This is a genomic window from Marinomonas spartinae, from assembly GCF_900089775.1.
In the GTDB taxonomy this organism is placed as follows: domain Bacteria; phylum Pseudomonadota; class Gammaproteobacteria; order Pseudomonadales; family Marinomonadaceae; genus Marinomonas; species Marinomonas spartinae.
In genome coordinates, this window is record NZ_FLOB01000009.1 from 1 (window position 1) to 57671 (window position 57671).

A 57671-nucleotide genomic window follows, 5' to 3' on the forward strand; every position below is an offset into this window, starting at 1 on the left:
GCTGAGTTTCTGTAAGATGGCTTCTTTAAAGGCTCTTGAATGTCTTTGGTAATCCACTGGTTTTAACTTACCGCCCCCTGTCTATTTATAATATCAAATGAGGCGACAACTATCCTGACACAGGGGGCATGTGAGGATACGTAGTACCTACCCCTAAACATCCGTCCTCTAGGAATGAAACATCTATAACTTTGAGATGTATTTCACGCTTACCTGATTTCTGAGTAATAACATCGCCAATACCTACATCTGGTTCATCTGTGTATGGCACCAGAACTTGACCTTTGGACATGTTGCGTTGTCCTTTGTATTCCGTGCCTGCGATAGTCAATGTTTCTGGGTATGCGAGCTTGTCAAAATCCACCTTTCTCTCCTATGTGCTCCTAGCTGAGCATTAGTGCATAACGTTTGTGGCACGGGCGAGGAACGAGTCCTGTGCCCACATTTGTTCTATTTAGTTCGTAGATGAAAGTAATTTCAACCCCAAACCACCATAAACAACTGAAAAAATCTTTAATATTTTGCTTCTCGATTTTCGATAAAACCTTACAAATGATCTACTTGAAAATATTGACGCATACGCCACGTGAATAATTACTGAAAGAGTGAAAGTGCCAACGATTGCAGCAATTGAAACCCAAGCTGGAGCGTTGTTAAATGTAGATAATGATACTATTGCAACCCAAGCTAGCGCAGCTTTAGGGTTCGTCATCATCAGCGCGTAACCTCCGGTAAAATATCGTTTGGGTATTAACCCATGTGTCTTAGAGGTCCTATCTGAGGCTTCAGTCTTAGCTGACTTATAGGATTTGATGGCGAGATAAATTAAGTAGCACCCTCCAAACACCTTTATCAAAAATAGTAATTCAGCGTATTTAGCAATAATCTGAGTCAGGCCTAAAACACTTAGAGTCGCCCACGTCAAAGAGCCGAATGCGATACCAAGACCAAACAATAAACCCGCAGCTTTACCTTTTTCTAGCGAGATATTAAGAACACCAAAAACATTTGGGCCTGGTGAAAGTACTGCAAAAATAAACGCAGTATATGTTAGTAACAACGCATTTATGTACTCAACCATTTCCAACTCCCTTTAAATAGAACGCTTAAAGCATGGGCGCGGTCTTTTTCGCGTCCCATGCCTTTGATTGTTAGGTAGAGGCTGCCGCGTCTACCTGGTTCTTTTCTAATTTGCTACGGACCAAATTTGATAAGTTCAAATAACGGTCAGCTCCATTCTTTGGTGGTTTGTTTGGTCTTACGAATGAAGAAGGTTCTTTCAATTCCTCATTTTTCCAAAACTGGTCAGCAGTAGAATCAAATGGAGTACCATCGGGTAACTCGTTTGAATAATGAAAGCCCACTTGCTCTTCACCTACAAAAACCTTCCATAGAACTAGCTTTCCACCGAAATAGTCATTAATTATTAATGATGAAGCTCCACACTGCCCACGGCTTGGGTTGGATGGCGTCCAATTCTCGGGCTCTTCTGTATTTTCAAGTGACCAGCTATCCTGAAGGGCTTTTAGTACTTCATCTAAATTTGGATTCATACTTGCTTGTAATTCCTTAGATACCTAACGCCCGCATAAACTGCGGAGTAAGTTGGACGCTTTTTTGCGCCTTTTTATGCAAAAAATCGGACAGCTTTCGGAGTCAGATTTGATGCATTTGTTAGAGCTCTAGCGCTCAGGATGCGGCTCCCAGTTTAAATACGCTTCATCTGCCACACTCAACATTGCCAAGTCTTCTTTTGTATCACCATAGGCATAGATTTGTTCATACTGCTCTAGCTCAAACTTGGAGCCAATCAATTTCGGCTTATTGGCACAACTGCAGTCACCATTTACATAGCGTCCAGAAAACCTACCGCTGTCAACTTCAAGTTCACTGCAAACGAGAGCAAACCCATTTTGAGCACACCAGGGCTTTAAATAAACGTCGAGAGAGGCTGAAACAATAACGATTTGATCTCCATTATTTTTGTGCCATTTAAGCTTATTTAAAGCCACTTCTCTAAGGTGGTTAGGCACAACATCCGCAGCGTATTCCTCCCCAGCGGCTGCGACTTCATCAACCTTACGACCAGAGAAAGCCACAAAGCTAGCAATGGTTCTCATTCTAGGAGCCGGAATGACACCCACTTTATAAAGTATGAAAAATGGTGGCAACACTATCTTGGCTAGTAGTGCTCGCCGTCTTGTTCCAGAAAAGTGCAGAAACTTTGTATACATATCTGCATTGGTGATCGTCCCATCGAAATCAAACAGTGCAATATTCAAAGTTTCCTCCAAGCTCTAACGCCTTGGTCAGTGGACCAGCGTAGTGGAGCAAATTTTATGGTAAAAAGAGCGCAGCGATACCATAAAAATTGCGGAGCGTAACTGGTTCCACTGCACCAAATTGTTAGATACCATACTGCTCGGCCAATATTTCACCAAAAAGATAGCATTGCTCACAATAAACCAATAAATCAAAGAGCACACACCAATCAGATTTTCCTTTCTTTCCATGAAGCATGACCACTCGCGCTAAATCTGGCTCCCCAATTTTGGTCAATTCCGCCTGTGTAATTGCGTCCTCAAAAGCACCCGCAAGTACAAATTTATCTACATGTATTATCTTATTTGAAACTTCTCTCAAGCTTGTCAAAACGCAAGTGGAAATTCTATCGAAAGCATATTCCTGCTTAACAAAAGCAGTATCCATTATAGATCTATCATTATGAAAAGCATGACTAGTATCTGATACAAGATTTTTGAACTCGTCATCCAAATTACGTTGGTGAATGGCCAATTCGACCAACTTTACTTTTATTGTGCTAAGGAAGCCGGTAACTGTGTACTGATATATTGGATGATCTATGTCTAAATCGGAAAAATCAAAATGTACAAAACCTCGAGTTAACAACATTAACTCAAAAGAAATGTCTCTCAATCTGTAAGCATCTGCACCTAGTTTCATATTTTATCTAACGCTTCAATCACGCGCTCGTCGCGTGCATTGGCTTGTTATCTTCTGCCAAGCTTTCAATTTGAGGTAAATTCAACCGAAACACCGAGATTTCATCTAGTTTCTTTGCTCCGATATTCGAATAAAATTTAATTGCCGAGTCATTGGTTTTAAGTGCCCACCATTCAAAACGAGCACAACCTTTTTCTTTTGCTAATTGAGCTAGATAGATCAGCGTTTTTTTACCAACTCCATTCCCTTGGAACTCTGGCTCAATATATAAATCATCTAGATGCAAACCTCGTTTTCCCGTTGTGGTAGAGAACGTGTAATAATAAACAGCAAAACCGCATGGTTTTTCATCAATTTGTAAAATCAAAGCTTTTGCCGTAGCGTCCTTTCCAAGAAGATTTGCCTCTATGTCCGATAGTGTAGCGGATATTTCAAATGGAAATTCTTCAGCAATAGCCAGATCTCGAATATATTTCAAAATTAACTTTGAATCACCGCTCTGGGCGAGTTTGAATGTCAACATTTAATTCATGCTCCGGAAAGATAACATTTTAATAGTGCGCATGCGCTTTTAGACAATTCCAAAAAGTTCTAATGAACGCCGTAAGTAACTGAATCAAAGTTACTTTACGAAATTACTCACAGAAACTAAAACTGGAAAAACGAGCATGCGTGTTTACACATTTATCCACAGCACGTTATTTCTGATGCGTATATTCTTATTCATTGATACTAAAAGACTTTAAGGCATGCTGCCAGTGCAGACACGCAATTTTTTGATTATTTTTCAGACAATCCGTGCCAAAAATTGGCAAGCTGAAAAAATATACTGTATATTTATACAGATTTAGGTCAATTATCCACAAGGAGTGTGTGATGTCTTCCAGTCCTTTTCTTAACTTTATTCGTAATGAACTCAGGCTGCGCGGCTATAGCTTAAAAATAGAGAAGTCTTACCTGTATTGGATTAAATATTTTATTCGATTCCATAAGCTGCAGCACCCTCAAAATATGGGGGCAGAAGAAGTAAGAGCGTTTTTATCATTTTTGGCAATTGAACAAAATGTTGCAATTAACACACAAAAATCTGCCCTTAATGCCCTCGCATTTTTATATAACAAGCTACTTGATCAACCATTAGGAGACTTAGGATTTCAGCATGCTAAACAAGGTCGGCGCTTACCCATTGTTTTAGCACCTAACGACATTCAAAAAATACTAAGCTGCTTAAATGAACGGGATCACTTAATGTTCTCATTGCTATATGGCTCAGGACTTAGGATCAGTGAGTGCTTACGTATTCGCATTCAAGATATTAATTTGGATCAAGGTAGCTTGGTGGTACGATGCAGCAAAGGCAATAAAGATAGAACCACGATTCTTAGCCGTAAATTAGCTGAATCTTTAAACAAACAAAAATCCTATGCTCAAAAAATCCAACAAGACGACAATACAAAGGGATACGGCCCTTCTTTGCCCTTCGCACTGTCTAGAAAGTATCCGAACGCATTTCGTCAATTAAGTTGGATGTTTTTATTTCCCTCTACATCAATCAGCCCGCACCCTTTGACTGGCGAATTATGCCGGCATCATTTACATGATTCAGTGCCCCGTAAAGCATTAAAAACAGCAGTCCATGAAGCAGGAATTAATGAAACAAGAGTAAATTGTCACACCTTCCGCCATTCTTTTGCGACTCACTTATTGATGGCCGGACGAGATATAAGAACTGTTCAAGAGTTGTTAGGCCATAACGATGTGTCAACCACACAAATTTATACGCATGTAATAGGTCAACATTTTGCTGGAACCAATAGTCCACTAGACCAACTGCTATAAATAACATTTCCATAAAACCACTTCTCTATCGCTAGAAAAGTGGTTTTCGTTGTCTCTGCGTTTACCGTCTTGCTATTTCAATGACGCCAAATACGCTCGCCAGCCTTTAAAATGGGTGATGTCTTGTGCGTCTTCGATGCCGTAAGGTTCACAGATAAACCCTGCCACTTGGCTGCCGTTGGCGAGTGTTATTTTGCCGATGCCGAGGGGCGCGGGGATGCCTGCGACAAAACTGCCAAAGTGTTGTGTTGGCACAGACCAAACTTCCACTTCGATGGCGTCACCATTGTCTTTATCGAGTATCAACCCAGGGCGAAGCGGAGGCCCGCCTGCCAGTGCGTACATGCGATACATGGTTGCGGTGGTGGTTTTGGCTTTTAGGGTGGCGCCGCGTTCCGTTAGTTGCCAGTTGAGTGGCTGGCCTGCTAAATGCGCGCCGCAAACCATGACGTCGATGGTTTTCGGGTTGCTCACAGGGGTTGTGTTGTTTGGCGTTGCCACAACCTCTAAAGCCCCTTTTTTTAGGGGAAGCGCTTGCTGAATGCGGTTGGCAATAGACATTAACATACGGTCGCTAAACGTCGGCCCCACAAGCGTGATACCAAATGGCATGTCGTTGTCTGTCATTACAGTGGGAACGGCAATGGAAGCCAGATCAATCAGGTTCATAAAGTTGGTGTAATAGCCCAACTCGCTATTGTGCTTAATCGGCTCAGCGAGCATTTCTGCTATGGTGAAGTGGCGCCCTGCTGTGGGCGTCAGCAAACAATCCACCTTTGCCATTTGTGCCAAACAAATTTGCTTCAAATCGTTAATGCGATATTGGGCTTTAAACAAGGCCGTTGCCGGCGGTTTGCCACCTGGCGCGATGATTTCCCGCACGACAGGGAAAATCGCCTCTGGATTCTCGTCAATCAGAGGTTGAGTGGCAATGTAGCGCTCGGACACCCAAGGACCTTCGTATAAAAGTTGGGCGATTTCATCAAAGGGAGCATAGTCGATTTCTTGAAAGGCAAAGCCCTGCTCTTTAAGCAATGCTAACGTCTCGAAATAGGCTTTTTCATAGCTTTCATCACCAAAGAATTTCAATTGATGAGCGGGAATCACACCGACGGTTAATGGCCCCGTACGTAAACCATAATGGCGAGCTTGATTGTCGAAGGGGTTCTGGCGGCTGTAGCCGTCTCGTTCATCGAAGCCTTCTGCGGCCGCGAGCGCTGTATTGGCATCGTCGGTGTTATAAACAAAAATGGTCATGCAATCCAAGCTACGACAAGCAGGCACTAAACCCGTTGCCGATAACAAGCCTATGCTCGGTTTCACGCCAACCAAATTATTAAAGCAAGCCGGAACACGGCCCGAGCCAGCGGTGTCAGTGCCTAAGCTGAAACTGGCTAAACCAAGGGCCACAGCAACCGCCGAACCTGAGCTGGAACCACCACTGATGTAATCGTAATGAAACGAATTATGGCAAGCACCGTAAGGCGAGCGGGTACCGTTCAAACCTGTAGCAAATTGGTCTAAATTGGTTTTGCCAACGGGAATCGCCCCCGCATCGATCAGCTGTTGCACCACTTGAGCCGAGGCGCTCGGTGTGTAAGCAAACGCATCACAACCTGCCGTGGTCGGAATGCCCGCCAAATCGATGTTGTCTTTAATGGCAAACGGAATTCCCCATAGGGGGTGCGTGTCCATGTCTTTACTTTTTAGGCCTTCCAGCCAAACCGCTTGTTCCGTTTCAGTTAACAGGTGAATCCAAATGTTGTGATCTTTGTAATCGGCTGCGCGCTCTCGGATGTCCGCCATTACGCTTTCAGGACTGGTTTTACCCGCTTGATAAGCGCTGCGCAGGGCAGAAAATCCCATGTCCAATCCACTTTGTGTTTCTAATTGCATGCCCATAGTTTGCTCCTCAATCTTCTACTTTATTCTTCAAGAACGACAATTGCTTGCCCTGCATTAACGCGGCTGCCGTCTTTTAATAACAAATTCGCTACCGCGCCTGCGCTAGGGGCATAGATGGGAATTTCCATTTTCATGGATTCTAAAATCACTAGCAGTTGCCCTGCTTGCACCTGATCCCCTTCTGCCACTTGAGTTTGCCAGACGCTACCAGAGACGGGGCTATCAACGACGGTCGCGTCTTCGCTCCAGGTGATGTCGGTGGAAACGGCTTCGGCTTCGTCTGTATCAAAATGGAATTGACCATTGGCATGCCAGCGCGCTAATTCGTCTTCAAAGGCTTTATTACGACCTTGTTTGAAGCTCTCAATGCTGTCTTGGTTGTCATCGATAAAGCTTTGATAGTCAGACAAAGAGAAGGTGCTCTCTTCGATGCGTATTGGGCTTTTATTTCCAGGGAAAGTGTCATGGGGGAAGTCTTTACGGATCTGCTCCAGTTCTTCGTGGCTCACTTCGTAAAAACGAATTTGGTCAAAGAAGCGCAATAACCAAGGTTTGCTGAACGCGCTGGTCTGACGATAGCGGTTCCACATTTGTAATGTCCGGCCAACAAATTGATAGCCGCCAGGGCCTTCCATGCCATACACACACAAGTATGATCCACCGATGCCCACCGAGTTTTCCGCAGTCCAGGTACGTGCTGGGTTGTATTTGGTGGTCACTAGACGATGACGCGGATCCACTGGCGTGGCCACGGGGGCACCAAGGTACACATCCCCCAAACCCATCACCAAATAGCTCGCACTGAACAGGATGTCTTTGACCTCGTTAATGCTGTCTAGGCCATTGATACGACGGATAAACTCTAGATTACTTGGGCACCAAGGGGCATTAGAACGTACGGATTGGGCGTATTTGTCGATGGCTTCTTGGCAAGCTCTGTCATCCCATGACAAAGGCAAATAGACAATTCTTGATGGCACGGTGAGTTCATCAAGCTGTGTGCTTAAGGCTTGCTCCGCCGTTTCTAGATGGCCTAATAAAGCCGTGTAGCTCAGTTGTTGACTGTCGTAGTGAATCTGCAAGGAGCGAATCCCCGGTGTCAGTTCACGCATTCCGGCTAATGGGTTTTGCTCTAGCCATTGCATCAAGGCGTGAGCACGAAAACGCAAACGAATATCCAGTATTTGCTCACCATATTCCACCAGCAGGAAGTGATCTCCCGCCGCACGATAGACGATTTCGTCACCAAACCGATCCGCCGATAACGTTTTCAGAATCGGTGTCTGCTCTTCACAAGGGATGTCACAAGAGGGAATGTCGCGTTCAAACGCGGTGAGATTTGCCAAGCCGTTATTTTGGGCGGCTTCTAGGGCCACGGCGTTTTCCAAGGTCACAGGAATAAAACGAATTTTATCCCCTGCGCGAAGTTGACCCAGCTTCCATAAATCCGCTGTAATCACCGTAGCAGGGCAAACAAAGCCACCAAGGGATGGACCGTCTGGCCCTAAAATCACTGGCATGTCGCCGGTAAAATCCACACTACCAAAAGCGTAAGCGTTGTCATGAATATTGGACGGATGAAGCCCTGCTTCACCACCGTCGTTACGTGCCCATTTCGGTTTTGGGCCGATTAAGCGCACCCCGGTACGGCTGGAGTTATAATGGATTTCCCAGTCTGTGCTGAAGAACATCTGGATGTCTTCTGGGGTGAAGAAATCTGGCGAGCCATGTGGTCCGTAGATCACCCGCAATTCATGGTGATTGCCCAGCTGGGGCACCAATTCGCCTGGGGCATGTGTGGGCAAATTGTCCAAAGACGCAGGTAACGTGTGCAAAACATCGCCTGTTTGAATGGCTCGGCCATTGTGACCACCAAAGTGTCCCAGTGTGAAAGTGGATTTCGACCCCAAATAATCGGGACAATCAAAACCACCCGCTACGGCTAAATAGGCCCGTGCGCCCTGCTCTTTGATGCGACCCAAAGCTAACGTCTCGCCCGCTTTGATGGTCACTACTTGGTTTTGCTCAATGGCTTGGCCATCGATTGTTGCATCAATCATCGCTCCACAAACGACCAGGCATGTTGCAAAGCTGAATTTCAAACTTGGCCCTTGCAGGGTAATTTCCATGGCGGCGGCAGAGTCTGGGTTATTCAGCAAGCGGTTGGCGAGACGGAAATGGTAATTATCAAAAGGGCCTGACGGAGGCACGCCCACATTCCAATGATGTTGGCGACCAGGAAAATCTTGCAAGGTGGTTTGTGTACCGCCACTGAGCACATCAATACGTTCTGGCTGGTAGACATACTGGTTGAGATAACGTGTACTCACTTCACCACGCAGTAAAACAGGGTCGATAACCAAGTTTTTCAAGTAGTCTAAGTTGGTTTCTGTGCCATATAGCACACAGTCGTCGAGGGTAGCTTTTAACTGGGCAAAGGCGCTCTCGCGATTCGCCTGATGGATAATCACTTTCGCCAGCATAGGATCAAAATACGGTGACACTTCGATACCAGTTTCGACCCAAGTATCAATGCGAACACCCGAACCAGCAGCAACCTTAGTATTAGCCAAAGGCCACTGAACCTGACTCAACAAACCGGCACAAGGCTGAAAGTCTTTATACGGGTCTTCCGCGTAAAGGCGCACTTGTACCGCATGACCCTTCGGTTTTAACGCTTCACGCTTAGCGTCTAGGGCAAGGTCTTCGCCAGCGGCAAGACGTATCATCCATTCCACCAAGTCCACACCGTAGACCATTTCGGTGACGCCATGTTCCACCTGCAAACGCGTATTCACTTCCAAAAAGTAAAACTCGTCCGTGTCCATATCGTAGATAAATTCTACCGTACCAGCATTGCGATACTGAACAGACGACAATAATAACTCAGCGGTTTGATGAAGCTGTTTGCGCACCTCATCGGTAAGGTTTGGCGCGGGGCATTCTTCGACGACTTTTTGGTTACGACGTTGGCTAGAGCAATCGCGCTCCCCCAGTGCTAATGCGCTCCCTTTGCCATCGGCAAAGATCTGCACTTCAATATGACGAGCGCGAGCAATGAACTTCTCTAAAAAAACGCCGTCGTCCGCAAAGTTATTGGCACCTAAACGACGCACGGAATCAAAGCTGTCTCGTAAGCCTTTCTCATCGTGGCATAGATGCATACCAATGCCACCGCCACCCGCCGTGCTTTTTAGCATCACAGGGTAGCCAATGGCGCTTGCGGTTTGGCAAGCGCTGTCTAAATCGGTGAGCAATTCGGAGCCTGGCGACAGTGGTACATTGGCTTTTTCTGCCAATTCCCGTGCTCTGTGTTTCAGGCCAAACTCAATCATTTGTTCGGCGGTTGGGCCAATAAAGGCAATGCCTTCTTCTTCACAGCGACGAACAAAGGCCGCGTTTTCACTCAAAAAACCGTAGCCGGGATGAATCGCCTGGGCACCCGATTGTTTGGCTATATTGAGTATTTTGTCCATATCCAAATAGGTGTCGCTGGCACTGCCTTCGCCTAAGGAATAAGCTTCATCCGCGCGTTTAACGTGTAAACTTTTGGCATCGGATTCGGAGTACACGGCCACGGAGCCAATCTGCATGGTGTTAAGCGTGCGAATAATACGAGTGGCGATGGCGCCTCGATTGGCTATTAAAACCTTATTAAACATGGTTCAACCTTGTCCGGGCCGTCCCGGAGTGAGATAAACCTCAGTGGCCGTCCACTGGGCTAACTAAAACGATCAGCTCTATCGGTCGTGACAGAGTGTTTCATGAACAAAGCCTGTATTAAACAAGCCAGAATGTCTGAGTAAAAACAGGTATAGAAAACGCTCAGTCGAAATACAGTCCCTGTATTTAACAACCTGCCGCCCCCATCCATGAGGCTGCTTATTTCGTAAGCTGTTTTCTCTATCAAGCATCTCAGACTACCAATTTAGCGTTTATCCCAGACCAACATATCCACTGGCGTTGGGTTATAGCCGTTACAAGGGTTATTTAATTGTGGGCAATTAGAAATCAGCACGATAATGTCCATTTTGGCCACCATTTCCACGTATTTGCCGGGGGCTGAAATCCCATCTTCAAAGGTCAAACCACCCGCTTGCGTCACAGGCACATTCATAAAAAAGTTGATGTTGTGGCTAATGTCGCGCTTCGATAAGCCAAACTCTGGGTTTTCAGTAATCGCTAACATCCAGCTATCACGACAAGCGTGCATACAACGTTTTTCTAGATCATAACGCACGGTATTACTTTCTGTTGCGCAGGCTCCACCTAGCGTGTCGTGGCGACCACAGGTATCCGCGACGATCTCCAACATAACGTTGTTTTGATTGGAGCGAATTTCTGAGCCAGCAGTTAAATACACGTTGCCTTGCTCGCGAATGGTATCCGTGGCGCTGTAGCGCTCGGCAGGATCATTGGCGTTGTAAAACAAGGTATCCGCCGCTTGATTGCCTTCTAAATCAACGAGACGAAACGTACTGCCCGCTTTTACAACGCCAATAAAATAATCCCCCGCATCAATATGGTAAGTGGTATTGGCATGCTCTGGGTTTAATAGGCTTTCTTTGATCATGATTAGGCCTCCGCGCCAGTGTCTGTGCTCATCTCAGCACCAAGGTAATAAAGTTCGTTATTCGCAAAGCCACGTTGGTTTTCAGGGCGAGACATTTTGCATGAATCGTCCTCTTCCACAGGGGCAGCTTTTTCTAACAGGATGGCAATCGGCTTTTTTGGGTAACTGGCCGCGCTGCTTAATGGATGTGGGCAAGTATGCAACATCACCAAAGTATCCATTTCAAAACGCAAAGTGACACTTGAACCAGCAGGACTGTTGCCTTCCACTAACGACATATTGCCGTCAGCATCGGTACCCACTCGACTAAATAAGTTCAAATTTGCGGCGATGTCGGCTTTGGTTAGTCCATATTTGGCCATTTCTACCAGCATGGCATCGTGACCATTTTGCATCCAATCATTACGATCGTTTTGGTAGTCGCGCTTGCCCCACTTGGCGGCAATGTGAGAGGCGTGACTGTTACCGCTGACGGTTTCATGCCAGCCCACGGAGTCTTCGATAATGGAAGCAAAGATGCGCCCCATGTCAGAATACAAGCAATGACCTTTGGTAAGTTTGAAAGTATGCTGCCCTTTTAAGGTGTCTGGCGCGTTGTAACGTTCCAATAAGTTTTCTGGGTTGTAAAACACCATGCCCACATTGGCATCGCCTTCGATGTCGGTGAGGGTCATTTGCATACCACGGCGCACACGCAGTGACCAGTGGCTAGCGGCCGGAATAATGGTTTCGTACTTTTTCATAATAAATTTTCCTCTGCGTTCTATTCCATACTCGAAATGGGCTGTTCCATTTTAGTAATCGGTCGAAGCTGTTGATCGATTTCGTCATAAAGCGGCTCAGGCATATGACCTACCGGTAGGTCATAGGTGATTGAAGCGCCATAGGCATTGGGGGAATGGGGGTCATGACGCAGTTTGTCGAATACCCATAAGCGTGTGCCGAGGTAGAAGCCTTCTTTTAGATCATGGGTGACCATAAAAATGGTCAGTTTATGTTTGTGCCAAAGGTCCAATACCAAGGCATGCATATCCGCCCGAATGCCTGGGTCTAATGCACCAAAAGGCTCATCCAGCAGTAAAATGCGCGGTTTACAGATCACCGCTTGGGCAATGGCAAGCCGCTGCTTCATACCGCCAGATAACTCGTGGGGATAACGATTCAAGGCATGACCCAGCCCTACTTGTGCCAGCATCTCAGCGGCTTCCTGCTTGGCAACTTTTTTCTCTTTGCCAAATAAGTAGCCAGTGATAGAGGATTTTTGAAAGCCCTTAGCCGCGATGACATTCTCCAACACGGTCATATGGGGAAACACTGAATATTGCTGAAACACAATGCCACGATCGGAACCAGGTTCGTTGGGAATCGGTTTGCCATCCAACAGCAATTCCCCTTCGGTGGCCGTTTCAATCCCTAAGATCATTTTCAAAAAGGTACTTTTGCCGCAACCAGAGGCCCCCACTAAGGTAATAAACTCCCCTTCTTGCACCGAGACATTGACCCGTTCGAGAATAATGTCTTGCCCGTAGGATTTACCTATGTTGGTACCTTGAATAATGGGCGTCACTGCGGCCTTCTTCACGTTGGATACGGCAGTCTTTGTCTGAATAGATTGACTCATGCGCCCCCCTCCAGACTCCAAGGAAAGAGTCGTCGATTCAATCGAGCCAATAAGAAGTCAATCAAGAATGCCAACAGAGTAATCCACGCCACATAAGGCAAAATGATGTCCATGGCAAGATAACGACGTACTAAGAAAATGCGATAACCCAAGCCATCGGTGGAAGAGATGGCTTCTGCGGCGATTAAAAACAGCCAGCCAGAGCCCAATGACAAGCGTATCGCATCAATCAGTTTGGGCATGATTTGCGGTAACAACACGCGAATTAAAATTTGGCTGGTGCTTGCTCCAAGTGTTTGAGCCTTCACCAGTTGTTCTGACGGAATTTCCTGTGTTCGCCGCTGAATATCCCGAGCGATAAACGGGGTAATCCCGATGGCAATCAAGGTAATTTTCGAGGCCTCCCCTAATCCCACAACAATGAATAAAATCGGCAACAACGCCAAAGGCGGCACCAATGAAATCACGGTCAGCAAAGGGGAAAAACTGGCATTCACCACGGGTAAAGCGCCCGTTAATAAACCTATAACCAATCCCAGCAACGCCGCAATCAGCACCCCCGCCCCTAAGCGCCCCAGACTACTCAACGTATCCTGCCAGAACACATAGTCCCCCGTCCGACGACTGGGCTCAAACGCCATACGGTAGATCGCATCGCCCATTTGACTGAACGCAGGCAGCATTTTATCACTGGGGTTGATCGCTAAGCGGGCATCCGAGCTCACCATATAGATCACCAATAACAGAACAAAAGGCAGTAGGCCGATAATAATCGCACTGGTTCTGCTTGGTTTTAAATTAATCATTTTTTTCATGTTGAGTCCCATGACCACTCTCTTCGCTCTTCTTCCCTTAGTTTTCTCAATGAAAACCAAGGGAAGCCAGACCTCCAGAGAATGCGTTTGTCGGGTGAATTACAGTTTTCCGTCGGCTGCCATTTGCATATAGGTCGGGTCAAAGCGCAGTTTGATATTGTTTTTATCGCCAAATACGCCAGCCGGCATTTGAATACCAACCGCCCCTGCACTTGGCGCCCCATCACCTAATAAACCGTGCGCAAACGAGAATTCAGCAACGTGCTTCATGGTGGTGTAGAGTTGTTTACTATCGACCAACTTAAGAGCTGATTGTGGCGTGTAGAACATGTGGGTTTTTGCCAATTGCGCATCGTAACCAGCAAGGTTTGTTTCCGCTGCCTCGGCCATATCCGTACGGACTTCTTTGGCTTTCGCGCTGTTACCTTGCATCAAGCCCATGATTTCGTACCAAGCACCAACAAGGGCTTTACCAAAATTAGGGTTCTCTTTAAGGGTTTTGGTATTGACGACCATGGTGTCTAGGATTTCGCCTGGGATTTGAGAAGAGTCAAACACATCATAGGTGTTCGGCATTTGTAGAATCTCACTGACAATGGGGTTCCATGTCACAGCGGCCGTTACGTCACTGGTGCCAAACACCGATGCCATGTCTGCATCAGAGGTATTCACCACGTTCACGTCTTTTTCGCTCATTCCCACCGAAGCTAAGGCGCGAGCAAGCAAATAGTGAGACACACTAAATTGAACCAAGTTGACGTTTTGGCCTTTAATGTCTTTTAGGTGTTTTTTGCCTTTCAAGATAACCGCATCATTACCATTGGAGTAATCACCGACAATCAGTGCCGTACTGTCTACACCACTGGCTGCGGGGATCGTCAAGGCATCCATATTCGCCATAGTACAGCCATCAAACTGACCTGCGGTATATTGGTTCATGGATTCAACATAGTCATTGATTTGTACGACATCGATATCGATACCGTATTTGTCGCCCCATTTTTTGATAATGCCGGACTCTTGAGCATAAGCCCAAGGCATCCAACCCGCATAAATGGACCAACAGACTTTGAAGTGGTCTTTTGCCAAGACATTGGCAGACAGTAGAAGAGAACAAAGCAGAACGGTTAACTTTTTCGCGGAGTATTGCATAGCGGTCACCTTTTCAGTTTTTACATTACACACGGAGTACCCTTGGCAAATATCGCCATGTGGTCTCCCGGGCTTTTGTCCCGCCGTGTAACCTTGAAACTGACAAGGTCGAATGCTCTCGGACCAGTCACTATATTTTTCTATATAGCCGGAACCCTAGCCTTCTATTACATCAAATTGTGAAGCTCGACTTCCCAAGGGTACGAACTTAATTCATATATAGCAGGTAGCGTGCCAATTATTTAATACCCTTGTTTTCATTGGGTTAATTAAAAAAACAGCCAAAAGTGCAAGAAAGATGTTCTTTTATGTTCGCCCAAAAACAGGTCAAAAAAGTAAAAGCGCACCATGTAAAAGCAGATATATTCGTCAAACATTCAACTTTTTAACAAGCTCACCATTGTTCAAGTCGCTATCCTATGAAAATACACACGAAAAAAAGCTCTTACTATTCAGCAAGAGCTTTTTCCATTCTTATCATCATTATAAGTTTTGTGTTGCTTTTTAGCCGTGCTTCCGTACACCGACATTCGCTTGTAAATCCATTTGCCTATTAGAACTAGAACCAAGTTTCCATTTGTAGGGCGAATAAGGTTCTACCACCTGATCCCATAGGCTTAGCGGTATTGTCTAGACTGATGGTGTAGTTATCTAACTCTTTACTCCAGTTCACATAGCTCACCGCGAAGCGCAATTCTGGGCGAGCAAAAAAGCCACCTGCCGTCGACATTTTCAGCGTTGGAGCAATGGTTGCTTTGTAGAAGTTACCGTTGGCACTGCTTGTGCCGTTATTGAGATCCATGTATTGGTAAGAACCTTCGTACACCATTTCAAAGTTATCAGTAAAGGCTTCAGACAAACGCACATTTAACGAGGCCCATTTGAATTCATCACCTGTTTTAATCCGGTCTTTGCTGTATTCTGCCATGAAAGCTGGAGCCACTTTCCAAGTATCATTTAAGTTAGCCACACCAAAGCTGAATAAACGCACCGCTTTGGCTTTATCATTCAAATTACCGTCTGCGCCAATTCGTTTTAATTCAGCACCTAGACCTTGCCCCATTAAAATCCCAGTTTTAGAAAAGCCTTTAGCTAAACCATAAAAACTTCCGCCATGATAAGCAAATAAGGTATGTATACCACTGTTTGCACGTGTCGTTGGTGAACTTGCTGTTGAAGCACGTTGATCATTTTTCGGAGAAGTCATCCCACTGACCATGAATTGCCATGGCCCAATGTGGTTATTCATGGTGGCAATATAGTTTTTAATATTGTTACTTGAGGTATCGGTGCCAAAATCACGACCGTAAATGGAGAAGTTTGACTTCCAGTTATTGCCTAACTGCACATCATAAATACCCGCCCCTGTACCAGATAAGAAAACGATATCTGAGTCGAAGAAGTGGATATCAAAGTTGTCGCGATCAAAACGCTTACCCGCCCATACTTTGGCATTTTTGAATGCCCCCGTAAAAGAGCTGATATCAGATAACTCAGTATAGACTTGGCGAACGTTGAGTTGACTCTCACTTGAAGTCCAATCATTGCTGCTTCGGTTACCATCCGCAATCATGATTTTATAAAGTGATTTGGTGCCGTTGTCGGCAACACTTTTGTGAATTAAATCCGTTTCCACATAGTTGTCGTCTTCTAGCCCTAAACGGCCTACTGGTGCACCAAGGGCACCGGCCGCTGTCATATATGGGCCAGTTCCAATCACCTTACCATCTCCGGTAGCAGCACCATAACCGTGATTGTTCATCAACAGCCCAGCACGTGCATAGGCATGGAATTCAAAAGAAGAGGCATCATCTGATGCTTTAGTGGCCGCCACCTTTGCTTGAGACGCTTTATCTGACGCTTGCTCTGCCGTTTTTTCTGTCTTATTCAGGCGAGCCTGAAGCTCATTAATCTGTTCTTGCAAAGACTGAAGGCTTGTACTCGTACTTGCATTTGTATCGGCCGCCCATGCTGAAGACATTGGAAATTGCGCTGCTAGCATTGCGATTAGTAGAGTCTTTTTTGTTGTTATCATTTTTTTCTCCATCACATATCAAAATATGACAATTCATCAGGGTAAACATCATCATAAAAGTGCACAGGAGAAATGCGTTCACGGCTTTCATTCAAGCATTAATCACAGTCAACGCAATTCAATAAAAACAACATAACCTTAAGAGTGGGCTGGGTTTTATGTTGTTTTTATTCCCCCAAATATGCATGACGGAGAAGATACTCTAAAGATTGACACTACGACCATAGTGCTTCCTTATTTATTGCAAATTAAGTTAAAATTAAGTCTGAATACTATTTTTTAAGATACTTTTAAGTACATTTCACATCATTTTAAGATCATATTAAGATGAAATAGACTATTTTCAGATTTCCTTAATTAGCCAGAATTTCAGCAACAGATAAGAGAGAGTCAAAAGAATGGAGGAAAAACATCAAAGAAAGGCCGGTCTAGGAAGGCTTCCCTAGACCAGGAAACATGTCATGGGGTACGAATGAAGCTAGCCCATCTTTTGTTATATATGTCCCACAACGCGAGCCATATGGTAGACGTTGACAAAACTACCATTTCTAAACGCATACGCCTTGGACTCACCTTCAATTTCAAAGCCGAACTTTTTGTACAAAGTGATTGCTCGTTCGTTATCCACATAAACGGTTAATTCGATTCGTTTTAAATTGAGCCAGTTGTCCGCTAAATCGATAGCCGTCTTCAGTAAAGCACTGCCCACACCCAAACCTTGGGCATCGTCTTTTACCCCCATACCGAATGTACCGACATGACGACGTCTCGGGCTAGTACCTAACTCAAAGCCCAATTCCCCCCACGACGTCATCATCCACTAATGCCACATATCGATAAACGTGATCTGGCGTGTTCTGGAAACGTTTTTCCCATGTATCCAAGGAGGGAAACGGTAGTTGTAATGTGCTGGTATAGGCATTTTGACACTCATAAATTCTTTTTACCGCTTTCGCGTCTGTCGGCTCTGCTCGCCTTACGTCAATCACCCTAGTTCCTCTTTTCCTAAAAATGCATAATGCCTGCTATAAACAGCCGAATGAAACCAACCCCTGCGCTAAAGCCAGCTACTCCATAGAACCTATGGGGAGCGGAACATTTAGAGCCAATAATGAACGCCTCTTATCTGTACTGTACCAATTATGTTCATGCGCTCGACTGACAAAAACGAGCGTAAATTTATGTGTCTAGCACAGTAATTTGTTAGGACTTACTTAGACTTAACCAGCTTTTATGAAAACAAGACATTTTTCTTTTAACTGGATATTTGTTGCTAAAAAATGAAAATTTAGGGTTTGAATGTACCTTTAAAACCCACTGTTCATCATTATCAAAAAAAGAAAAATTAATATTCCCTGAGTCAGAAAGAGAAATATTTCTGACCATTCCTTCCGCATATGTTGCAGACAGCTCTAGTGAATCCATGAGTTGTAAACTGGCGCTAAAATAGTAAATGTATAACGCCTCTTCAAAAGGGTTTCCCTCTGTCACTAGAATGAGAAAATTTTCTCCTATTTGATACTGTGCCTCCAACACCTTTCCTGAGATCTTGGTTTGCTTTTTTAGTTTGTTGTTTTCTAGCACGACTCTTGGTGTTTTATTAGCTTCTTCTATCGTATCTATTACATGAAATTCATTTATTTCCTTTGTAGGCATCAGAAAAACCACCCTCTACCTGTCGACTTTCCATGGTGGGCTCCCTAGCGCCGCTTTTCCTCTGTCTGAGGGTGGTTCGTCAGCCAATTATTACCTGAGTTGGCTTCGATCAGTTCTTTAACCGCCACGGTTTTATAATACCCATGCTGTATGAAAGGATCTTGTTGAATAAGCAGATTCGCCTCTTCTAGAGTATTCGCAATCAGTATTTGAATGGCGGAGTCATCATCCTTAAAAGGGCCACATAAGTGGAGCTTGCCTGATTCATCAAGCCGCTGTAGATGTGCAATATGCTCACCTAGTAACGCTTCGCTAAAAAGGTTTTTATTTTTTCCTGAAAGCAACGCGACAAACTTGCTCATTATTTTATTCTCCTATCGTTACATTTAGCGACTTATGCATAATATAACAATCCACATACCCAAGTTTGCCATGCCGATAGGCCAACGGGATAGTACCGATGATGTTGAAGCCAAGCTTTTTCCATAACGCCACAGCGACATCGTTGGTAGAAACCACAGAGTTAAACTGCATTGCCTCAAACCCTAATTCCATTGCGATACGTTGGGAATGCTCGCAAAGCTGGCGAGCAATGCCTTTTCCTCGCGCCTTTGAGTCAACCATGTAACCACAGTTACAAATATGATCGCTTGGTCCCATGCCATTAGGCTTGATGTAATAGGAGCCTAAAATTTGCTCACCCTCGACGAACACAAAGGTTTTCAATGGCAGTTCACACCATAATCTATAGGCCTCTTCTAGGACCATATTGGGCTCAAAAGCATACGTTTCTTGAGCCTGAATGACCGATTTGAAACATGGCCAGAATGACTCAAAATCCAACCTCGTCATTTCTCTGATCATCCTGTTTTCTCCTAGCAATCTAATCTTGCCATAAACCTCTAAAAGCCTTTGGCTATCATTTATAACGCTTTATTAAGAATACCTTGCTCGAAGGCTTCTTCCAATTGCTTTCTAATGACATGCCATAGCTCAGTACTGCCCAGCCCAATTCGAGCGTTAAGGCCCAATATTTTTTCTTGAGATATATCATGAGCTCGCCAACTATGGCCATTTCCATGCAGGTTATGCAGCAATGGTGGGACACAATCTATCGCTTTGGCATAACGAGCATCGGGTGTTTCGCCTGCTTCAAATTCGTTCCAAAGCGCCAAAAACTCAGCACTCATTCCTTCAGGTAACATAGCAAACAAGCGAGCAACACCCGCAGCCTCTGCTGATTTCAATTCCGCTGTTTCGCTCGAATAAATGATCGTGTCTCCCGCATCAATTTCACCAATATCATGAATCAATAGCATCTTAATAACACGATCAATATTAATCGCCTCATTCGCATAGTCTTTGAGCATAAGAGCCGACATACACACATGCCAACTATACTCAGCCGAGTTTTCAAAACGCTCCAAGTATCTTCTGTTAGTGGTAAACGACTTTAAAGCGCTCTAAAACCAGTAGCATATCATCCTTTGGTTCGATACCTAACGCTTCGCACTCTAGTGAGAAAAACGCCCAATGGGCCTCTCGCCACCATGCCAATGTTTTGTCACCTTCCCCTTCCGATTCCGCAAACTCTGGCGTCACTTCGTTGTACTGACACTTAGAAACGGATGTGATTTCTATGATGCACACTGGATCACCTTGCCAGTTCGTCACAACCTGAAGATGACCCACTACTGGCATGGGCTCTCCCTCGTGGCTATACCAATAATCCATGCTACAGGATGCTCGTTTCTCACCACGCAAGATTAAATCCGCACAGATATTGGCATTGTGTTCGTCTGAGCAAAAGTAATCGGCACTAAAAGAGGTGTATTTTTCAGCAAGGTCACGGGGTAAAGAGCTAAGACATTGTTCTAAAAATACTTTATGTCTCTTTTCCATCATTTCTCCAATTCTATGCTCTCTAATTTGGTCAAAGGTCATCTGCCACTATTTACGACCAATTTGTTAGGCATTTTTTAGCGCCATCAGAACAGCGACTGAAAATTCATCCCACTTCGGCGCGCTAAAAGCAATGTCTCGTACGCTTTTGATCGCTTCAATCGCTTGATTAACCCCATAGCCTTTCGACTTAATAAGATAAGCGGCTAACGCTAAGCCGGTTCGATCTTTACCTGATCGACAATGAACAAGCACGATACCACGTTTTTTATGGTGATCTATAAAATTGATAATACGAGGCAAAGACGTCAAACAAAGCTCAACATCCCCCTCTTTGGCGGGCGCGTTACTCGACAATGGTATATGTCCATAAGACATCCCCAATGCGGTTAACCTTGAAACGTGAACCATCTCTCCGTCGTTTACCGAGAGAATGGCAGCGATATTCTGCCGCTTCAGCGCTTCTAGATCCCACATCTGTTTGTCGGGACCACTCCTGCCAGCGACAGACTCGTCTATGAAAAATAAATGTTCCATGAATTCTCTTCCTTCGCTCGCCCCATAACAACAACATCAAAGTGCAAACAGCTTGTTAAATAGGGCCGTTAGTTATTTCTCCAAGAATTTATGAAGTGCCTTGTGGTATGCGCAACCCATCTACAAACTGCTTAGCCTTTTTGGGGCTTCTAATACGAACGAATTTGATATGACCATACTTAGGATCATTGATCATTTCTGCGTAGCGAATACGATTCTTTTTGTACGTTTTCAGTGTCCACAAAATAATAGAATCCTTACTGAAGAACACCTTACTAAACGTTTCGACATTTCCGGTTTTGTCCCACAATTCTTGTTTGGACACCGAGCGAAGGAACGCCCGCTTTACAGCTTGATAAAGCGTTCGAGTAAACGAATAGTCAACCCATAGGACAGTATCAACATTTGCCCATTTGATCGGAGCGGTTCTATGGTAGTTACCGTCTAGCACCCATGTTTCTTGAAGAAGTTGATGTTCAAGCTTGGCAAAGAATTCTTCATCGGTAGATTCCTGCCAGTCTGGCTTCCAGAACATAGCGTCCATTTCAAGATATGGGTAACCTAATTTCGTTGCTAACGTACGACCCACGGTGGATTTGCCACTCCCACTGGTACCCACAATGTTAATTCTCTTCATAACTCCTACCGGAAAAGTTTGAATGATTGAATAATACAAAACTTAGCTACGAGTGCATTCGTTAATGTGGAATCAGGCAAAAAACTATACTATTTTTCATTTACTAATATTCATCAACGAGCCAATTGATAACGCAAGACATGACACAATTCTTCATCATCGTAGAATGTATTTAAATACTGCCCACCGCACTTTTCTATCACCTTTTTCGATGCCACATTATCTATGTCACATATAAGAATGGCACTGTGTTCGATGACATTATGCTTCACCCAGTTAAGCATAATAGACGCGATGCCTTTCCCCCTAGCCTCAGGTAGGGTCTCATAGCCAATATGTCCAATGATATTTTCGATGTAATCATTGTCGCCGTGACGAACACGTATCGCGCCGAGTATATTTCCAGAATCAATACAGAAGTACATAGATATTGGAGGCCATCCATCGGGCAGTTCTTTACCCTCAGCATAAGCTAACCACTTTTTGAAATACGCATCCACATCAGCTTGTGCATCTGCGTATAAATCAAGCCCATCATCACAACACTTTGCTGCGTAAACGTTAAAAGCCTTTAGATGGTTAAGATTTGCTTTGATAACCTTCATACTTATCCTATACACCTAATGATAACAACACGTTAGACACTTCCTGAGAAAACAGTGTCTCTGTCCACAGACGACTCTAAGCATTCCACACGACAATCGGTTATATCTTGCTCGCTTCAATACTATAGTGTTTTAAGCCTGGGTGATTATACAAATCCACGTTGTCTTCTACTGTCATACCAAGCTTTTTGATGATGGCGATTGATGCTAAGTTTTCTGGCATTGATACACCGTAAACTTTCGTGTGCTCTGTATTGTTGAATATCCAGCTAAGCAATTCCTTTGCCGCTTCAGTGATATAACCCTTTCCTTCAAAGCGCTTGGAAATACCATAGCGAATATCAACAAACTCTGGATTGGGAGAAAATTCAGCCCCCACAAAACCCAGCTTAACGTTTGGATCTTCTTTTAAACACACAATAAAGGTTCCAAAACCATTGAGAGCCCAATGCTTGATTCGATTAGCAAGGTATTCTTGTTGTTTCTCAATGGGGTAAGGTGCTTCATTGGGAAGAAACTTGGTTTGTTCTGGGCTAGAAAGGATCTCGCTGATAATGTCGAAGTCTTCTGTATCTGGTTTTCTAAGCAGCAGTCGAGACGTTTCAATCAAAGTATAACTCCTATACAAAATATTTTTGTCTAAGGTGTTACTCTTAAACACTTTTTTATTTACGGCGTGCTTGCCACTCAGAACGCAATACACCATATTTGACCGAATCATAATACTTGCCGTCATAGTAACGAACTTTACGCAAGCGTGCTTCTTGCTGAAAACCGAGTTTCAGAGCCAATGACATCATGCGAGGATTACCCGACCATGTCGTCATCCCCACTCGCTCAATATCTTTCGTTTGAAAGAGATACGAGACCCATAAGGGAACCGCGATCGCTGCAATGCCCTTTCCCCAATCATTTGGATCTAGCTGGCCTGATACCGATAGAAACGTCACTCATCATACTGAACCTATCCACTTGTTATGGGCTTACGGCTACTGTTTATGAACTAATCTTTTTATAAGCAACGATGTGGGATAGAAACAGTAATGAATACCTTTCGTTATACCTAACTTTATACTCAATTTCTTTTTCAGACAGTTTTACCCATCCATGATCAAAGTAATCATTAATATCATCAACAGCCTCATTTTCATCTTTTAAATGCTTTTTGTTCCATTGGTAGGAACAAGATACAAACAAGATGCCATTTAAAACCGTCGCTTCTTTTAATGCATCAACTAAGGTTTTAGGGAACTCACATTGGTCTAGAACATTTAAGCAAATTGCTAAATCAAACTGTTCTTCAAGCATTCCACGAGAAAAAGGACGCTCCAATAGAGTAAAGTTTACGTGTTCACAGCGAGCGGCAATTGATGAAGTATCAAAACTAAACTGTCCTAACGCCTTCAAACTTTTAATGTAGGGAAATTCGCACTTAACACCGTCAATAAGTATTCGCTTAAAATTCGATAACAATCGATTTGATGGCTCGACAACCGTAATGGAATGAATGCTTGGAAAGCATTGAATGAGCTCATAACAATTTCGACCAAGGGCGGGACCGACTTCTAAAACCTCCGTCGGCGATGCGTTTTCATTGCCGACAACATCTGCAATAAAGTGGGATACTTTTTTCGAGTGTTCAGACTCTATAAACGAATCAGGAACAGACTTAGACTGACTTTCTAATGGCTCGGTAACACCACTTTCTCGAAGTTTATCTAACCATTGCATCTCAAAGTAAGCGGCTAGCCCTTTTTGATCCAAGTAAAAATCATCCAAAATATCCGTCCTTCTAATCAAGCTGTGCTTCTCGTAGGAGGCATAACGCCTTACCAAGTGACAATAAAATAACCGAATTTACGAAGCACAGTGCTATTCCATCGAATTAAATATCCACGGATTTAAGAATTTGCCTTTAATACGGCCACATTAAAGCCTTTTAATGTAGGGCTGTTTCGGTAATGGAATAAGTATCGTACAAAGTTTTGATCCACTACTTTACCTTTAATTTCACTGGCATGACGTAGGTAGAGTTTTCCTTCTTTACGTACCAAAATGGCTTGATGGGAGACGTTCATGTTGGTGCCAATCACTTTTTTTAAATTCCAGTTAGGACGAATCATGCTGATGATGCTTCCTGTGGGAATTTTTTTCAGTATCGCAAGGTTAACTTTACTGCCGACTACCTGACCTGAGTTGTTTTTCACCGGGACGAATAAAGCAGTAAGGGGAACGTAGTCTATTTTGGCAATTTGTGGTTTAAACCCATCCCCTGCGTGGTGAAGGGCATGCAGGAATAAGCGCTTCTGAGCCTCATTAGCAGACGTTAACTGCAAGTTGTCCATGGTCATGTGTCGATACCAGGATTTTTTATCAATAACGGCTCTGGCTTCTTTGGTTTGCTTTCCTGCTACTTTTTTGGTGATGTCAGTCAAGATATTACGATTATTGGGAAACCAATCGGCACTTGGAAAATGATTTCTTTTGACAAAGGCAACATCACCGTCCTTGTAGCGTATATTGTCTAGGTTGGTTAAAAAGTCACTCGGACTATTGGATAGTGCTCCCGCTAAAACGGTTTCCACATAGGTAGTACAGTCAAACTCATCGAAGCGATAAAGCGGATCTTGATCAAATAATCCCTCGCTGCCTTCACCCAACGCCCCATCGGCGTAAGGCACGCCAAGCAGGATGGAGCTCAAACGGGTGATTCTATCCACCAGCGGTAAAGACTCGGTATTATTGACTTGTATGGTGGTAAAGAATGTCGCTTCACGACGCGTAAAACCGTCTTTTGGCTGTGTGGGGGTCGCATTGGCCTGACTGATTCCCAGTAACATGGCTGCGACAAGCCCGCCCGTCAACATCATCGTTTTTACGGTCACTCATTACTCCTCAACACGTCAATAAATTAGTTTATTAAGATTATCGTAAATGCTCTATTAATGGGGAGACCTTTACACTTTGCCTATTTTTCATTATTTGTTTTTGCACACTCGCTTTACCCTTTATCTGGTATTAGCTGCCAGCATAAAAAAACGACTTAATACTCCCATATTAAGAAGTCGTTAAGCCGTTTTACGTTATTTCACTCTAAGACATTAAAAAACAGCCTTAGAGGTTAAACAAAGCCTTACTCACCTTTTGGGTGCCAAGCATGCAAATGCGCTTTACGCATTTTGTCTTTCTCTGCCGCAGAAGCGCCCCAATTATTATTGTAAACTTTGCCTTCCCAATCACCATAGGTTGGGTTAGGAAGCATAATAAATTTGGTACCAAATAAATGCTTATCTTTCTCAACTGCTGCATAGGTTTGCTTTAACGTCTTGGTTTTAAAGTCTTTGGAGAAGTCATTTAGATTATCCCCCATCAACAAGGCAACATCGTAATGTTTTTCAACTTCTAAACGACGTGGCTCTTTATTACTGGTAGTAGAACGAAGTAACACATGTGAGTTAGTCACTTGTGGGAAGCCTAGTTCACGTAAATTTTTCATGGTCCCCTCACGACCACTTTCTTTACGGTTGGTAATGTAAAAGACACCAACGCCTTTTTCCGCAGCGTATTGTAAAAAGTCAACCGCACCTGGAATGGCTTTGGCTTGTGCTGCATTCATCCATTGTCCCCAAGTTTTACTTGAGTAACTTTGATTTTTACCAATTAACCAAGACTCGTAAGCGCTATTGTCTAAAATGGTTTCATCGGCATCCACAATGACGGCAACTCTTTTCTTACCTTTATGATGAGCAAGGTAGTTATCTAACTGCATTTTTGCGAGGTTAAATGCTTGGTAAGCCAATGCTTTATATTCGCCTGACGCTTGTACCCACAAGTTCGCCATCACCAACTGCTCATTTAAGTCTTTGGTGTCGTAACTTGCTTCATGTGGCATGGGTGATTGAGCTATTTGTGTATTTAACGCTTTGGTATCGCTACTGGTTTCATCTGCCCAACTAGGCAGCACCATACAGCTACCTAAGACTAACGCGGTGGAAACAACGAAAGAACGAAGTTTTAAAGTCTGCATTGCTTAACTCCCATGTATCATCCTATAAAGCCATCATAAAATGGACTATTTCATAAAAAATGCTCACACAACATGAACATATGCATCACAATATACCCCCAACCTCATTTGAGTTCGAGTGGAAAGTGTCTTAAAAACGGCCTTAACCAAACGCTTAATCGGTTTAATCTACTCGTAATCGCCTTGCACGGTCACACGGTGAAGCTTTCTCGGTTGATCGTCATAATCTGTCACGGCGAAATGCTGAGTGACCCTATTATCCCAAATAGCTACTGAGTCCGCTTGCCACTGGAAACGGACATGAAATTCAGGCTGACGCGCGATGGCAAAGAGCCGCTCTAACAAAGCTTGGCTTTGTGCGTCGCTCAAACCAGCAATTGAGCGAGTGAATTGCTCATTGATAAACAAAACCTCTTCATTTGTTTCTGAATGACGCGTCACTATAGGACGAATAATCGGTGGGTATGCCTGAGATTTTTGCGCCACTCGGCTGTTACCCGCCTCGTCTATGTCGTCGTAGCGGCTGCCTGCAAAGGCGTGTAATCCATGAATGGCTTGCATCGACCGAAGTGTGGTTTGATCTTCTTTTGCTAAGCTGGCAAACACGGCAGCCATATTACACCAAATGGTATCGCCCCCTTTTGGCGGCACATGCTGAGCATGCAAGATAGAGCATTTAGGTGGAATTTTCTGCCAAGTCATGTCCGTATGCCAGAAGCTTTCACCTGGTGGGTTTCCACGTGAGGTTTCGATAATGACAACTTGATCAAATTCCGCTAAATGAGGGAAAAAAGGATGGGCAGGCTCTAGCTCACCAAAGCGCTTACCGAGGGCTAAATGCGCTTCCGGTGACAGTTTTTGATCACGAAAAAATATGACTTTGTAGCGCAAAAAAGCCAGATAAAGCTGATCAAAAATCGTGTTGTTCAACTCAGCTAGGTTGATACCCTCAATGAGAGCCCCCAGTGAACCCGCTAATGGTGTAATGGTGAGTTTGTTATCAATCGAATCCGTCATAGTGACCTTTGTCTCGAAACCCGGTTACTTCAATGCAGCGTAGACAGACGCTTAAAGCGTTCTTCCCACTTGCCACCGTGCAAACGCTGGCAAGTTTCTTCGCTATCAAAAAATACATGGGAGCGAATGTTTTTTATCTTAATATTCACCGCGCTTAACTTTGCTTGAATATGATCGTAAAGGAAGACGTCTTGTTGTGCATCTAAAGCTTGCTTTTGTTCATCGTCCGTTTCAAATACACAAACGATTTTTAACGATTGGGGGAATACATCGAAGTTGACCAAGTGCGTCAACCATACAAAGCCCTTAATCGTACCCAAGGCTTCATCACAAACGGCAGTTAACGCTTCTCTTAGGGTCTTCTCAATTTTCTTATCCGATTTTTTCATATCACCATATACCACAAACCAAGAGTTAAGAGTGTAACCGCTAAAATGTGACTGACAAGTCTACTAGACTCATTCTATCCGTGATAAATGACATAAGTTTTACCAGCTTTTTCCTCCGAAATATCGTATCATCCGCGCTATTTACTTTTGTTCACTCTTTAGACCTTGATACCTCTTATGATACGACTTTCGAATATCCAATTACCGCTAGACCACAACGAAGCGGCACTGGAAAACGCGATTTTATCGACCCTCAATATCGCTGCTGAGCAACTCGTCCGCTTTAATATTTTCCGTCGTGGTTACGATGCTCGGAAAAAAACACGCATAATGCTGATTTATACCCTAGATGTGGAAACCAGCTGTAACGAAGTGCTATTAAGCCAGTTTGCTGACCATCAACAAGTCAAAGAAACGCCAGATTTAGAGTATCATCCCGTCGCACAAGCACCTGTGACACTAACGCAGCGCCCTATTGTTATCGGCTTTGGCCCTTGTGGTTTACTAGCCGCCCTAGTACTAGCACAAATGGGCTACAAGCCAATCGTTCTAGAGCGTGGCAAAGAAGTACGAGAGCGCACGAAAGACACTTTTGGTTTCTGGCGTAAGAAGATTTTAAATACTGAATCCAACGTCCAGTTTGGTGAAGGGGGAGCGGGAACCTTCTCTGATGGCAAACTCTATAGCCAAGTCAAAGACCCGAAACAATACAGTCGTAAAGTCCTTAACGAGTTCGTGGCCGCCGGTGCACCAGACGAAATTCTTTACGTCAGTAAACCGCACATTGGCACATTTAAATTGGTCGCCATGGTGGAAAAAATGCGCGCTCAGATTTTGGAGCTAGGCGGTGAAATTCGCTTCAGTTCCCGAGTGGAGGATTTACACATTGAAAATGGTCAAATTACAGGCGTCACTCTAGCAAATGGCGAACAACTTCACTCCCGTCACATTGCCATCGCCATTGGTCACAGTGCACGTGATACCTTTGAAATGCTTCACAATAAGGGCGTTTACATCGAGGCTAAGCCGTTCTCCGTAGGCTTTCGTATTGAGCATGAGCAATCGACCATAGATAAAGCCCGCTTTGGTCCGAATGCAGGCAATGAGATCCTTGGAGCAGCAGACTACAAATTAGTCCATCACTGTAAAAATGGTCGTTCCGTTTACAGTTTCTGTATGTGCCCTGGCGGGACCGTCGTGGCGGCCACATCAGAAGAAAACCGCGTAGTCACTAACGGCATGAGTCAGTATTCTCGTAATGAGCGTAACGCCAACAGTGCCATTGTCGTCGGCATCGACCCTTCGGATTACCCTGGTGGTCCCTTGGCAGGCATTGAATTCCAGCGCAAATTAGAAAGCCTTGCTTACGAACTTGGTGGCAGTAATTACGACGCACCGGCGCAAACCGTCGGGGCTTTTTTAAGAAATGAAACACCAAAAAAACTCGGCTCAGTCACTCCTTCTTTTAAACCTGGCATCAAGCTCACGAACCTTGCTGACGCTCTACCTGACTTTTGTATCGAAGCGATTCGTGAGGCGATTCCCGCTTTCAATAAGAAGATTCGGGGCTTTGCCCTAGATGATGCCCTACTCACAGGGGTAGAAACACGCACCTCTGCGCCAATTAATATCAAACGCGACCCTGATACCTTAGAAAGCATCAATATCAAAGGCTTATACCCTGCGGGTGAAGGGGCAGGCTACGCTGGCGGCATTATGTCGGCCGCCATCGATGGTATTAAAATCGCCGAAGCCATGGCATTGAGCATCAATAAGACAACAATCGGCTAAAATCATCCATTTTCAGGCTGCTTGGTAGCAAGCAGCCTGTCAGTGGTGTTGACTTGGTAAAACAAACCATATGGCGCATTGTGGACACGGCTACGTTGACTCAATACCAAGATGGTTAATATCAATGCCAAGCCTTCTGTAATGGGAGCCGCATACCAAATTCCCCATTCAGAAAAGAACAATGGCAAAATAAAAATTAACGGCAGAGAAAACGCATAGGTTTTCATAATCCCCAAAATACCAGCTCTTCTCGCATCACCAATAGCCTGAAAAAACATGCTAATCATCATCTGTGGCCCCACCAAAAACAGTGCCAACGTCGAAAAGGGTAAAATCCGCACCACGCCTTCAATAACCGCCTGATCACTAACAAATAATGCCCCTAAATCGCGTCTAAACACAAAAGCGATGGCCTGAAAACACAAGCAATAGACAAAGGCAGCAGCCAGAGCGATTTTGATACTGGCATTGACTCGGGCTAATTGATTGGCCCCGACGTTATTCCCGACAATAGCTTGGAATGCCATACTCAACCCCAGTAAAGGCAGAAAAATAAATGTCATTAAACGGGTGATAATGCCATAAGCTCCCACAGTCGTTGCGTAATTCGTCGCATCCCACGTTTGCAAATTGTATAAAATAGCACCCGATGTTAATGCTAAACCGATATAATTTAAGCTAGAAGGTGCCCCTAGCGACAAAAACTCCAGCCAATGCTGTCGTGATCTAGAAAGTAAAACAACCTGAAGCTTAATTTTATTACGATGGCGTTTTCGATACAAAAAAACCATTACCAAAGACATCGCCTGAGCCAGAACCGTTCCCCATGCTGAACCAGCAACCCCCCAATGCATACCAACAATCAGCCAATAGTTAAATAGCCCATTGAACAACACAGAGGAAAGAGACACCACCGACATAAACAACACTCGGCCTTCACACCGTAAGCTATTGCTATTAATAGCTAAAATAAACACCAACGGTGAGCAGAACACTAAAATAGCAATGTAGCGATAACCCATGTCGGCAATCTGTCCTGAGCCATGACTAACCGCCGCTGTTAACGCATGCCCTCCGATCAAAAAAAGCCCGATCAACACCCCAGATACCACTAACGACAAACTAATGGCTTGGGAAAAGACTTCCACCACACGAGAATACTCTCCTGCCCCTAATTGCCGCGCCATCAAACTGGCAAAGCCATTCGACACAAGCGTTGATAAGGCAACAATCAATATAAACGCTGGAAACATAGAGGTGACGGCAGTCAAAGCATCCGCCCCAACAAACACCCCCAGAAAATAGGCATCTACTAATGAAAAAGAACCATTCACTAACATGATCAAAATAATAGGGGCTGCCGTTTTTAGAAATACAACGGGCAGAGGCGCATGTAAAAAATAATTCGTTTTATGAGTGTCTGTCATGAAGGGTATCTTCCATTATGTAAGTCTGCGATATGCAGAAACTTGTCCATGAGAAAAGCTTTAACGTCATCAGGCCATGAGTCAATCGCTGTTTCAAAGCTTACTTTACTATTGCGGTATAAAGCACGACTTGCTTCTTCGAAACCCGGTTCATCCGCTAAAAAGGCTAGCATAAATTTATCTAACTGCTGTTGCTTAATCGCCACTCTATCTTCAATGGTGGCCTTTCTTTGCGCCTCATCCACTAGTCGCCTTAGAGCGGCCGATGCACCGCCTTTTTGTGCTGATAGCCATTCCCAATGACGAGGTAACAAGGTCACCTCTTTGGCTTTGACCCCCAACTTGGGTCGGCCACGCTTTCCCGTCTGTTCTTTATTTGACGATAGGTTTTTAAGTACCGTCGTTGTGTCGCCATACCAACTAAAATCCACTCGTTGGCAATTTTCTTCCTTAAAGACCATGGGCTCAATATTGCCACCCAACCGCTTTACCTGATGAACAATCTCTTCCAATGTCCCTCTAGCAACGATTTTTTTATCATAGATGGCCAAATATTGCGCGCTCATTTTCCTATCTCGCTCTAGTTGCTTAGATTATATTTTATCTGGGTAAAAATATAATAACAGGGTAATATTTTTTATCCAGATAAAAATTTAGCAAACTCCCTAAAACACCACCGCACAATCTGTTAAGCACAAAAAAGGGCCATCTAATCAATAGACGACCCTGCCATATAATCTATATAAAATATTAGCGCTGATAACGGGTGTTTTACAGCGACCATTTTCTTAAGCTATGGGGCTTCAACCAACTCAATCCCTCGCTCAGCAAACACTTCTTTGGCCACAAACAGCCCGTTTAGCGCCGCAGGAAACCCTGCATAGAGGGCCATTTGCATTAAGATTTCGACAATTTCTTTTGGTGAACAACCCACATTCAGAGCAGCATGAAGATGGACTTTCAGTTGCGGGGCCGCATTGCCCAATGCGGTTAAAGCGGCCACCGTCGCGATTTCACGTGATTTTAAATCCAAACCAGGACGGCTATAGATGTCACCAAAACCAAACTCTATCATTAACGTAGCAAATTCTGGGGCGATAGATTGCAGGGCATCCACCACCTTTTGGCCTTGTTCGCCATCTATTTCAGCCAATTTCTCCAATCCTAATTGATAACGATCTTCACTCATATCCGACTCCTATTTCTTACCCATGTTTCATGCTCAATTCAATGATTGATCCGCGACACCAACCTTAATGGTTGCTACTATGCCACTTTTCATAAGCGAAATATCTATCAAATAAAGAAAAGTCATTTTTCAAAATTGAAAAACAGTAGGGGCCTATAATGCATGAATTGATGTGGGACGATACCAAAGCCTTTTTAGCCTTGGCGCGCTTTGGCACTTTAACGGCGGCGGCTAAATCACTCGACATCGGGATTGCAACGCTATCAAGAAAAATAGAGCGTCTTGAGCATAGTTTAGCAACCCCCCTCTTCTTACGCTTTCAGACAGGCTACCAACTGACCGATGAAGGAAAACATTTACTCAGCAGTGCAGAAGAAATGGAAAACGCTGCGTTTGCGTTTACAAAACGAGCGGAAAAAACCACGCAATTGATAGGCAGAGTCAAAGTGGCCACAGCAGAAAACCTCGCAACCCAACTGGTGTTACCCGCATTAGGCCTCTTTCAGCAGGCTCACCCCCTCTTACACATCGATATGGTCACCGATATTCATACCGTCAACTTACATCGACGCGATGCCGATCTTGCCCTGCGTATGGTGCGTCCTACTAATGGCAATGTCCGCTTTCAACGGGTCGGTACACTAGGCTATGGACTCTATGCCAGTCGCCAATATCAGGAAGAATCCAGCGGCCATGATGAGAACTTTATTCAATGGGGAGAGCACTACGAGCAGTTACCCGCCGCACAATGGATAACTCAACGATTAGCAGGAAAAGCCCCTGTGCTGACAACAACCTCCGTAGCTACTCAAGTCAGTGCTTGTTTAGCCGATGTAGGCTTATCTGTCTTACCCCACCTTGTAGCACGACCAGCAGGATTAGTTTGTCTCGCCGAGATTCCCGAGGTTAATCAAGAAATCTACTTGGTTATTCAAAGCGATTTAACGCAATCCAAACGTATTCGTGTCGTGGCGGACTTTCTTATAGAATTAGTCAAACAGCATCAGGATGACTTGAGTTAATGTATTTCTTCCGCGTTTAACAGAACAGTCACTACCCGCTAAAAGAAGCCTAAATACTCGCTCTAGTTTGCCGATTCTACACCTTTAATATCACGACCATGTACCTGAACCTGCAGTTCGTGAGTTAACAGACGAATTTGCCTTAGCTCTCCTAATAGAGACTGAAACTGGGACAGAACAAAATAATGACGCTCATCGTCCTCTGCAGGACAGTCATCCAATAACTTTTTCAGGCGCTCAAATTCTGCTGAGCTATCGGATACTAAACTTTTCTGCTCAAGGCTCTGGGCGACTTCTTGCAGGCTTTCCACAATATAGGTGCCTGCCGAAACCAGTAATTCATTACTGGGCTGCTCAATCAAAGCACCACGATGGGCCCCAAAAGCGGCAATGTAGTTGAATAAGGTATGGCTGCGAATTACCAAGCGCTGCCATAACTCGGCGTCTCGACGAAAATGCCCAGGCTCTTGCAGCATACTCACCAAAGTGGAGGTTAACAAAGCATCTGCATTATAGGCACGACGTCGACTACGGCGATAGGCTTGTTCGCTCATGTCCTCTTCACGATAGAAACGCATCAACTCTTGCAAATATTCCGCACTGCGCCGCAACCCTTCAGCAAAGGTCATCGGTAATTGGCGATAAAACCAATCGGGTAAAATAAAAAATACGGCTAGCCAGGAAATCACACTACCAATAAAGGTATCGACCAATCGTGGCCAAATCACCGCATAACCGTCCGCAACCTGATTAAAGCAACAGACCACCAACAGGGTAATCGCGGCGGTTGCCAGCACATAACGATTATTTCGCGAAAGGAAGAACACCACGCCCGCCACAACGGCAATCAATAACTGAATGAACTCCACAGGGAAGAGTGTTATCAAGGACCATGCCGCCACTAAACCAAGTACAGTGCCAGCCATGCGTTCGTATAAGCGTTTGCGGGTGGACCCAAACGTTGGCTGACAAACAAATAAGGTTGTCAGCATGACCCAATACCCCACGTCCAAGTCTACATTTTGTATAATGACATAGCCGCAGGTCAGTGCAATCGACATCCTTACCGCATGCCGAAACACCTGAGACTTTGGCGTTAGCTGGTCGAGGATTTGGCTGAAAATAGACCGAAATGTCACGCGCGGCTGAGGAATTTGTTGCGAGGCGTCTGTTAAAGATACATCCTCTAATTGTCGAGCTTTATCAAGCTCTTGCTGTAACGCCATCACGTTATCAGTCAGCTGTCGCAACGAACGAAAGAGACGCCATTGTGTCGGTAAAGCTTCTCTCTCTAAATAGGCCATAGAGCGTTGCACCCCCGCAATGGCCTCTTCACTATCATGAAGATCAATGGACTGACTGGTGCGGATAGCTTCACCAATTTGTCGGCAACTCGACCCCGCCGCCGATAACTGACGCTGTAAACGAAACAAGATGTCACTGTGAAAAAAGGTTTCGGCTAAATCCGAATAATTGTAGTGAGAGGAGCTGGCTCGTTCATGAATGGCCTGAGCAATAAAATACAAACGAATATATCGACCTAACCTAGGACTGGTTGGCTCATTATCAATACGACTCACTAAAATCTCTCGCACGCGATTCAGTGCAATGACCACTTGCCCGTGCTGTTGAGCCAAATCCAATCGCAGTGCATCCATCGAACTGCTACTGAGTATCGGGAACAGTTTAGATTTCACTTTGAGATAGAGGCCGACTTCAATATACAGCGCTGCCAAAGCTTGTCGTAATGGCACATGAACAAACAATGCCGCCCAAATAATCGACAACAAGCCATACCACAAGGCCCCCAAGCCTAATAACAGCGGCTCGTACCAAATAGGAACTTCATGGGTGGCTTGATTTAAGCCTATCATGGTGTAAACAGCGAGAATCAATGTTGCTTGAGAGATCACACCATAACGGCGCCCTAAGGCCCCTCCCATAGACAAACAAAACGCAATCAGGGAAAGGGAGATACCAAACGCCCAAGGGTGGGGCATCAATAATCGCACGCCAAATGAGACGACAATGAATAAGAATAAGGTAATAGATAATGCGCGGATACGTCCCAGCCAATCGTCTTCCGTTTCCGCTAATGCGCTGGCAATCACCCCAAGAAACAGCGGAATAACTAAAGAGACATAATCTAATCCCCAACTTAACGCCATGGCCCCGCACAGTGCGATAGATACACGAATGCCGTAAGACAGCTGTCCAACGCCCCCTGCCTTAGTTAACTTCTGTAGGGATATCTTAAAGCGACCAATTGCCAAGAAAACGCTCCTAAATCAATAACTAAAAATGCTGTATTGGGATACCTAATTGAAGTCTAAACGGACACTGATTGGACTACAAGACAACGGAGCCAATCCTCTAACGAACAGCGAAAAAATCCGTATTCTTCACTAGAAATAGGAATTTATCGGCTATCGCAAAGAAAACACAAAATTAAACAGCGCTTATAACAAAGAGATGCTAGTGTAAAAACCAGACAATCAATCGGTGGGACATGATCATGTGGTTACAAGCCTCTAGCACTCTTGAGTTTTATATTGACACACCGACCCCCTTCTTACTTATGTTGCGCCCTCGTAGCGGTATGCAACAATGGATTGCCCGTGAAGAGTATGTTTTATCACCCAGTGTTCCAGCGGTTGAATTTACTGATTCGTTTGGCAACCTATGCCAACGCCTAGTTGCCCCAGCAGGCCATTTCACGATTCGGACATCTGTCGAAATCGAAACCGCCGATGCCTCCGATTCGGCACCAGGTGCACCTTTTGTCGACATACAAAAACTACCAAACGACACACTGCCGTTTTTACACCCCAGTCGTTATTGTGATTCTGATCATTTTACCGAGATGGCCTCATCCATCGTTGTCGGACTACCACCAGGGTACGACCAATGCTGCGCTATTGTCGATTACATTCGCCATGCCATTCAATATACGCCAGGGCAAGGTGAGCAGAATATCAGCGCCTCTCAAGTCAACGAAGCTGGCCGTGGCGTGTGTCGAGATATGGCCCATTTAGGCATTGCTTGCTGTCGTGCACTCGCTATTCCAGCGCGCATGGTGGTGGGCTATCTAGAGGGATTAGAGCCCATGGATCTACACGCTTGGTTTGAAGCCTATGTGGGAGATCGCTGGTACACATTTGATCCTACTCAGGCGAATTTACACGGTGGCCGTGTGGCTGTTGCCTTTGGGCGAGATGCGGCGGATGTTGCCATCTACACGCAATTTGGCCCTCCTGTGGAACTACTCGATTTAAAGGTTCAAGTCATCAAGACATCAGAGCCTATGAACTAAAACCTGACCGTACAAGCAACGAATCGTTTTAATAGTAAAGGGACACTCAACAGTAAAAGAGCCGCTTGAGCGGCCCTTATGACTGACAAGGTTTATTTTTCCGAGCCAGGGTGAGGCGTTGGATAATCCTTATCCACCTCTAACGGCTTAGCATATTGGCTATCCCATAACTGCTGGTGTAACTCAGCAATACGATTAGCCATGGCACCATTTTGCATCACCATTTCTAAGTTGCGTGAATTATCCATATATCCACCTTCCCAGTTACTGGTACCAACCCAAGCGATTTTATGATCAATTTCCATCGTCTTGCTATGTAAAACGCGGGCATACGGAATAAACCCCTCTTTGGCTTGAGGAAAGGTCACAACCTTAATTTGAATGTTTGGTAAAACTTGTAAGCTCTTTAAATAATCGATATCCGGTTTTCCCGTATTCCAACTCGACACCATTAACTCTATTTTAACACCACGTTGCGCAGCGGCACGAATGGCGGTATCAATGATCGGATAATAAGGCCGTGGTCGATGAGTAGAATAAGACAATGGGGCATAGGTCATCACCATGATTTTGACTTCGTGTTTCGCTTTGGCTAGAAGGCGCGGCAATTCACTCTGGGAGTCCCCCACACCAGGAGGATTAAAGGCATTGGGGCTGGCAACCAAATAATCAGGCTGCGACTCATCAGCTAGCACAGTTTTGGTATTGAGTACCACTGGCGGTTGACCCTGTTGAACCCTTGACTGATTCATCCAATCCACTTCAAATATCGCCTGCATTTCACGCGCAATGGTTGTATTGGTTACCAACAAGCCCGTTTCATGAATGTGTTTTAAGGAGCGCCAGTCGAAATTTTGGCTGCCCATATAAGCACTTTTTCCGCCATCGATCACAAAGTACTTCGCATGAATAATGCCACCACCAATTTTATTATAATCGATCAATTTAAACGTTAAATTGGGGATGGTTTTCAATTCCTCTATGGTCTTTTTATCGGAGATTCTTAAACCATGTTGATCCATCAAAAAGCGAATTTTAACGCCACGCTCACCCGCCTCTCTTAGATGCTGAATCACTTTTTGTAACGGACCATTTGTAGTATTAGGCTCACCCGACACATAAAACTGAGCGATATCAATAGCACTTTTTGCCTTATCAAACTCACTGCACCATACACTGACAGCATCTCGTAAATCAGGCGTCGACAAACTGGTTCCACTGGGAATGGTATCCACCAGTTCCATACCAGACTGAACAAATTTTGCCTGCACTCCAACACTCCATAACACCATCAAACCTACCAAAAAACGAAACTTCATCAATTGATCTCCTATTGTCCATCCGATGTTTATGTCATAAATAGATGACATTTAAAAGTCTGTTTTTTGACCGACTCACCATCTCACGAAAAAGCCAGCTAGGAAGCTGGCTTTTTCGTGTTTAAGTTAGGGAACATGAGACAATCTTGCCGACTTAAATTAACTGTGACTCCTGCCCGCCATGAACCAGCTCTCCTTCGCCGATACCGAATTTACCAGCAAACGCCGTAAAACCCGTAAAGAACGTTTCCTTGGTCGGATGAATGAACTGATTCCAAGGCAACAGCTTGAAGCTCAAATTGAACAGTTCTACCCAAAAGCTGGCAATGGTCGGCGTCCTTACCCTCTCGCTACTATGCTGCGCATTCACTTTATGCAGAACTGGTACAACATGAGTGATCCAGCAATGGAAACTCCGGTATCTACTTTAAAGAAGGGACAATCGTGGATGCAACGATCATTGAGGCAGCGAGTTCCACTAAAAATACATCAAACGCACGTGATCCCGAAATGCATCAAACGCAAAAGGGGAAGCAGTGGTTCTTTGGCTTGAAGGCTCATATCGGTGTGGATGCAAAACTTGGCTTAATACATAGCTTCACCACCACACCAGCTAATGATCACGATCTAAACCAGTTGCCAGAACGGCTTCATGGGGGTGAATCATTTATATCTGCGGACTCGGGCTACCGTGGCGTAGAAAATCGCACAGAAACAAAGGATAAGAAAGTCGATTGGTTAGTGGCTGAAATACCTAGCAAGATACGTGTTTGGAAAAAGCATCCCCGTCTCAAGGCGCAGCTGATCCGAACGGAATACTTAAAGGCGAGTATCAGAGCGAAAGTCGAGCATCCGTTTAGACTATTGAAATGCCAATTTGGTTTTCGCAAAGTCATCTACAAAGGTCTGTCTAAAAATGACAACAAACTCGCCGTACTGTTTACGCTTGGAAATTTGTTACGAGTGGATCAGATGATACGGTCTGCACGAGGTTAGTCCGTCCAAATGACGGATTTTGGTTGTTCAAAGCACCATAATAGTGAGAAAACTGCGTCTAATTGGCACTTTTGAAGTATTGCTGTCGTGCGGAACAAGTCAGACCAGAATTATCTGACTTGTTCGTAGTATCCCTAGGTGTGTTATTTTTTATTTTTATGGCTTTTAAACGGTTTAAATCATGGCATTCTTACTATAAATTAACTAAGTGAAAGTCCCGACTCACTGGCTATTTTTTCTAACTTAGCTTTTGCCATCTTAATATTTTCAAACCAGTTGTTGTCTTGAGCCCACATTTCAATAACAAATGGAGCGGCATAATCTATTTCAGCAAGGGTTTTAAAAATCGTATAAAAATCCACTTGTCCTTCACCTATCACTAAATCGCGAAACTGACCCTTACTATCAGGGGAGACTCTTAATGTGTCTTTTAAGTGAATTTGAACAATATGTTGATGAGATAATTTAAGTTCTGTCGGTACATCATGATTCCATCCCGAAATATTACCGACATCGGGATAAGCCATGAAATAAGGGGAAGGTATTTTTTGTTTCAGTACTTCAAATTTGCTAAGTGAGTTAAGATAAGGCGTATCCATGATTTCAACACCCAACAAAACACCAGCACGCTCTGCCATCTTAGTGGCTTTTTGCATGCCCTCAACAAAACGCTCATGGGTTGCCTGAGATTGAGGTTCGTAATACACATCATAACCCGCCATCTGAATACAACGGATCCCCAATTTATAGGCCAGTGCGATGGCTTTCTCCATGATCTCAAAAGCCTTGTCACGTACCGAGTCATCCATTGAACCAAATGGGTATTTACGATGAGCACTTAAACACATAGAGTGCAAAGGCATATCCTGTTCTATGCAGACATCCCGTAGTGCATAAATCTCTTGGTCTGACCAGTCAAGCCGAGCCTGCCGATCGTCCGTTTCATCCACTGATATTTCAACAAAATCAAAACCCAACTCTTTGGCTTTAGAAAGTCTTTCCCGCCAAGATAGGTCAACAGGTAAAGCTTTTTCATAGATACCTAAGCGAAATTTTTTATTAAAATGGATCATCATATTGCCTCAAAAAAGAGTATTTTCGATTTCAAGCGCTGTAATAGACAAACGCCTAGCTAGATCTTCAAAACCCAGTCGATTCATTTTTGGTGTTAATGACGAAATACTGATGGCATAAATCGGCATTTTTTCTTTATTAAAAACAGGCTTTGCCACACAAGAGATTCCGGCTTCGTTTTCTTCATCATCAATCGCAAAACCGCGTTCACGAATTTGGTCAAGAGATTGGAAAAATGCTTCTTTTTCCAAGATGGTATTTTCGGTTAATTGCTCCATCGTATTGGCATTTCGCTGCCAATACGCTTCACGAACTTGATCATTCGCAAAGGCTAAAAAACATTTACCAGCTGCCGAACAATAAGCAGGGGAATGTAACCCCACGTAGGTACGGGTTCTAAAAGAGGCATCTTTGGGTTCTAACTTATCTTTAAAGATAATATTGTCCCCATCGAAGGCTAAAAAATTCACTGTTTCATTCACGGAAGCTAGCAAGTTGGTTAAATGAGGCTTTACATAGCCGGTAACATCAGAATTCAAAGCACTTTGCCCAACATGTAGCAACTTCATTGTCAGTCGATAATCGCCACCACTTGAAAGCTGTGTCACGTAGCCTTCGCTTTCATAAGTTGAGAGCACTCGATGGACGGAAGATTTCGTCATCTTCAGCGTCTCAGATATATGATTCAAAGACGTGCCATTTGGAAACTTTCCTAAAAACTCCAACACATTTAATGCTTTGATTAATGACTTAATTTGCTCACTCATAAAAAAGACCTACCAGAATTTAGATATTTCATTATGAAATGATCCCGCAACAACCAAACCCTTATCGCTTGCTAATGCTCGACCAGCAATAAAGGCTTTTACTTTAATGTGTTTGAATAAAGACAAGTCTGCGGGCTCAATTCCACCTGTAATGGATAACTCAATACCAATATCTGAGAGCTTCTGCATTTTGTTAAGGTCTTGGTCTGTCCAACTAACGCCTGCAAGTTCTGCGTCTCGAGAACGATGATAAATGGCTTGAGTAACCCCCATATCATACCATGCTCTGGCGTCCTCTAAGGTCCAATGACCGTATAGCTCTATTTGAATATCACCCTGATGTTGATCTGCTATTTTCTTCGCTGCCTTGATGGTTTCAATGTGTGCTGCAGCGCTAACGGTTACCCAATTAGCTCCCGCTTCTAATGCCAACTTTGTTAAAATGGCACTGGCATCGGTCACTTTCATGTCACACACAATAATGTGATTCGGGTACTTTTTACGCATTTTTGCCACGCAGCTCATGCCTTCGGCAAACGCTAAGATAGTGCCGACTTCAATCACGTCTAATTGCTCAGCAACACGCGAGACGGACTCAAAAGCTGTGTCTATATCGGTTGAGTCCAATGCCATTTGTAATAATGGTTTAGTCATATTTTTGTTCCTCAAATGCTTTAAAAAAGGCGACAAGCTGCAAATAACGACGATATTTTCGCTGGTATTGTTCGTAGTGAGACGTGTTAGGATGGAAGCGTTTTATATCGACGTGCATCGCCTTAAAACCCGCTTGAATCGACGGGTATTCACCCGCACCGGCCATGGCAACCAAAGCGGCTCCAAGAGAGCCGGTTTCCTCTATACAAGGAATTTCAATCGACATTCCGGTAAGATCCGCAAGCATTTGCATCCATACATTTGATACCGTTGACCCACCTGCAACTCGAAGGGAGGTAGCATCAGGAAAACGCACTCGCATTCGGTCTAAATGCACATTGTGACAAAATAAAATGCCTTCCCAGATTGCTTGAATCAATTGCCCTTTTGAATGGTGCGCCTGCAACCCATAAAAACCAGCTTTTAGACCCAGTCCCATATTCGATCCATACAAAAAGGGAACAAAAAACAAATCACTGCTTGCTGGTGCCAAAGCAGCCACCAATGCTTCATTTTCTTGATGGTTAAACTCACCATTTTGGCCCAAATAATCGACAAACCATTCATAATTGCCTGCTGATGTGGGACTGGCTTCGTGAATAATATATTGTCCATCAACCACATAATGACCATAGACATAGCGGTAATCTAAAGGCGGAATATTATCTGCAATGCCGGAAGTGACGGACCAGGTTCCCATCACATAATTAAGTGAGTCAGCACTTTCATCAATGCCTGAACAAACGGCTGTTGACACCACATCAAATAGTCCACCAAATACCTGGGTTCCTACTTTTAAACCTGTTTCACGGGCTATTTCTGGCGTAACATAACCCGCTAACTGGTCAGGTTTTATAATAGGAGGGAGAGCGGAAAACACCTCATCAATGCCAAATAAAGCCAGCAGTTCAGCATCATAATTTCCTGTATTGGCATTGAAGAAATTGCTTTCAGAGATATTGGTTAACTCAGCGTGTACCTCACCAGTTAATCGAAAACGAATATAATCGTGAGCCATTAATATGGCACCGATTTGCTCGTAGTTTTCCGGCTCATAGTCTTTTAGCCAACGAATAATGGAAACGGGATGTCCTGTCCATAAGGTTTGTAGAGTAAGCGGATAAATCTTTTCAGGAAGCTTTTCCGCCTGCCATCTTTCCACAATATCAAGAGATCGAGAGTCGGAAGACAAGATACCATTTCGTAAATTACGCTGATTCTTATCAAGCAAATACACGCCCTTACCTTGTGCGGAAATGCTAATACCTTTGATGTCATCAACATTAATATCTGTTGTCGTTAATAGTTTTGAAATGGCGGCCTTAGCATCATCCCATAAGGCATCTAAATCTCGTTCAACCCATCCCTGTTTACTATTAATAACTTTCGCAGACACCTTTGCTATAGCAATTTGATGACCAGAACGATCCAATAAGGCCGCCTTCATAAAGGTTCCACCTGAGTCCAATCCAATAAAATAGTTCATCTCTGACTTCCTACGATTTCTGGCCGTAATAGGCATCTTTGCCATGTTTACGCAGATAATGCTTATCCAATAATTCCTCTTGGACTTTCACTCCGAGGTTTAAGGAGCGAGTTGCGATGGCCATGGCTGATACTTCCTCTAACACAACGGCGTTATGAACTGCATCAAACGCGTCTTTTCCCCACGAAAAAGGCGCATGACCAGAAACAACCGCACCTGGAATGGCGGCGGCATCAAGGTTTCTTTTAGTGAACTCTTCAATAAGAACAAGCCCCGTATTTTTCTCATAATCATGAGCAATTTCAGCAGCTGAGAGCTGACGAGTACAGGGTATATCGCCGTAAAAATAATCAGCGTGCGTTGTTCCCAATGCGGGTATATCCAGCCCCGCCTGGGCCCAAACTGTCGCATGTCGAGAATGAGTGTGGACAATGCCACCAATACTATGGAACGCTTTATACAACTCAATGTGGGTTTGTGTGTCACTGGAAGGGTTTAGATGCCCTTCCACTTGTTTACCATCGAGATCAACAATAACAATGTCATCGACTGTCATTTGCGAATACTCCACACCCGATGGCTTAATCGCAATAATGCCTTTATCACGATCTATCTCAGACACGTTACCCCAGGTAAAAGTGACTAGACCATACTCGGGAAGCTTTAAATTGGCCTTTAAAACCCGCTCTTTTAATGCTTGATACATAATGATTCCCTCACGAAAATCGATTCTTGATGCTCAATAAAATACAAGATCAAATACAGGGCTTAATAAGATGATTCTCATCAAACCCCGCACTTTTTTATTGTTTTGATGCCGCTAAAATTTCGTTCACCATTTTGTCGCCGTATTGTTTAATAAAGGCATTCCAAACAGGCTTGACCGCTTTTTGAAATGCCGCAGTATCGACATCACGATTGACTTTCATGCCATGCGCCTCTAGCTCAGAAATCATTTTGGCCTCTTTATCAACACTTAGTTTACGTTGCATAGCAATCGCATCTTTTGCAGAACTCATGATAATTTTCTGATTTTCAGGACTTAATTTATTAAACTTTTTTAAGTTCATCACAAAAACTAATGGTGAATAAGCATGCTGAGTAAGACTTAAATACTTCTGAACTTCATAAAGCTTATAAGAAAGGGTAACTGGAATAGGTTGATCTTGAGCATTCACAACATTTGTTTCTAATGCATTATAAAGCTCTGACGCGGGAATTTGAGTTGGATTCGCCCCTAAAAGAGCAAACATATCATTCAATGCTTTAGAACCATTCACTCGCATCCTTAAACCCTTAAGATCACTCGGTTCACGAATGGGGCCTCGATTATTAGTAATGTTTCGATAACCATTTTCAGGATAACCAAGCCCTTTAATACCAAACTGCTCCATGTTAGCTAAAACAGATTGCCCCACTTTTCCGTCCAGCACTTTATAAGCGGTTTTTCGATTAGGAAACATAAATGGCAGGGTAAAAGCAGAAGATTCAGGTAGTAGTCCAGAATAATTATTCAAACCGACAATGGAAAAGGTAATAACGCCTAAGCGTGTTTCCTGAATCAGTTGAGAATCAGTGCCAAGTTGACCATGAGGGAATATGTTAACTTTAATATCACCATGAGTGCGACTTTCAACTTCTTTTTTAAAATAAAGAGACATTGTTTGCTGTAGATCTGACTTAGGTGCTGAATGAGCCAGCTTAAACGTCATATCCGCCATCGAATTACCAGAAAAAACGGTTAATGTCATCAATGACACAACACTCAAATATTTCAAACAAAATTTAATTATTTTCATTATTTTTCTCCTTTTGATTTCAACCAATAATTAATTTCATTGGAACAGTTATAATTCCAGGAAATACGATAAATAGTATAAGTAACAACATATAGGCCCCTATAAATGGAAGTACACCTTTTATAGAGGCAGACATTGGTACTCGAGAGACCCCACAAACAACATTTAAAACATTACCAACGGGGGGAGTAATGAGACCTATGGAAGTATTAATAACAAACATTAATCCGAAATACACAGGATCAATACCTGCCAATTTAATAACCGGCATAAGTAATGGCACCAGAATCAAGATACTTGGGCTTAAATCCATCACCATGCCAACTAAAAAAACCAGCAGCATAATAACGGCCATTAATAAACGTGGGCTGTCGACAAGTGGTGTCAGTAATTCGGCAAGCTGTTGAGGCAATTGGGCAACGGTAATTAACCAAGCAGCCACCATCGCGCAACCAACAAGGAACATCACCATGGCTGTTGATCGTGCAGCTCGGCCAAGCACCAGATATAACTTGCGAAATGTTAATTCACGATAGACAAAAGTAGAAATAAAAATGGCATAAACGGCTGCTACTGCAGCGGCTTCTGTAGGAGTGAATACACCAAAACGAATCCCACCTAATATAATAATGGGTAAAAAAAGTGCCCAAATACCATCTTTTAAAGCATTTAACCGCTCGGCTCCTGATGATTTTTCAATAATTTCAAAATTTTTCTTTCTAGCTAATACAAACCACACGATAAGTAATGTCATCCCCATAATAAAGCCTGGTACAATCCCGGCAATAAATAGGTTCTTAATGGATATACCACCAGCAACACCAATTAAAATCAAAGGAATAGAAGGAGGAATAACGGGAGCAATAATTCCACCAGAAGCAAGCAATCCAATAGACGATCCTTCAGGGTATTTTGCACCTCTCATCATAGGGTAGAGAATGCTCACAAGTGCTGCAGCATCAGCAACAGCGGAGCCAGATAACCCAGCTAACAAAATAGATGTTAGAATAGCAACATAGCCTAAACCGCCTTTACGATGACCAACAAACGCATTGGCAAGACGCACAATTCTTATAGACAAGCCACCAATTGACATCACCTCACCAGCAACTAAGAAGAAAGGAATGGCCAAAAGAGTAAAGCTATCCACACCACTAATGAGCGCATTAGATAATATATCGGCACTAAAAAGGTTCATATGAAACATAAGTGCCATGGAGGATAATAAGAGGGCAAATGATACTGGTAGCCCCAGTAAAATCGAACCGATTAGCACAATAAGAAAAATAGCCAACGTCATTCTTGATCCTCCATATCCATCAGCCAATGAGGATTGAATATTCGGACCAAAGAAATCAATGCAATTAATAACCCAGATATCACACCAGCCAATGCAAATAGAGCAGTAGGAAGGCCTGTAAGAGGAGAGATATTGTTCCAATTTGCCATTGTTTGATTAATAGCACCAAAGAACAACATGCCTGATGAAATAAGTATAACGATCCAAATCAAGCGATTAAGAATCGGCACAGCACTTGGAAAAAACCGTTCTGAAAACTCAGCAATAGCGAGATGTTCACCGCGGCGTAATACAACGGCCGCACCTAGTAAAACAATCCAAACTAAGCACAATCTAGAAAGCTCTACTGATGCTCTAAGCCCTGATGAAAAACCATAGCGAAGAACCACATTGGTAAACACTAAAACAATCATAGAAGCGAGAATAACGGTGATAATCACATCTATGCATTGCCACATCCATTTAATTATTTTTATCATGGTGAAAGCCTCTGGAAACTCGTTTTATCAACTCAGCAATGCTTGGATTTGCTCCCAAATTTGCTCATGAATCTCAATACCGCCTGCTTCTCTGTGTTTCTCTATGAACTTTTCAATACTGCTACCAGCAATCTGCACAGTACCGGATTCAGCAGGTTCAGATGACAAAACATATTCTCTAATCCGTTTCATTTCTGCTGAAAACTGGGAAGCGTCGATGGTTTTACTAAGGTCTATGGCAATAAGAAATTGAGACACGCCAAACTCGCCTCCCATATCTTCTGTAAGTGCTGGGACGGAATGTCCGCCAGTAATCGCGGTTAGCATCATGTCTAAAACAATCGACATGGAAGAGCCTTTCCAGAACCCCATGGGCAAAATGCGTTTGTTTTTCCACAACACATGTGGATCTTTCGTTAACTCACCAGCATCATCGTAACCACCAATCACTGGCAGTTCTTTATCTGCTAAGACGTAGTTCTGAAGTTGACCATAGGAATATTGAGACATAGAGCAATCGACAAGAACGGGAGGCTCTCCGGCAATCGCCATAATAAGAGGGTTAGTCCCTAAGCGATGATCTTTCCCCCCCCATGCAGGCATAACGGCTGTTGAGTTGGTAGCGGCAATACCAGCAAACCCTTCACGGGCCATTCGCAGCACATAAGAACCGCCACGCATCCAATGGTTCGAATGGCGCATACCGACCATGCCAATGCCATATTGACGAGCAAGTTCCATCGCACGATCTGCACAAATTAAGCCATTCAATACCCCAGGACCATAATGACAGTCCCACTGTTCCAAAGCCCCCATACTATTCACACACTCAGGTGTTTCATTGAGTTTAATTTGGCCTTTATCTACCTGAGATATAAAAACAGGGAATCGATTAATACCATGGGAATAAATACCTTCATTTGCCATTTCTACAAAACCTTCAGCAAGACGCGCTGCTGACTCAGTTTGCATTCCCCTCGCTGACAAAATGCTTTTGTAAGTATCAGTAAGCTTCTCTATAGAAATTATTGGCATATCAACGTCCTTAATTTTATTAAATTCCGTATTATGGAATTTGTTATTGTTATAATTCCATATAATGGCACTATATTTTATTTATGTGAAGCCTGTTTGTAAAAAAATCAAAAAATAAACCATCGACATGCATACAAAATAATGCCTACTAAACGTCAATCAAAAACTGAAGCGAGAAAAAAACGAGAGTTGATAATGAGTTAAAGAAAAGATGAATTGATTGGAAGATCAGAAATTTTTATTCAGAAAGAGATGAAAGACTGTGCTTTTTGTTCGTTTTATCCAAAAAAAGCCAGCTCGGAGGCTGGCTTTTCGTGTTTAAGTAAGCGTTTATCGATAGCGGAATCAGCGATGAGCAAACGCTGTTTTCGTGCAATCCCCATCGATTTTGTCTTTCTCTTCTTCCAAAATCTCATCGGTGAACTGGCTCATAAAGCAGCAACAAATTCCCTCACCAATCATGGTACGTGGCCCCATTGGGTGACCAATGTGTTTGTAAACACCATGGCTGTGACCATGATCTCCATGGCTATGAGAGTGCCCATGAGAGTGATCATGACTATGAGAATGGTCGTGTGCATGGCTGTGTGAGTGATCGTGATCATGGGAATGGTCATGATGTTTGAGTAGCACTGAATGCTTTTTCTCCGAGTGATCCAAGGACTGAACTAAGTTAGTAAAGTGCTTAGTATCGAACTCTGATAAGCCTTGTGTATCATCTTGTGGGTCAACAAACTCGGCATGATGGTGGTGAATGTCCACTTCCCCTGCAGCAAGGCGGCGTTTAAAGGAACTCATCAGCGTTTCTTCACCCGTTTGCAATTCCCCTTGCATGATCTCTTCCACACGATGTTGGAATGCATCAATGACTTTCGTATGGTCACTTAAATAATGGGCTTGAACGAAGGCGATCTCAGGGTTCGCTTCGGCGACTTTGTTCACATACCCTTGAATCCGTTTGATCAAGCGGCCGGTAAACAGGAAGTACGGTGCCACGACAATGCGCTTAAAACCCAATTTCAGTAGCTTCTCAAGACCCACTCCGACAGAGGGATAAGTTACGCCAGAATAAACGGTATCCGCCCAACCAAACCCCATGTTTTCATTGACAATACGCGTTAATTTAGCCGCTTCGGCATTCGCAGAGGTATCAGACGTACCGCGGCCGACCACCACCAGCATGGTGTCATAAAGATTTTCGGGCGGGTTTTCCGGATCCAGACATAGGGATTCATAAATACGCGCTTGAAAAGCTTCGATCATGTCGTCCTGCAACCCTAATTCACGACCATAGGTAATGTTTAAACCTGGGTGCTTTTCTTCATAGGTTGTCAGAACGGAAGGAATATCGTTTTTGGCGTGCGTTGCGGCGAACAACATGCCCGGTATGGCATAGATTTCTTCGACACCTTGATTCACCAAACTGTCTAAGCCCATATGAATATTCGGTGCAGAAAATTCCAGAAAGCCATATTCCACTGGAATATCAGGGTAACGTTCTTTGAGTCCCTTCGCTACAAGGCCAAATTCACGTTCAGCGTCTTTATCTCGACTGCCGTGACCACAAATCATAATGCCCTTTTTGGCCTGTTTTTTATTACTCATCATTTCTCTCTACTTTATTCATCTCAGCTAGTCTTAGTCTAAATTCAACTAGCAAGGTTACAAGAGATCTTCTGCCCAAGATCACTGACGTTGTTCTTGTTGCTGATCTAGATCAAGCAACAAGGATTGAATTTTTTCCTGGTATTCCTCTGCGTTCTGCCACATACCACGCTGTATCGCCTCTAACAAACGCTCACCCATTTCCTCAAGCGCATGGGGGTTATTATCGCGCATAAAGGCTTGATTGTCCGGATCAAGTAACAATCGATCGGTCACCTGCTCATATTGGTAATCCGCCACAAGATCGGTTGTCGCATCGTAAGCGAATAAATAATCCACCGTAGCAGTCATTTCAAAGGCGCCTTTGTAACCATGGGTCTGCATAGCGTCGATCCATTTTGGGTTCAGCACCCGGGACCGCACCACTCGATTAAGCTCTTCTTTCAAGGTACGAATTTTGGGTGAACTGGGGTTAGAATGATCGCTGTGATACACACTGGGGGCTTCCCCTCGAAACGTGGTCACCGCGTTGGTCATCCCCCCTTGAAATTGATAATAATCATCCGAATCGAGAATATCGTGCTCACGATTATCCTGATTTTGTACCACTGCATCCAACTGAGACAAGCGCTCAACAAACGCTTCTTTCGCTTCTACACCTTCCCCTTGGTTCTTAACACCATGATTAGCACTATCGTTATCAGCGCCATCACTATAAGAACCATAAGCATAACCGCCCCAGTTCACATAGGCTTCCGCAAGATCCGCTTTGGTATCCCAACATCGCTCGTCAATCAAACCTTGCAACCCTGCACCATAAGCACCCGGTTTGCTACCAAAAACACGGTAAGTGGCCTGACGATTGGCTTGCCCGTCGCTCATTCCTGCAGCAAGTAACTTGCTTTTACGTGCTTGCACATTGGCACGAATCACATTCCCCGTTCCGGGCTCTTCAAACTCCGCAATAGCTTGCACCGCCGCATCATACAGTCGCATCACATTAGCAAACGCATCACGGAAAAAACCGGATACCCGCAAGGTCACATCCACCCGAGGTCGACCGAGTTGCATGCAGGATAGAATCTCAAAATCGGTCACACGGTTCGACCCTGGTGCCCAAATAGGACGAACGCCCATTAGAGCAAAGGCTTGAGCGATATCATCCCCACCGGTTCGCATGGTGGCGGTTCCCCATACGGACAAACCCAAGTCTTTCGGGTAATCGCCATGCTCTTGCAAATGTCTCTGGATTAAAGCTTCGGCCGATTGCTGACCAATTGCCCACGCTGCCGGGGAGGGAATCGCCCGATTGTCCACCGAGAAGAAATTACGCCCCGTTGGCAACGTATCCAGCCGACCTCGGGTTGGTGCGCCACTTGGTCCAGGAGGAATAAAGCCACCAGCTAAACCGGTCAATAAGGCCTGTATTTCATTATGGGCACTTTGCCGCAACACCTCCAGCAGACGCTGTTTACTGTGAACCAATAACACCGCTGTTTGCGGTAGGCTTATAGCTAATTCCTCTACCGATTCATCACCGATGACGTAACTCAACACTAACGCTTTTGCCAATAGCTCCAAACGCTCTTTCGTATCCGCATGGGTTCGCCAAGCCGATTGGCTCACTGATTCTAACAGTTCAGGCCGATTACCTAACCATAGTGCGCGCTCACTTTTCATTGGATCAAATCCATCTTGCTCCAGTGATAAGTCGTTTACCAACCCATGAAGAATCCCTTGACTGGTGACCTCTCCACCTCGTGGTAAACGCAACAAGGCCACTAGGGTATCGGCTAATTTATCGGCTTCTGGTAATTCACCTAAGCGGTGCAAACCATGCCGAATTTGCGCCTCTTTGATGTCACATAAATAGGTGTCTAACCCTTCCAAGACCGAATCATCATTGCTGGCTTCAACCCCAACAAGTTCTTCCAATAAATGGGACTCTTGAACTTTGTAGAGGATCTGTTCGCGTAGCCAGGTTTCTCGGCGTATGTCCATGCCCATGGCTTGGTAATATTCGTCGACGAGGTTTTCCAGTTCAGCCATGTCTCCATAGGTTTCAGAGCGGGTCATAGGTGGCATCAGGTGATCAATAATCACCGCTTGTGCGCGTCGTTTGGCTTGCGCGCCCTCTCCGGGATCGTTCACGATAAAAGGATAAAAATGCGGCATAGGCCCAAGGGCGATATCCGGCCAGCACGACGCCGACAAGGCCGTGCCTTTGCCCGGTAACCATTCAAGGTTGCCGTGTTTGCCTACGTGAACAAACGCGTCCACTTGATAAACGTGACGCAGCCAAAAATAGAACGCCAAATAACTATGGGGGGGAATCAAATCGGGATCATGATAATTCGCAGCGCGATCCAAGTTAAACCCTCGGGCGGGTTGAATCCCCACAAAGGTTTCCCCTAAGCGAATGCCCGCCAACATAATGCGACGTTGGCCATTTTGTTCGCGGCATTTATGATCGTCTTCTGGTGGCCCCCAGCGATCCCAAACGGCATGCTGGCACTCTAATGGCAGTTGATAGAAATACTGTAAATAGTCTTCTAAGGCGAGGCTTTGCCAGCAGCCTCGTTCGTGCAAGGTATTGGGATTATTGGTCACCGCGCCAAGCAATTCTTCAATCAAGGCATTACCGTGGGCGGGAATATTCTCAATCGGATACCCGGCACTCTCTAGCGCTTTTAATAAATTGACCGCCGAGGCGGGCGTATCCAAGCCCACCCCATTACCAATACGCCCATCTTTGGTGGGGTAATTGGCTAATACAAAGGCAATGCGTTTTTGATGATTGGGTTTACAGGCCAAATAAGTGAAGCGCTTGGCAAGCTGAGCAACAAAACGCGCACGTTCTTGGTGTAATTCGTAACGTACCAAATCCACTTGGGCGATGTCGTTGTAATGACTTAAGGCTTTAAAGCTGACCGTACGCGTAATAATGCGCCCATCCATTTCTGGCAAAACGATTTGCATGGCCACATCTCGACTGCGCAAGCCTTGGGTTTGCGCTTGCCAATCCTCTTCGGTACTGCCTGACAGGATCAACTGCAACACCGGAATGGGAACAGCAAAGGCCGATTGAAAATCCGTCGGCTCAGAAGCCAGATCAGGGCTGCCGACGCGATTGGCAGCAAAGCCTGTAGTGTTTAGAATCACCTTGGCTTGAGTGCGTTCTACTAGCGACTCGATCAAGCCCACTGACACATCGTCTTTTAAAGAGCTCACCGCTACGGCCAACGGCACCATCCCTTCTTGTTCTAAAATCTCGATCAAGCCATCAAACATAGCGGTATTACCACTTTGTAAATGGGATCGATAAAAGGCCACAATAGCAACCGGACGTTCCTCTGCCAAACCGTCAGCATAGTGGCGATGCCATTGCAAAAAGCCAGACGCACTCCCCCCATGATAAATCAACGCATTGGGTAAAGGGGCTGGTTCTTGCCATGGATAAGGCTGATCGAAATAACGATCCGTGAGGAAATACAATAATTGCTGAGAGTTACTTTGGCCGCTTTCACGCAGATAGCGCCACACACGGTGACCGTCTTCTGGTTGTGCGGTGGAAGCCTTCATTAAAGAAGGGTCTTGCGCATCATCCCCTGGCACAACTATCAAGGTTCGGCCACTTTTAGCATGCGACCAATCCTGTAAACGCTGAAAACCATAGGCCCAGTAATGCTCGCCGCCAAGCAACGACACCACAACGACTTTTGCGTGATCAAGTACCTTGTGTTCGTATAAATCGTACGCGGCAGGTTTCACCAACTGCATCCAATTAGCAAGGCGAACCGAGGGTAAAGACGTCCCCTGAGCAGACAATTGCTCCAAGGCACTGCCAAGCGCACCGAGCACACTATCTGCAGCGGCCAGAATCACTAAGTCTGCTGGGGTTTGTCCAAGATCGACAATCCCTTCATCGTCAACAAAGCCCCCTGGTTTGGCTGCTAATAAGTGCACTCTTTCTCCAATTGCTTTCTTGTACTCACTCGCCATTCCCGCAAAGGCGGGAATTCATAGGTTTTTCATTACGAACTTGGCATAGCCCTCTTATTTCCTCCCCTTATCAAGGGGGAGGCTGGGAGGGGGTTAAGCGCTCATCGCATCATGCAAAATGTTCTCAATGCGCTCTTTCTCAATACCTTTGCCAATAAACACCAACTGCGTTTTACGCACTTCTTCCGGTTGCCATAGGCGATCAAAGTAGCGATCCAATCGAGTACCGACGGCTTGAAACACTTGGCGCATTGGCTTGCCATGAACGGCTGCAAAACCTTTTACACGGAAGATGTTGTACTCTTCGATGAGTTGCGTCAGCGTGTCTTGTAATAAGTCTGACGACACTTCACCTAGGGACACCACAAATGAATCAAAATGATCGTGGGCATGATCATGATGCTCACCATGGGCGTGATGATGATCGTGATGATTATGCACCTCATCAATGCGGCTCTCGGTGGCAGCATCGATACCCAGTAACATATCCAACGCCGCTTCGCCGTTTTCGATGTAGGCCGTTTTTACCGTTGTTGGTACTTCATGAGCGATTATGGCTTGCACACGAGCACGTTCTTCATCGTTCAATAAATCGTTTTTACTGACCACCACCAAGTCAGCGGCACTTAACTGGTCATCCAATAGTTCTTGTAAACTTGGATCATGGTCTAAGCTGTCATCAGCTTGGCGTTGGGCTTGTACTTTTTCTTCGTCATGGGCAAAACGCCCTGCCGCAACGGCAGGACCATCGACGACGGTAATAACCGCATCGACCGTACAATGCTCTTTAATGCCCGGCCAGTTGAAGGCTTGTACCAAAGGCTTGGGTAACGCCAAACCGCTGGTTTCAATCAGGATATGGTCAATATCACCGCGGCGAGCAACAAGCTGCTCCATAACAGGAAGAAACTCTTCTTCTACCGTACAGCAAATACAGCCATTGGCTAATTCGTAAAAACCATCATCGCTACGCTGGCCACCCTCTTCGCCCCCCTCAGGGCAGTCCAGTGGACAAGAGCGGAGCAGATCGGAATCAATGTCTAACTCGCCAAATTCATTGACGATCACCGCAATACGTTTACCTGCGGCTTGTTTTAATACATTCGACAATAGTGTTGTTTTACCACTGCCCAAAAAGCCAGTCACAATGGTTGTTGGGATTTTATTGAGCTGCATAAGGAATCCTTGCTATTATTTTTTGCTGTCACCTTGACGGTGAATTTTTCGGAAAATATGTGCCTGGCCTTTATCGTAAAGGTAAGAGTCGGCAAAGTCCTCAGTATCTAACACATGGCCCACTAAAATAAGGCTGGTTCGAGTAAATTTTTTCTCACGTACTTTCGCCACGATGTCGGCTAAGGTGCCCACCACATAATCTTGGTCTGGCCAACTGGTGCGATAACATACGGCCACAGGGCAATCCTCACCATAGTGGGGAAGCAGTTCTTCGACGATTTTATGGATACGCGTCACCCCAAGGTGAATGGCTAAGGTGGCCCCACTTTGTGCCAAAGCGGGCAATCTTTCGCGTTCCGGAAACGGCGTTTTGCCCTCATAGCGCGTCATAATAACGGTTTGAGAAACGCCCGATAAGGTTAACTCTTTGCGCAACAACGCCGCCGAAGCAGCCACAGCACTGACTCCTGGAATAACATCATAATCAATGTCTAATGCTTCAAGACGACGAATTTGCTCTCCAATCGCCCCATACAAAGCGGGGTCACCAGATTGCAAGCGGGCCACATCTTTGCCTTCTTTGGCAGCTTGTTCGATGACAGCAGTGGTTTCATCCAGATTCATTTGTGCCGTATCGTAAATCGCTTCGGCGCTGCCTCGCACACTGTCAATCACTTGCGTGGGAATCAAAGAACCCGCATAGAGAATAATAGGACAACGCTCGATGGTTTTGACGGCTTTTACCGTCATCAAATCTGGGTCGCCTGGGCCTGCGCCAATAAAGTAAACCGTCATGTATTTCCCTTATTATCTTTTCACCAGCTTAAAGCTTCTTAGAATAGCCGCGTGGTGTGTATATCCAATGCTTGTCACCATTGACGATGTGTTTGGAGTCAGAATTTCCGACGCTGACCATGGTAAACATATCCACGTCTTTAGCATCCAATTCGCCTAGAGTAGTAAAGGTAATCTCTTCTTCAGGGCGAGTTAATTGACGGCCAATCATCACAGGCGTGCTCGCGGGACGGTACTTCAGCAATACATCACGGGCGTGGTTTAATTGCCAATCGCGCTTTTTTGAAACGGGGTTGTAGAAAGACACGACAAAATCGCCCGCACCACAAGCATGCAAACGTTTATCAATGGTTTCCCAAGGGGTGAGTAAGTCTGATAATGAAATCGTACAGAAGTCGTGCCCCAGCATCGCCCCCACTCGGCTGGCTCCTGCTTGCATGGCGGAAATCCCTGGGATGACTTCAATGTCTACGTCCAGCCATTCAGGGTGTTTCTCTTTGCCTTGCAATTGCAAATCCAGCAATTCAAATACCAAGGTCGCCATGGCATAAATACCAATATCGCCACTGGAAATTAACGCGGTATTTTTACCTTGTGCGGCTAGGTCTAGCGCCAAACGCGCCCGTCCTATTTCTTCACCTAAAGGCAAATTATGAAACGTTTTGCCCGCACTCAGCTCACCTAATAAGTCCAAATAATAGCCGTAAGCCACCCAATCACTGCATGCGGATAGCGCTTTTGTGGCATTGGGGGCTACCAAACCAAGGTCACCGGGGCCCATACCCATTACAAATAATTTGCTCATTACATCTCTTTATTATCGTCAAGCGCACTTTTCTATCACACGCACTTTATCAGTAAGCGCACTTAGAGCACGGCGCGCTTGTTTAACACAGTGAAACACCCGAGGGATGAATAAAACGTTATTGTACACCTGATAAGAAAAAGACGGGATGAAAAGACTCAGTTTTATCGTGAGAGATATTCAGGTAAGGCAGACTGGCTAAGTCTCTTCAGAAACGAAGCGGATACAGAAAAAGAGAAGCAGGATCAGAAAAACATGACACTGCTAGCCTTTTATAAATACAGAAAACAGACAAGCGCCGAATCAAGATTCGACGCGAACTAGCTGGCATTTCACTTCTTGGATGTCGTCAATTTCGATGGCGGCTTTATTTTTTTCAGACCAGAAAGACACATCTTCTCCCAAGTAATAGGCACCGGAAGCACTGATCGCTTGAGTTAAGTGATAACGTTTATTGTTCCAATTTAACAGCGCCTCTTCACCATGAAATTGAATTTTCATCGGTGCGCCTTCACAAAGATAGTAGACAACGTTCGTCTGAGTATCGATCTGCGATGCCTCACTCTCACTTGCTTGCTCAGGCTGAGGCGTACTGCACGCCGTTAACCCTAACATTAAACACACCATCATACTGTTGCGTATCGATAATACCTTGATTCGCATAGAGACTCCGCTCATATTCTTTGGCTCACGCATTCATGGCCACTCATAAAATCCTTCAGCTTGGTATATGCCAAACTCCCTGTTTACTGTGCATTTAAAGCCCACCTCGAGCTTACCGGATAACCGCCGTTTCAGGTAAGTAGATTGCAGACTTCAATGTTACTCACTCACACTAACACAGAACAAATTATAGCTGACCACGGGGTTAACCACTACAACATAACGTTTATTTATAGTATAAATAACCCCTTTAGTGACATAAGAAATGTCAAGCAAAGTGGATAGATCAGCATTTTTACCATCAATCTCTTTGCAAAAAACCATGAAATCCGTATATTCTCGGGTATCCGGATTTATTCGGTTTCGTTCTCGGGGCGGGGTGCAATTCCCCACCGGCGGTATAGAGATAATCTAAGCCCGCGAGCGCTCAGTGTTAGCTATGTTTATCATGCACCACGCTGAGGACAGCAGATCTGGTGAGACTCCAGAGCCGACGGTAATAGTCCGGATGATAGAGAGCGCGTCAGACAAAGTTTCTATAGTAAATATATCTTTGGGTCTACTGAGTAGAGTCCAACAATAGTTATTCTTGTTAAGGATAGCTCATTATTTGAGTTACTTGTCTGTCCGTTCGCCCTGATTCACTCGTTTTTAGGAAAGTAAAAAATGAATCAGAGCTCAACGAATGTCGTAGACTTCAATCCAGCAAAACAACGTATTGCCTTTCTCCATGCTTCTTGGCATAGCGACATTGTTTTAAAATGCCTTGAAGGCTTTAAAACAGAAATCGCCTCTCGTGGTTACAGCATAGACAATATTGATGTTATCCCTGTACCAGGGGCCTATGAAATCCCTCTACAAGCCAAATTATTAGCAAAAAGTGGACAATACGCAGCAATCGCTGGCAGCGCCTTAGTGGTTGATGGCGGTATTTATCGTCATGATTTTGTTGCGCAAACCGTTTGTAATGCCTTAATGCAAGTCCAACTTGAAACAGAAATTCCTGTTTTAACAGCGGTATTAACACCTCACCATTTCCATGAACATGACGAACACTCCAACTACTACAAACAGCACTTTGTTAAAAAGGGCATAGAACTTGCCAATGCGTGCGATGAGGCCATTAAACTCACAGCCAAAGCAAAACAATTTTTAAGCCCTAAAAACGGATAGACAGAAACCAATAGAGAGTCACCATTCTCATAGCGCATTTACTTGTCTAAATGCGCTGTTTTGCACCTCACATCCCGCAAAGCGCCCCGCCAAAACCTCCCTTTATTTATTCAAATTTTACGGTTTC

At 44.5% G+C, this 57671-nt stretch carries 56 protein-coding genes, 1 pseudogene and 2 riboswitches; of the genes and pseudogenes, 6 read left to right on the forward strand and 51 right to left on the reverse strand.

Features of this window, described 5'->3' with window-relative positions; genetic code table 11:
• Positions 1-109: 109 nt before the first annotated feature.
• From MSP8886_RS15970 to MSP8886_RS15995, 6 genes are all read right to left on the reverse strand, one after another.
• A complete protein-coding gene (locus MSP8886_RS15970) occupies positions 110-364 on the reverse strand; it encodes a hypothetical protein (protein ID WP_245659118.1) in 255 nt (84 codons plus the stop codon).
• Between the two features lie 90 nt (positions 365-454).
• Positions 455-1081: a LysE family translocator gene (locus MSP8886_RS15975; RefSeq protein WP_067018255.1), complete on the reverse strand. Its 627-nt coding sequence runs from the start codon at positions 1079-1081 to the stop codon at positions 455-457.
• A gap of 70 nt (positions 1082-1151) precedes the next feature.
• Positions 1152-1553 (reverse strand): YunG family protein, encoded by a 402-nt coding sequence (locus MSP8886_RS15980; RefSeq protein ID WP_067018257.1) that lies wholly within the window; start codon positions 1551-1553, stop codon positions 1152-1154.
• 129 nt (positions 1554-1682) lie between these two features.
• Positions 1683-2282: an HAD family hydrolase gene (locus MSP8886_RS15985; RefSeq protein ID WP_067018542.1), complete on the reverse strand. Its 600-nt coding sequence runs from the start codon at positions 2280-2282 to the stop codon at positions 1683-1685.
• Between the two features lie 124 nt (positions 2283-2406).
• Positions 2407-2964 carry a hypothetical protein gene (locus MSP8886_RS15990; RefSeq protein ID WP_067018259.1) on the reverse strand — a complete coding sequence of 186 codons (558 nt, stop codon included), beginning with the start codon at positions 2962-2964 and terminating at the stop codon, positions 2407-2409.
• Positions 2965-2983: 19 nt separating this feature from the next.
• Complete coding sequence (locus MSP8886_RS15995) at positions 2984-3487, reverse strand: GNAT family N-acetyltransferase (protein WP_067018261.1); 504 nt, start codon at positions 3485-3487, stop codon at positions 2984-2986.
• A gap of 353 nt (positions 3488-3840) precedes the next feature.
• Between MSP8886_RS15995 and MSP8886_RS16000 the strand changes: the two genes are divergently transcribed.
• Entirely contained in the window at positions 3841-4803 is a 963-nt protein-coding gene (locus tag MSP8886_RS16000) for an integron integrase (protein ID WP_067018263.1), read from the forward strand.
• 72 nt (positions 4804-4875) lie between these two features.
• Here the strand turns inward: MSP8886_RS16000 and atzF are convergent, their stop codons facing one another.
• The 25 genes from atzF to MSP8886_RS16125 all read right to left on the reverse strand — a co-directional run bounded on the left by atzF (position 4876) and on the right by MSP8886_RS16125 (position 27674).
• Positions 4876-6705: an allophanate hydrolase gene (gene atzF / locus MSP8886_RS16005; protein ID WP_067018266.1), complete on the reverse strand. Its 1830-nt coding sequence runs from the start codon at positions 6703-6705 to the stop codon at positions 4876-4878.
• Positions 6706-6728: 23 nt separating this feature from the next.
• Positions 6729-10370, reverse strand: coding sequence for an urea carboxylase (gene uca / locus MSP8886_RS16010; RefSeq protein WP_067018267.1), 3642 nt, complete (start codon positions 10368-10370; stop codon positions 6729-6731).
• A gap of 266 nt (positions 10371-10636) precedes the next feature.
• On the reverse strand, positions 10637-11281 hold the full coding sequence (locus tag MSP8886_RS16015) for an urea amidolyase associated protein UAAP2 (protein WP_067018269.1): 645 nt from the start codon (positions 11279-11281) through the stop codon (positions 10637-10639).
• Positions 11282-11283: 2 nt separating this feature from the next.
• A complete protein-coding gene (locus MSP8886_RS16020; protein WP_067018272.1) occupies positions 11284-12024 on the reverse strand; it encodes an urea amidolyase associated protein UAAP1 in 741 nt (246 codons plus the stop codon).
• 20 nt (positions 12025-12044) lie between these two features.
• On the reverse strand, positions 12045-12902 hold the full coding sequence (locus MSP8886_RS16025; protein ID WP_083200989.1) for an ABC transporter ATP-binding protein: 858 nt from the start codon (positions 12900-12902) through the stop codon (positions 12045-12047).
• The gene (locus MSP8886_RS16030; RefSeq protein ID WP_067018544.1) at positions 12899-13717 is read right to left on the reverse strand and encodes an ABC transporter permease; all 819 of its coding nucleotides are present in this window, start codon (positions 13715-13717) and stop codon (positions 12899-12901) included. The genes MSP8886_RS16025 and MSP8886_RS16030 overlap by 4 nt, the downstream gene beginning before the upstream one ends.
• Positions 13718-13816: 99 nt before the next feature.
• On the reverse strand, positions 13817-14869 hold the full coding sequence (locus tag MSP8886_RS16035; protein WP_067018273.1) for a putative urea ABC transporter substrate-binding protein: 1053 nt from the start codon (positions 14867-14869) through the stop codon (positions 13817-13819).
• Positions 14870-14931: 62 nt separating this feature from the next.
• Positions 14932-15040, reverse strand: a riboswitch (guanidine-I (ykkC/yxkD leader).
• Positions 15041-15428: 388 nt separating this feature from the next.
• On the reverse strand, positions 15429-16904 hold the full coding sequence (locus MSP8886_RS16045; protein ID WP_217491356.1) for a carbohydrate porin: 1476 nt from the start codon (positions 16902-16904) through the stop codon (positions 15429-15431).
• Positions 16905-17397: 493 nt separating this feature from the next.
• Positions 17398-17721 carry a GNAT family N-acetyltransferase gene (locus MSP8886_RS16050; protein WP_370737029.1) on the reverse strand — a complete coding sequence of 108 codons (324 nt, stop codon included), beginning with the start codon at positions 17719-17721 and terminating at the stop codon, positions 17398-17400.
• Positions 17690-17893 (reverse strand): GNAT family protein, encoded by a 204-nt coding sequence (locus tag MSP8886_RS22820; RefSeq protein WP_370737030.1) that lies wholly within the window; start codon positions 17891-17893, stop codon positions 17690-17692. Before MSP8886_RS22820 ends, MSP8886_RS16050 begins: the two co-directional genes overlap by 32 nt.
• Before the next feature lie 214 nt (positions 17894-18107).
• Positions 18108-18560, reverse strand: coding sequence for a hypothetical protein (locus MSP8886_RS16055; protein ID WP_067018277.1), 453 nt, complete (start codon positions 18558-18560; stop codon positions 18108-18110).
• Between the two features lie 44 nt (positions 18561-18604).
• Positions 18605-18922, reverse strand: a complete 318-nt coding sequence (locus MSP8886_RS16060) for a YciI family protein (protein ID WP_067018279.1) — start codon at positions 18920-18922, stop codon at positions 18605-18607.
• A 4-nt stretch (positions 18923-18926) separates the two neighbouring features.
• Positions 18927-19424: a GNAT family N-acetyltransferase gene (locus MSP8886_RS16065; RefSeq protein ID WP_067018281.1), complete on the reverse strand. Its 498-nt coding sequence runs from the start codon at positions 19422-19424 to the stop codon at positions 18927-18929.
• 59 nt (positions 19425-19483) lie between these two features.
• Positions 19484-19987 carry an HD domain-containing protein gene (locus MSP8886_RS16070; RefSeq protein WP_281197856.1) on the reverse strand — a complete coding sequence of 168 codons (504 nt, stop codon included), beginning with the start codon at positions 19985-19987 and terminating at the stop codon, positions 19484-19486.
• Positions 19988-19997: 10 nt separating this feature from the next.
• Entirely contained in the window at positions 19998-20462 is a 465-nt protein-coding gene (locus MSP8886_RS16075) for an ASCH domain-containing protein (RefSeq protein ID WP_067018283.1), read from the reverse strand.
• Between the two features lie 66 nt (positions 20463-20528).
• Positions 20529-20999, reverse strand: a complete 471-nt coding sequence (locus MSP8886_RS16080; RefSeq protein WP_067018286.1) for a protein-tyrosine phosphatase family protein — start codon at positions 20997-20999, stop codon at positions 20529-20531.
• Between the two features lie 88 nt (positions 21000-21087).
• On the reverse strand, positions 21088-21636 hold the full coding sequence (locus MSP8886_RS16085) for a shikimate kinase (protein ID WP_067018288.1): 549 nt from the start codon (positions 21634-21636) through the stop codon (positions 21088-21090).
• Positions 21637-21749: 113 nt separating this feature from the next.
• The gene (locus MSP8886_RS16090; RefSeq protein ID WP_067018289.1) at positions 21750-22241 is read right to left on the reverse strand and encodes a GNAT family N-acetyltransferase; all 492 of its coding nucleotides are present in this window, start codon (positions 22239-22241) and stop codon (positions 21750-21752) included.
• A 100-nt stretch (positions 22242-22341) separates the two neighbouring features.
• Entirely contained in the window at positions 22342-22851 is a 510-nt protein-coding gene (locus MSP8886_RS16095) for a GNAT family N-acetyltransferase (protein ID WP_067018292.1), read from the reverse strand.
• Positions 22852-22906: 55 nt separating this feature from the next.
• The gene (locus MSP8886_RS16100) at positions 22907-23191 is read right to left on the reverse strand and encodes a GNAT family N-acetyltransferase (RefSeq protein ID WP_083200992.1); all 285 of its coding nucleotides are present in this window, start codon (positions 23189-23191) and stop codon (positions 22907-22909) included.
• A gap of 46 nt (positions 23192-23237) precedes the next feature.
• Entirely contained in the window at positions 23238-24020 is a 783-nt protein-coding gene (locus MSP8886_RS16105) for a small ribosomal subunit Rsm22 family protein (protein WP_067018294.1), read from the reverse strand.
• A gap of 122 nt (positions 24021-24142) precedes the next feature.
• Positions 24143-25126 carry an N-acetylmuramoyl-L-alanine amidase-like domain-containing protein gene (locus MSP8886_RS16110; protein ID WP_139063163.1) on the reverse strand — a complete coding sequence of 328 codons (984 nt, stop codon included), beginning with the start codon at positions 25124-25126 and terminating at the stop codon, positions 24143-24145.
• A gap of 248 nt (positions 25127-25374) precedes the next feature.
• Positions 25375-26268, reverse strand: a complete 894-nt coding sequence (locus MSP8886_RS16115; RefSeq protein ID WP_067018295.1) for a 5'-nucleotidase, lipoprotein e(P4) family — start codon at positions 26266-26268, stop codon at positions 25375-25377.
• A gap of 168 nt (positions 26269-26436) precedes the next feature.
• Positions 26437-27285 carry a TauD/TfdA dioxygenase family protein gene (locus MSP8886_RS16120; protein ID WP_067018297.1) on the reverse strand — a complete coding sequence of 283 codons (849 nt, stop codon included), beginning with the start codon at positions 27283-27285 and terminating at the stop codon, positions 26437-26439.
• 29 nt (positions 27286-27314) lie between these two features.
• A complete protein-coding gene (locus tag MSP8886_RS16125) occupies positions 27315-27674 on the reverse strand; it encodes a Fis family transcriptional regulator (RefSeq protein WP_067018299.1) in 360 nt (119 codons plus the stop codon).
• A gap of 177 nt (positions 27675-27851) precedes the next feature.
• On the opposite strand from MSP8886_RS16125, the gene MSP8886_RS16130 reads away from it, so the two are divergent.
• Complete coding sequence (locus MSP8886_RS16130) at positions 27852-29465, forward strand: NAD(P)/FAD-dependent oxidoreductase (RefSeq protein ID WP_067018303.1); 1614 nt, start codon at positions 27852-27854, stop codon at positions 29463-29465.
• Positions 29466-29467: 2 nt separating this feature from the next.
• Here MSP8886_RS16130 and MSP8886_RS16135 read toward each other — a convergent pair whose 3' ends face one another.
• From MSP8886_RS16135 to MSP8886_RS16145, 3 genes are all read right to left on the reverse strand, one after another.
• A complete protein-coding gene (locus MSP8886_RS16135; RefSeq protein ID WP_067018305.1) occupies positions 29468-30892 on the reverse strand; it encodes an MATE family efflux transporter in 1425 nt (474 codons plus the stop codon).
• Positions 30889-31458: a DUF2239 family protein gene (locus MSP8886_RS16140; RefSeq protein WP_067018307.1), complete on the reverse strand. Its 570-nt coding sequence runs from the start codon at positions 31456-31458 to the stop codon at positions 30889-30891. Before MSP8886_RS16140 ends, MSP8886_RS16135 begins: the two co-directional genes overlap by 4 nt.
• 227 nt (positions 31459-31685) lie before the next feature.
• Positions 31686-32081: a carboxymuconolactone decarboxylase family protein gene (locus tag MSP8886_RS16145; protein ID WP_067018309.1), complete on the reverse strand. Its 396-nt coding sequence runs from the start codon at positions 32079-32081 to the stop codon at positions 31686-31688.
• 158 nt (positions 32082-32239) lie between these two features.
• On the opposite strand from MSP8886_RS16145, the gene MSP8886_RS16150 reads away from it, so the two are divergent.
• Positions 32240-33103 (forward strand): LysR family transcriptional regulator, encoded by an 864-nt coding sequence (locus tag MSP8886_RS16150; protein WP_067018311.1) that lies wholly within the window; start codon positions 32240-32242, stop codon positions 33101-33103.
• Between the two features lie 62 nt (positions 33104-33165).
• On the opposite strand, the gene yccS is transcribed toward MSP8886_RS16150, so the two are convergent.
• Entirely contained in the window at positions 33166-35376 is a 2211-nt protein-coding gene (gene yccS / locus MSP8886_RS16155) for a YccS family putative transporter (protein ID WP_083200993.1), read from the reverse strand.
• Between the two features lie 242 nt (positions 35377-35618).
• On the opposite strand from yccS, the gene MSP8886_RS16160 reads away from it, so the two are divergent.
• Positions 35619-36416: a transglutaminase domain-containing protein gene (locus MSP8886_RS16160; RefSeq protein ID WP_067018313.1), complete on the forward strand. Its 798-nt coding sequence runs from the start codon at positions 35619-35621 to the stop codon at positions 36414-36416.
• Positions 36417-36508: 92 nt separating this feature from the next.
• Here MSP8886_RS16160 and MSP8886_RS16165 read toward each other — a convergent pair whose 3' ends face one another.
• Positions 36509-37735: a phospholipase D-like domain-containing protein gene (locus MSP8886_RS16165; RefSeq protein WP_067018315.1), complete on the reverse strand. Its 1227-nt coding sequence runs from the start codon at positions 37733-37735 to the stop codon at positions 36509-36511.
• Between the two features lie 181 nt (positions 37736-37916).
• On the opposite strand from MSP8886_RS16165, the pseudogene MSP8886_RS16170 reads away from it, so the two are divergent.
• A pseudogene (locus MSP8886_RS16170) lies at positions 37917-38731 on the forward strand (IS5 family transposase).
• Between the two features lie 200 nt (positions 38732-38931).
• On the opposite strand, the gene MSP8886_RS16175 reads toward MSP8886_RS16170, so the two are convergent.
• The 15 genes from MSP8886_RS16175 to MSP8886_RS16245 all read right to left on the reverse strand — a co-directional run bounded on the left by MSP8886_RS16175 (position 38932) and on the right by MSP8886_RS16245 (position 56371).
• Entirely contained in the window at positions 38932-39807 is an 876-nt protein-coding gene (locus tag MSP8886_RS16175; RefSeq protein ID WP_245659119.1) for an L-ribulose-5-phosphate 3-epimerase, read from the reverse strand.
• 6 nt (positions 39808-39813) lie between these two features.
• Positions 39814-40572: an IclR family transcriptional regulator gene (locus MSP8886_RS16180; protein ID WP_067018316.1), complete on the reverse strand. Its 759-nt coding sequence runs from the start codon at positions 40570-40572 to the stop codon at positions 39814-39816.
• 9 nt (positions 40573-40581) lie between these two features.
• Entirely contained in the window at positions 40582-41226 is a 645-nt protein-coding gene (locus MSP8886_RS16185) for a 3-keto-L-gulonate-6-phosphate decarboxylase UlaD (RefSeq protein ID WP_067018318.1), read from the reverse strand.
• Positions 41219-42712 carry an FGGY-family carbohydrate kinase gene (locus MSP8886_RS16190; protein WP_067018320.1) on the reverse strand — a complete coding sequence of 498 codons (1494 nt, stop codon included), beginning with the start codon at positions 42710-42712 and terminating at the stop codon, positions 41219-41221. Before MSP8886_RS16190 ends, MSP8886_RS16185 begins: the two co-directional genes overlap by 8 nt.
• 10 nt (positions 42713-42722) lie before the next feature.
• On the reverse strand, positions 42723-43418 hold the full coding sequence (locus tag MSP8886_RS16195) for an L-ribulose-5-phosphate 4-epimerase (protein WP_067018322.1): 696 nt from the start codon (positions 43416-43418) through the stop codon (positions 42723-42725).
• A gap of 97 nt (positions 43419-43515) precedes the next feature.
• A complete protein-coding gene (locus MSP8886_RS16200) occupies positions 43516-44511 on the reverse strand; it encodes a DctP family TRAP transporter solute-binding subunit (protein ID WP_067018324.1) in 996 nt (331 codons plus the stop codon).
• Positions 44512-44530: 19 nt separating this feature from the next.
• Positions 44531-45811 (reverse strand): TRAP transporter large permease subunit, encoded by a 1281-nt coding sequence (locus MSP8886_RS16205; RefSeq protein ID WP_067018326.1) that lies wholly within the window; start codon positions 45809-45811, stop codon positions 44531-44533.
• On the reverse strand, positions 45808-46290 hold the full coding sequence (locus MSP8886_RS16210) for a TRAP transporter small permease (protein ID WP_067018328.1): 483 nt from the start codon (positions 46288-46290) through the stop codon (positions 45808-45810). The genes MSP8886_RS16205 and MSP8886_RS16210 overlap by 4 nt, the downstream gene beginning before the upstream one ends.
• A 27-nt stretch (positions 46291-46317) precedes the next feature.
• Positions 46318-47325 (reverse strand): 3-dehydro-L-gulonate 2-dehydrogenase, encoded by a 1008-nt coding sequence (yiaK, locus tag MSP8886_RS16215; RefSeq protein ID WP_067018330.1) that lies wholly within the window; start codon positions 47323-47325, stop codon positions 46318-46320.
• A 345-nt stretch (positions 47326-47670) separates the two neighbouring features.
• Positions 47671-48930, reverse strand: a complete 1260-nt coding sequence (locus MSP8886_RS16220; RefSeq protein WP_067018332.1) for a sirohydrochlorin chelatase — start codon at positions 48928-48930, stop codon at positions 47671-47673.
• An 81-nt stretch (positions 48931-49011) separates the two neighbouring features.
• Entirely contained in the window at positions 49012-52896 is a 3885-nt protein-coding gene (cobN, locus tag MSP8886_RS16225; protein ID WP_067018335.1) for a cobaltochelatase subunit CobN, read from the reverse strand.
• Positions 52897-53025: 129 nt separating this feature from the next.
• Entirely contained in the window at positions 53026-54108 is a 1083-nt protein-coding gene (gene cobW / locus MSP8886_RS16230; RefSeq protein WP_067018337.1) for a cobalamin biosynthesis protein CobW, read from the reverse strand.
• 15 nt (positions 54109-54123) lie between these two features.
• Positions 54124-54903, reverse strand: a complete 780-nt coding sequence (gene cobM / locus MSP8886_RS16235) for a precorrin-4 C(11)-methyltransferase (protein ID WP_067018339.1) — start codon at positions 54901-54903, stop codon at positions 54124-54126.
• A gap of 28 nt (positions 54904-54931) precedes the next feature.
• Positions 54932-55708 carry a precorrin-3B C(17)-methyltransferase gene (gene cobJ / locus MSP8886_RS16240; RefSeq protein WP_067018341.1) on the reverse strand — a complete coding sequence of 259 codons (777 nt, stop codon included), beginning with the start codon at positions 55706-55708 and terminating at the stop codon, positions 54932-54934.
• Between the two features lie 303 nt (positions 55709-56011).
• Positions 56012-56371 carry an MliC family protein gene (locus tag MSP8886_RS16245; RefSeq protein ID WP_175365313.1) on the reverse strand — a complete coding sequence of 120 codons (360 nt, stop codon included), beginning with the start codon at positions 56369-56371 and terminating at the stop codon, positions 56012-56014.
• Positions 56372-56732: 361 nt separating this feature from the next.
• Positions 56733-56895, forward strand: a riboswitch (FMN riboswitch).
• 142 nt (positions 56896-57037) lie between these two features.
• On the opposite strand from MSP8886_RS16245, the gene MSP8886_RS16250 reads away from it, so the two are divergent.
• Positions 57038-57544 (forward strand): 6,7-dimethyl-8-ribityllumazine synthase, encoded by a 507-nt coding sequence (locus MSP8886_RS16250; RefSeq protein WP_067018347.1) that lies wholly within the window; start codon positions 57038-57040, stop codon positions 57542-57544.
• Positions 57545-57671: the final 127 nt, after the last annotated feature.

Bases quoted from the DNA above. Each gene is read 5' to 3' on its own strand.
- MSP8886_RS15975 (WP_067018255.1), bottom strand. From the start codon at position 1,081: ATGGTTGAGTACATAAATGCGTTGTTACTAACATATACTGCGTTTATT.
- MSP8886_RS15980 (WP_067018257.1), bottom strand. From the start codon at position 1,553: ATGAATCCAAATTTAGATGAAGTACTAAAAGCCCTTCAGGATAGCTGG.
- MSP8886_RS15990 (WP_067018259.1), bottom strand. From the start codon at position 2,964: ATGAAACTAGGTGCAGATGCTTACAGATTGAGAGACATTTCTTTTGAG.
- MSP8886_RS15995 (WP_067018261.1), bottom strand. From the start codon at position 3,487: ATGTTGACATTCAAACTCGCCCAGAGCGGTGATTCAAAGTTAATTTTG.
- MSP8886_RS16000 (WP_067018263.1), top strand. From the start codon at position 3,841: ATGTCTTCCAGTCCTTTTCTTAACTTTATTCGTAATGAACTCAGGCTG.
- atzF (WP_067018266.1), bottom strand. From the start codon at position 6,705: ATGGGCATGCAATTAGAAACACAAAGTGGATTGGACATGGGATTTTCT.
- uca (WP_067018267.1), bottom strand. From the start codon at position 10,370: ATGTTTAATAAGGTTTTAATAGCCAATCGAGGCGCCATCGCCACTCGT.
- MSP8886_RS16015 (WP_067018269.1), bottom strand. From the start codon at position 11,281: ATGATCAAAGAAAGCCTATTAAACCCAGAGCATGCCAATACCACTTAC.
- MSP8886_RS16020 (WP_067018272.1), bottom strand. From the start codon at position 12,024: ATGAAAAAGTACGAAACCATTATTCCGGCCGCTAGCCACTGGTCACTG.
- MSP8886_RS16025 (WP_083200989.1), bottom strand. From the start codon at position 12,902: ATGAGTCAATCTATTCAGACAAAGACTGCCGTATCCAACGTGAAGAAG.
- MSP8886_RS16030 (WP_067018544.1), bottom strand. From the start codon at position 13,717: ATGAAAAAAATGATTAATTTAAAACCAAGCAGAACCAGTGCGATTATT.
- MSP8886_RS16035 (WP_067018273.1), bottom strand. From the start codon at position 14,869: ATGCAATACTCCGCGAAAAAGTTAACCGTTCTGCTTTGTTCTCTTCTA.
- MSP8886_RS16045 (WP_217491356.1), bottom strand. From the start codon at position 16,904: ATGATAACAACAAAAAAGACTCTACTAATCGCAATGCTAGCAGCGCAA.
- MSP8886_RS16050 (WP_370737029.1), bottom strand. From the start codon at position 17,721: ATGATGACGTCGTGGGGGGAATTGGGCTTTGAGTTAGGTACTAGCCCG.
- MSP8886_RS16055 (WP_067018277.1), bottom strand. From the start codon at position 18,560: ATGCCTACAAAGGAAATAAATGAATTTCATGTAATAGATACGATAGAA.
- MSP8886_RS16060 (WP_067018279.1), bottom strand. From the start codon at position 18,922: ATGAGCAAGTTTGTCGCGTTGCTTTCAGGAAAAAATAAAAACCTTTTT.
- MSP8886_RS16065 (WP_067018281.1), bottom strand. From the start codon at position 19,424: ATGATCAGAGAAATGACGAGGTTGGATTTTGAGTCATTCTGGCCATGT.
- MSP8886_RS16075 (WP_067018283.1), bottom strand. From the start codon at position 20,462: ATGGAAAAGAGACATAAAGTATTTTTAGAACAATGTCTTAGCTCTTTA.
- MSP8886_RS16080 (WP_067018286.1), bottom strand. From the start codon at position 20,999: ATGGAACATTTATTTTTCATAGACGAGTCTGTCGCTGGCAGGAGTGGT.
- MSP8886_RS16085 (WP_067018288.1), bottom strand. From the start codon at position 21,636: ATGAAGAGAATTAACATTGTGGGTACCAGTGGGAGTGGCAAATCCACC.
- MSP8886_RS16090 (WP_067018289.1), bottom strand. From the start codon at position 22,241: ATGAAGGTTATCAAAGCAAATCTTAACCATCTAAAGGCTTTTAACGTT.
- MSP8886_RS16115 (WP_067018295.1), bottom strand. From the start codon at position 26,268: ATGCAGACTTTAAAACTTCGTTCTTTCGTTGTTTCCACCGCGTTAGTC.
- MSP8886_RS16120 (WP_067018297.1), bottom strand. From the start codon at position 27,285: ATGACGGATTCGATTGATAACAAACTCACCATTACACCATTAGCGGGT.
- MSP8886_RS16125 (WP_067018299.1), bottom strand. From the start codon at position 27,674: ATGAAAAAATCGGATAAGAAAATTGAGAAGACCCTAAGAGAAGCGTTA.
- MSP8886_RS16130 (WP_067018303.1), top strand. From the start codon at position 27,852: ATGATACGACTTTCGAATATCCAATTACCGCTAGACCACAACGAAGCG.
- MSP8886_RS16135 (WP_067018305.1), bottom strand. From the start codon at position 30,892: ATGACAGACACTCATAAAACGAATTATTTTTTACATGCGCCTCTGCCC.
- MSP8886_RS16140 (WP_067018307.1), bottom strand. From the start codon at position 31,458: ATGAGCGCGCAATATTTGGCCATCTATGATAAAAAAATCGTTGCTAGA.
- MSP8886_RS16145 (WP_067018309.1), bottom strand. From the start codon at position 32,081: ATGAGTGAAGATCGTTATCAATTAGGATTGGAGAAATTGGCTGAAATA.
- MSP8886_RS16150 (WP_067018311.1), top strand. From the start codon at position 32,240: ATGCATGAATTGATGTGGGACGATACCAAAGCCTTTTTAGCCTTGGCG.
- MSP8886_RS16160 (WP_067018313.1), top strand. From the start codon at position 35,619: ATGTGGTTACAAGCCTCTAGCACTCTTGAGTTTTATATTGACACACCG.
- MSP8886_RS16165 (WP_067018315.1), bottom strand. From the start codon at position 37,735: ATGAAGTTTCGTTTTTTGGTAGGTTTGATGGTGTTATGGAGTGTTGGA.
- MSP8886_RS16175 (WP_245659119.1), bottom strand. From the start codon at position 39,807: ATGATGATCCATTTTAATAAAAAATTTCGCTTAGGTATCTATGAAAAA.
- MSP8886_RS16180 (WP_067018316.1), bottom strand. From the start codon at position 40,572: ATGAGTGAGCAAATTAAGTCATTAATCAAAGCATTAAATGTGTTGGAG.
- MSP8886_RS16185 (WP_067018318.1), bottom strand. From the start codon at position 41,226: ATGACTAAACCATTATTACAAATGGCATTGGACTCAACCGATATAGAC.
- MSP8886_RS16190 (WP_067018320.1), bottom strand. From the start codon at position 42,712: ATGAACTATTTTATTGGATTGGACTCAGGTGGAACCTTTATGAAGGCG.
- MSP8886_RS16195 (WP_067018322.1), bottom strand. From the start codon at position 43,418: ATGTATCAAGCATTAAAAGAGCGGGTTTTAAAGGCCAATTTAAAGCTT.
- MSP8886_RS16200 (WP_067018324.1), bottom strand. From the start codon at position 44,511: ATGAAAATAATTAAATTTTGTTTGAAATATTTGAGTGTTGTGTCATTG.
- MSP8886_RS16205 (WP_067018326.1), bottom strand. From the start codon at position 45,811: ATGACGTTGGCTATTTTTCTTATTGTGCTAATCGGTTCGATTTTACTG.
- MSP8886_RS16210 (WP_067018328.1), bottom strand. From the start codon at position 46,290: ATGATAAAAATAATTAAATGGATGTGGCAATGCATAGATGTGATTATC.
- yiaK (WP_067018330.1), bottom strand. From the start codon at position 47,325: ATGCCAATAATTTCTATAGAGAAGCTTACTGATACTTACAAAAGCATT.
- MSP8886_RS16220 (WP_067018332.1), bottom strand. From the start codon at position 48,930: ATGAGTAATAAAAAACAGGCCAAAAAGGGCATTATGATTTGTGGTCAC.
- cobW (WP_067018337.1), bottom strand. From the start codon at position 54,108: ATGCAGCTCAATAAAATCCCAACAACCATTGTGACTGGCTTTTTGGGC.
- cobM (WP_067018339.1), bottom strand. From the start codon at position 54,903: ATGACGGTTTACTTTATTGGCGCAGGCCCAGGCGACCCAGATTTGATG.
- cobJ (WP_067018341.1), bottom strand. From the start codon at position 55,708: ATGAGCAAATTATTTGTAATGGGTATGGGCCCCGGTGACCTTGGTTTG.
- MSP8886_RS16245 (WP_175365313.1), bottom strand. From the start codon at position 56,371: ATGCGAATCAAGGTATTATCGATACGCAACAGTATGATGGTGTGTTTA.
- MSP8886_RS16250 (WP_067018347.1), top strand. From the start codon at position 57,038: ATGAATCAGAGCTCAACGAATGTCGTAGACTTCAATCCAGCAAAACAA.